Genomic DNA, 56,329 nt, shown 5'->3' on the forward strand with positions numbered 1-56,329 from the left:
GCGCTCATCCGTGCCGCTGCCTGTTTCCAACGCGCTCGCCATTTCGATCAGCAACTGCTTGCGTGCGATGTCCTCGGGGGTGAAGGTGCGCTCCAGCGTCTGGCCCAGCATGTCGGCCTCGGACCAGCCCAGGATGCGCCGCGCGCCCTCATTCCAGGACGTCACCCGGCCCTGCAGATCGGTGGCGATGATGGCGTAATCCATCACGCTGTCCAGGATCTGCCGGTTGCGCACCTCCGCTTCGCGCACAGCACGTTCCAGGCTGAGGCGGTCGGTGATATCCAGGCCCTGGATGAACACACCGGAGATCGCGCCATCGCTGCCGGTGATCGGCTGATACACCAGATCCAGCAGGCGCCGCTCCACCGCACCGCCCGGCTCGGCCTGCATGGTGTAGGCAAGCGCATTGGCCGTGTACGCACGGCCGGAGCGGTACACCTCGTCCAGCGGCTGCAGATAGCCCTGCTCGGCCGCGTCCGGCAATGCCTCGGCCAGCGGCTTGCCGATCACATCGCGGTGCCCGATCAGCTTCGAATAGCCATCGTTGACGAATTCCACCCGATGCTGCGGCCCGGTGAGGAACGCCATGAACATCGGCGCCTGCTCGAACAACCGGATCAGGCGTTCGTGTTCGTCGGCCAGGTGCTGCTGCGCCAGCTTGCGATCGGTGACCTCGTTGGTGACGCAGAACGCACCGCCCACGCGGCCGTCGTCCAGATAGATCGGCGAAAACGAAAACGTCCACCAGGTCTGCTCCGGGCTGCCGTGCCGATTCATGCCGATGGGCATTTCCTCGAAGCGCGACGCGTGGCCGGCAAACGCGGCCTCGATCGGCCCACGCACGGCGTCCCACGCATCGGCCCACAACGCGCGCAACGGCGCGCCCAACGCACGCCGTTGGCGCGGGCCCAGGATCGGGGTGTAGGCGTCGTTGTAGAAGAACGTCAGCGCCTCACCCCACACCAGATACATGCTTTCGGGCGAGCTGAGGATGAGGTTGACCGCGCTGCGCAGCGGTGCCGGCCATTGTGTTGGCGGCCCAAGCGGCGTCAGCGCCCAATCGTGCTCGCGCACCGCTTGCGCCATGGTGCTGGCACCGTGCGGAAATTCCGCCGTCACGCGCGCGCCCGCCGCACATGCAGGGCCATCATCGCGCACGGCAGCGACACCTCGCCGATAAAAACTTCTACGGCGTTGACGCTGGCGAGCAACACCGTGGCATCCGTGGTCACGCGTGCATACATGTGTCTGAACACCAGAAAGCAAAGGGAATGCGACATCGCAGCTGCAGGTGACCATGGCTAGCAGCCGCTGCCGCCAATGATGGGAGTGCGGCGCAGCCACGTCCAGCACGCACGCCTGGAGTGCTGGTTGCTGTTGTCGCAGGTCGCTGATGAAGGTGTCGCGTTCTTTGCTGATGGTGTGGCAGGCATCAGCCACGCAAGCGCGCTCAATCACGCCGCGCCGCTGGATGCTGCTGTGAGTGCAATACGCCGCATGCTGATGCTTGCGTGTTTGCCAATCGGCCGTGATCTGGCGATTCGGCCTTGCTGTGCATCCAGAACGCGTCTTGATGGGTTGATGCACCATTGGCGTGCAACCAAGCAATTGCCGCATTCAGTGCGCGCGCATGCACAACAATGCAGCACGTGCACGACAGTTTGTTTGCACGCAGGTGATCGCGCTCTTACACAGTTGAAGTTTTTGCGCTGAGTCACAGCTCGCGAAATCCAGCGTTGACGCTCGCGCTCGCTTGACGGATATCTAATTCACCGCGTGCCACTGCGTGGCGATAGGGGCGCGGCAACCACCATTCACTGACAGGCCTACACAGGCGGCCTTCGGCTGCCCGCGACATCAACGCAATCACGCATCTCGCTCGACAGGCGGCGGACCTTTCCGGTGCCTGGCGCCAGCGGCGTGCGCCCAACACACACACCACCCACGGAGATGTGCCGCTATGCGTTTGGGAATCTTTCTCGCCGTTTTCCTCCTCACCACCTTCAGTGCCGGTGCCCAGGCCCAGGTGGTCACGCTCAACAAGGGCGGCTTTCTGCTGCGCTACGACTGCACCAACCGCACGGCCTTGCGTTACGAATACACGCTCACCGCCGACACCGGCTCGGCCGCACGTCCGTCCAGCTTCTTTCTCGACACCGACCTGCCCAGCGGTTGCGCCGGCCAGACCACCACCAACTCGTATGCGAGCGTGCGCTCCGGTTACGACCGTGGCCATCTGGTCACCTCCAACCACATGGACTACAACGCCACCTACATTCGCCGTGCGAACTTCATGTCCAACATCGTTCCGCAGGTGGCCGGCTTCAACCAGGGCATCTGGGTGCGTGCAGAAAATGTCGCCGAGTGCTACCGCGATATCGCCAGCGTGCAGGTCTATGGCGGCGTGATCTATAGCGACACCAGCAACGATTATTTTCTGACCAGCCACGGCATCCGCACACCGGATTTCTTCTGGAAGACCATCATCACCGCCAACCCGGGCGGCGGCACGCGCGCGATCAGCTGGCTGATTCCCAACAGCGCCACGCTTGGCTCACTCGACAGCTACATCGTCAGCATCGATGAGCTAGAAGACCTCTACGGTGCCAGCGAGATCGGCATCTCCGCACCAGCCGCAGTGAAGGCAATGCTGCCTGCAACCACCTGGCCGCAGCCGAGCAATTGCGACCTGGGTTAACCGATCTGACGTAATGCGCAAGAAGCCCTGTACGCAGGGCTTTTTGCTTTTGTGCGCGGCGCATATTCGCGCTACATGCTAAAGCTGCTACCTGCTTGCGCTCCGCGCATTGCATGGCCGGCGAGATTGTCTCTTGGCGTTCGCCCGCACTGCTAAGAGCGGCTAACAAAACGTAGCGAGCAGTCGTCAGGTGGGTGCGGACGGCGCGGAGGAACCGGAATGTACGTGGGTACATGAGGATTCCGAGCACCGGCCGCGCCCGCCTGGCGGCTGCGCAGTAGTTTTGATAGCTGCTCTAAACATCGGTGGCGCGTTTGTGATCAGGTTCGTTCCCGACGCCCACGCCGGTGCATACGCGCGCCGCAACTGCAGTGCGTCCCGATGCCAAGCAACCGCGTGGCCGTGGCTGGCCTCGAGCGCGGTGGTCTGTCGGTTTACGTGTGGAACTGGATCGCCGCGCAGCGCCTACGCATCACGGCCGCGCTCTTCAAGCCCATGCCAGGCCAGAATCTCGTCGATGCGCCGACCCACGAAGCGCGCATCTTCGACCGACAACGCGCGTGCCTCGATGACCTCGGCCATCCCGGCAAAGGCTTGCCAGAAATGGCAGCGATCCGGGCACGACTTCAACAACGCCGGCACCGCGGCGTCGAGATGATCCAGATGGGTGCGCAGCGCGGTTCGATCCATCCGACCCAGTATCGGCCACACCGTCTCACGACATGAGACGCGCCATCGCCACACTTCGGCAATGGCACCCCCACCTCACCCGCCCACCAGTCTGTTCGAGCAGCTCTGCCGGCGCGTGGCGACCAGCGCGGACCCGTGGGAGGCGATCGAGGCGTTCGAGCGCGACCTGCTCCGCCGCTATCCCGACGATGGCGCGGAAGCAGTGGAACTAGTGATCGCCTTTGCCTCCAGACTTGGCCTGCTGTCGCGGCAGGCGCTCGACCGCCAGCGCGACGCGTAAGCGCAGGGCGGCAAGACGCAACGCGGAGCCTGCGGTCAGCCGATCCGTTCGAACCGCGGCCGCATGATGCCCTCTACCTCGACCTGCGCCACAAACATCTCGAATGGCCGCACCCACATCCCTACGTCCGTCTCGAGCGGGCGGTACAGCACCAGCGGCGCCAATGTCTCGCTGTGACGAACCACGTCCAACACCTCGTAGTGCCCCCCTTTGAAATGCCGATAACGGCCGGGCTCAATGGACGGGAGTGGAGGCAAGGAAGGCATGGGCATGCGTCATGAGTGGAAGTGCGCAAGGGTAGCGTAGCTTTGCCGACTGCGTTGCGCAGAGGCAGCGGACTGCAGCGCTCGCGCCTGCGATCAGCAGACGACATGACGCGTGCTGGCAGGCTTGCGCACACATACTGCAGCTTGCTTAGGCGATGCGCGCGATGCGCGCAGGCTACGCATCGTGCTCTGCAAATAAAGCGCCCTGCTGCGGTGGATAAATCAAATCCGTGCCTGCCGCTTGCGCGCCGGGCGTCAATTGGTGCCGCTGCGGGGGCTTCTCGCTCATCACGTGCAACACTGCTTGGCCGCGGTGCACCAGCAGATCGGAAATCAACCGGCGGTGGCATTGCCACCACAGCGCCTCTGCACACATCAGCGCGCTACGCGTGCTCGCCGCACGCGTGGTCACCTGCGTGAATGCCTGCTGGAATTCCGCACTGTTCATGTGGTCGGCATAGCCCTGGAACGCGGCATTACGCCAGGCCCCATTCGGCGATACCGGCTGCGCGCGACGGCGTCCACCGAGCTGTGGCAACCAGACGTAGGCCAAGCCGATCTCGGCCAACGCCGATGCCATCACCTCACTGGCAAACCACGGATACCGTCTGGAGCCAGGAAAACGCCGCACGTCCACCACCGCCTCGATGCGGTGCACGCGCAGCAGTGCGACAAACGCGTCCCAACTGTGTGTGGAATGGCCAATCGTCCAGACGGTGCTGGGAGCACCGGCATCCGCTTTGGCCAACGCATGTACCTCATGGATCTGCGGCGTTTCATTGTTCATCGCCATGGCATTCGTTGATCGCAAAAGTTCAGTGCGACCGTAAAAGATCTTCCACGCACGCAAGGTGAACTGGCTGTTGCGCAGTGCATGTGTTTGCTGGCTGCAATTTCGCAACGTCGCTGCGAATGCCGCCGCTCCGAGACTCCCGCCTTCTGTTGCTTGCACGCCAACGAATCCTCGTGACTGTCTGCTCACAGCACACGCAAGCCGACTCAACCGGCGTCATCACCGCGCCGCGATGACCGCCTCACACCTCTTGCACCGAGCGCTGCTTAGCTTTTCGTGATGAACGCACGCATCAGTCCGATGACACTCATTTCGTCATCACCTTCTCCAGCATCTGCGCAGAGCGGCCTCGACCTGGCCGCAGCGAATACGTGGCTGGCCATGCATCCCACGCTGCCCCTACCTGGGCGTGGCAACACCCTCGCACGCTGGCGCATCCTCGCCGACATCGCGGCGGCGGACTTGTGCGTTGCCAAATTGCTGGAGGCGCACTACGACGCGCAGGCCATCTGCGCGGACCTGGGCAGTGATCTCATGCAGCCAGAGCAGTGCTGGGCCGTGTGGGCGGCCGAGCCGCCCGGCACGGACATGCATTTCACCAACAACGCATTGCACGGCACCAAGGCCTGGTGCTCGGGCGCAGCGCATGTCACGCATGCACTGGTCACCGCGCCGCACCAGGGTGCTCCAGGTCTGTTTGCCGTTGCGCTCGATCAGCCCGGCGTTCGCATCGATGCCAGCGCGTGGCAGGCGCTCGGCATGCGCGCGATCGAAACCGCCAACGTCACCTTCTCTGCCACGCCGGCACAGCTGGTCGGCGCAGATGGCCGCTATCTGGCGCGCCCGGGGTTCTGGCACGGCGGTGCCGGCATTGCCGCGTGCTGGTTCGGCGCAACCACGGCGGTGGCAGACGTGTTGCGGCAATCACCGCGCGTGCGCCGCGACCCACACGCCGCTGCGCACCTCGGCGCCATCGATGCCGGCCTGGCCAGCACACGTGCGCTGATGCGCGAGCTGGCGGCACGCATCGATGCGCAGCCACACCTGGCGCATCAGCGCGAGGTGATGCAACTGCGCAGCAGTGTCGAAGCCATCGCCCGCGACACCGTGGATCGCGTCGCCCGCGCACTCGGCCCGGGCCCGCTTTGCATGCAGGGCGCGCATGCGCAGCGGTGTGCAGATCTGCTGGTCTTCATTCGCCAACACCATGCAGAGCGGGACCTGCAATCACTGGGCGAGCGCTGCCACCAGGAGGCGGCCGCATGGACGCTCTAGCAGGGCAGCCGATCGAAGGCACCGGAACTCCGGAATCGGTGTGGCGCGCTGCAGCCGTGCTCCAGCACATGCCGCAAGCGTCACTGGGCGCGCTGGTGCAGGATGCGCGGCGGCTGGTGGTGGTTGCACCACATCCGGACGATGAAGTGCTTGGCTGTGGTGGTTTGATGGCCGCCGCGCAGGCACACGGTATTCCGGTCTGTGTGATTGCGCTGACCGATGGCGAGATGGCCTACCCGCACGTGCCCGCCTGGGCACCGCACCTGTTGGCACCTGCGCGCAGGCAGGAACTCGACGCGGCACTGGCGGCCCTCGGGCTGACCAATCACGCGGTGACCCATTGCGATATTGGCGACGGCGCATTGCACGAGCACGAAGACGCCATGACGCACGCGATTGCCAGCTATGTCCAGCCAGAGGATCTTGTATTGGTCACCTGGCACCGCGACGGCCACCCCGACCACGAAGCCGCCGCGCGTGCCACCCGCGCCGCCTGCGCACGCCACGGTGCGCGCCTGCTCACCTATCCGGTGTGGGCATGGCATTGGTCGCAACCGGGCGACGGCATTTTCGAAGACGACCGCGCGCTGCGTTTCGAGCTCACGCCCGCCGCGCACGCCGCCAAACAGCGCGCGATCACGTGTTTTTCCACCCAGCTCGGCACCTGCACTCCGCCGGTCAGCGAGCCGATTCTTCCGCCGCATGTGCTGGCGCGTTTCGATCGCACGTTCGAAGTGTTCTTCGCATGAGCGTGTTGAACAGCGACGACTTCGAGCAGCTCTACGCGGACGCTGACCCGTTCGGTTACCGCTCGCGCTGGTACGAGCAACGCAAGCGCGCCGTGCTGCTGGCCGCCCTGCCCTTTCCCTTGGTCGACCGCGGTTGGGAGTTCGGCTGTTCCAATGGCGAGCTCACCGCAGAGCTCGGCACGCGCTGCACCCGCTTGCTGGCAACCGATCTTTCTCACCACGCCGTCAAGCTAGCCAGCGAGCGCGTGCAGCAGTACCCAGGCATCACGCTGCAACAAGCCAACCATCCGGCCGACTGGCCAACCGGTCAGTTCGACCTGATCGTCTTCAGCGAAGTCGGTTACTACCTCGACGCCACCGCATTCGAGCGCACCGTCGCCGTGTTCGCCACATCGCTGGCGCCGCAAGGTTGCCTGGTGGCTTGCCACTGGCGGCATCCGTTCGAAGGCGCGGTGCGCAGTGCGGAGCAGGTGCATCAAGCGCTCGATCAGGTGCTGGCGCGCGATACCCTGTGCCGCTACGAGGATGCAGATTTCCTGCTGCAGGCATGGATGGCCGGCCCCTCGATCGCACAACGCGAGCAGTTACGATGATCGCGGTCACCATCCCCGCGCATAACGAGCAGGCACTGATTGGGCCCTGCCTGCAGTCCATCCGCCTCGCCGCGCAGCACCCGGCATTGCAGGGCGAAGCGGTCGAGATTCACGTCGCACTGGACCGTTGCACCGATCAAACCGGCGTCATCGCTCGCGCGCATGGCGCGATCACCCAGGAGGTGTGCGGCGGCGTGGGTGTTGCACGCGCGGCCGCCGCAAGCGCGGCCATTGCGCGCGGTGCGCATTGGCTGGCGTGCACCGATGCCGACACACGCGTCCCGCCCGATTGGCTTGCGGCACAACTCGCCTGCGCGGCAGATGCGTTCTGCGGCGTCGTGGAAGTGACCGACTGGCGCGATCATCTGAGCCAGACCCGGGCCGCGTTTCTGGCCAGCGAAATCCGGCACGACGGCCATCCGCATGTGCATGGCGCAAACCTGGGCATGCGGACCTCCGCCTATCTGGCCGCCGGCGGCTTTTCCAACGCGAGTAGCAGCGAAGATGTCGCGCTGGTCGCCGCCCTGGAACAGGCCGGCATGCGCATCGCGCGCCTGGCCAGCCCGGTGGTGAACACCAGTGCGCGCCGCAGTGCACGTGCCAGTGGCGGCTTCGCCGATTATCTGCTGCGCCTGGAAGCAGCCCTGCTGGCAGCCAGCCCAAGCCTGGGCTGACCCTCTCAACTAAGAGCAGCGATCAAAACGACTGCGCAGCCGCCAGGCGGGCGCGGCCGGTGCTCGGAATCGGCATGTACCGCCGTACACCCCGGTTCCTCCGCGCCGTCCGCACCCACCTGACGACTGCTCGCTACGTTGTTAGCCGCTCTGAGGCTGGCGGCCAGCCTATCCGCCAGCGAGCTCAAACCGGACTGACCAAGCGACACGCGCAGCTACTGCGAATCGCTCCGGGGTGGCAATACGTCTCAAGCAGCCTCTGGCTTCGTTCGGCAGCTTGTCGGTGATCCGCACGCGCCCCCACCTGCATGGCGCCAACGCCGATAAAATCGCCGCACGGCCTCACGGCATCACCATGGTTTGCCCATGCAGGATCAGAACATCCACCCCGGCGCCGCAGTCGCACCGGGATACCTCGCCAACCACGCCGCGCGCGTGTTCAACCGGCAGGTCGACAGCGCGCTCAGGCAGCACGGCGTCTCGCTGGCGCTGATAGGCCCCATCCTGCTGCTGTCGCGGAAGGGCCCCATGCTGCAGCGCGACCTGGTCAACGACTCGGCGGTCAAGCAGCCGGCGATGGTCGCCTTGCTGGGCAAACTCGAAGCACAGAAGCTCATCAAGCGCACCGCCACCCCGCAGGACCGCCGCGCCGCGCTGGTGTCGCTCACCGCCAGTGGCCGCAAGATGGCGGCGATCGGCGGCCAGGTGCTGCTGGATCTGAATGCCGAGGCGCTGCAGGGCTTCACCCAGCAGGAAGCCGCGCAAACGGTCGCCTTGCTGCAGCGCCTGATCGTCAACCTGGAGCGGTCTGCGCAGACCATGTAATATCACTCCTGATATTTCCAGCCCAGGCACACCCATGACGCGTCGCATCCTCATCACCGGCGCGAGCATTGCCGGCAATACTGCAGCCCTCACCCTCGCCCGCCACGGAGTCGACGTCACCGTGGTGGAGCGCGCCGCCGGCTTCAGAGACGGCGGCCAGAACATCGACATCCGCGGCGTTGGGCGTGACGTCCTGCGCCGGCTGGGCCTGGAACAGGCCGCACTTGCACAGGGCACGGGCGAGGAAGGCACCGCCTGGGTGGACGCCGACGGCGCGCCCGCCGCCGAATTCAAGACCGACGCACTGGATGGCGACGGCCCCACGGCCGAAATGGAAATCCTGCGCGGCGACCTTGCGCGGCTGCTGTACGACGCTGCACGTGACCACGTCACCTACCGCTTCGGCGACTGCATCACCGCCATCGAAGACGATGGTGCAAGCGCCACTGTCACCTTCAACAGCGGGCGCAAAGAACGCTTCGATGCAGTCATCGTCGCCGAAGGCGTGGGTTCGGCCACACGTGAGCTGATCTTCCCCGGCGAGAACGCACCGCGCTGGATGGACCTGACCATCGCCTACTTCACCATCCCGCGCGCAGCCGACGATGACCGCATGTGGCGCTGGTATCACGCCCCCGGCGGCCGCAGCGTCTCGTTACGGCCAGACCGGCACGGCACCACCCGCGCAATGCTCTCGATCCAGCAGCCACCAGATGGCGTGCAAGACTGGGACGTGGCCGCGCAGCAGCGCTACCTGCAAGAACGCTTCGCCGATGCCGGCTGGCAAACCCCGCGCGTGCTCGAAGGCATGCGCACCACCGACGACTTTTACTTCGACGCACTGCGCCAGGTGCGCATGCCGCGCTGGCACACCGGCCGCGTGTTGCTCACCGGCGATGCAGCCTGGTGCGCAACACCCTTGGCCGGCATTGGTGCAACCCTCGCGGTCACCGGCGCCTATGTGCTGACCTGCGAGATCGTGCGCAACCAGGACCTGGAGCACGCGGCACAAGCCTACGACGCAGCCATGCGGCCCATGGTCGAACAAGGCCAGGGCGTCCCCAAGATCGGCCCACGCCTGATGAACCCGCACAGCCGGCTCGGCATCCGCCTGCTGCACGGCGTGCTCAAGCTCGCCAGCCAACCCAGCGTGCAAGGCCTCGCCAACACCTTCATGACCCCGGACATCAAGGCACCAGATTTATCGCGTTATGACTGAGGCTGCGGCAATGAGATGCGCCGCGTGAGTTGTTGCCCGATGCAACAGTGAGCGCATCTGCACGCAATTACGTAGCCGCATGCTATGGCGCAGCATGCTTGCCGCAGTGACGCTGTGGACCGCAGGGCAATCCGGCTCGATGACTGAACAAGCAATGCCAGTTTTCACTCTGGCGTGGACCCATCCCCGCTAGCCTCTAGGGTTCAAATTCCTCTCGCTCCGCCATACCGTCTGACACATCCAATATGGACCGCCGCCAAGCTTTAAACAGCTAGCGCCAAAGAGCTCTCCTGCTGCATCTCGACATCGCATTCGCGGAAGACACGGTTCACTACCGCATGTCTCGACATTTCTGCCACGCATGCGTAGCGCGACTCCCAGGCAAGCAGCTGACGGGCCTCTCCGCACCCCAGATGGCCGGTATCTCGTAGTCCGCGGGCGCTTGTGGCGCGCGACCAATCCTGGGCTACCGGCAGAAGCACGCGATGCGCTGGTGCATGCCTTGATGGACGCGCGACGTGCGGTCAAAGCGGCGCTACGTACGCGCGACGCCATGCAGCTCAAAGCAGCGCGCGGTGAGGTGGATGCTGCAAAAACAGGACTCGGTGAGCGTGGGGCGGTCTGGTGGAACGACGGTGCACCCGATTTCAATCGTCACCTGATCAAGAACACCCCTTACGCCGCTTGGTTCGCCAGGCAGGGAGCAAGTCAGGAAACGGATTAAACCTGCTAGCAACCGCGGTACACAGGCGCACTTCCCGCCAAGCCGCCGAGATCAAGAACAAGAAAGGGAATCGATGATTGCTTGGCGTAACCACGGTAAGCGCGAAAGAAAATTCGGTCCCGCGAACCGGCGCTGAGATGGCGGAGAGAGTGGGATTCGAACCCACGGAAGGTTTGACCCTTCGCCGGTTTTCAAGACCGGTGCCTTAAACCGCTCGGCCATCTCTCCGATGCTGCTGGTGCGTGCGCCAACGGCCTTGGTCGCTCGCACGAGCGCCACCATGCAGTGCAGGTGGCGCTGAGGTGGTGACCGCCAAACTGCTTGGGGCTGCCACCGCCGGGATCACTCCCGGGCGCGCATTCTCGCATGCCCGGGCCGGTTTGCCCACGCGTCGGCGTTGGCTCAGCCGGCTTCGGCCACCACCAGGCGCGGGGCCGCTGCGGCGGTGGCGCGCTTGAGCTTTTCCGCCAGCTCAGCGCAGTTGCCGCCGCAATCCAGGCGCGAGCGCTCGATTTCCTGCGGCAGGTGTTCGGCCAGGAAGTCGATGAACACGCGCACGGCTGGCAGCAGGCCGCGGCGCGAGGCGAACACGGCATGGCAGATGCCTTGCGGCAGCGACCAATGCGGCAGCACCACTTCCAGTTCGCCATTGCGCACCGCTTCCGCACACACCGTCTCCGGCAGCATGGTGATGCCGAAGCCGTCGCGCGCCATCGATTGCAGCAGCGGGAAGTCGAAGCCAGCCAGCCGCGGCTGCAGGTCCACGCGGCGCATCTCGCCATTGGGGCCGTGCAGTTCCCAGCGCTGGTGCGCTTCGTCCTCGCTGGTGCTCATGGTGGTGTGGTTGGCCAGCTCGCCCGGGTCTTTCGGACGTCCGGCGCGGTCCAGGTACTTGGGGCTGGCAACCAGCAACTCCTGCACCTGGCCAAAGCTGCGCATCACCAGGCTGCCGTCGTCGTCCAGCCGCGAACGCACGCGCAAGGCAACGTCGTAGCCCTCGTTGATGACATCGACGCGGCGATTGCTGATATTGAGCTGCAGCCGCACCTTCGGATATTTACCGAGGAATTGCGGCAGCAGTTTCGGTAACTGGATCTGTGCCAGCGACACCGGCACGCTCACGCGCACCAGGCCGCGTGGCTCGGCGCTGAGGCGGTCGACCACCTCGCGCGCGGCTTGCGCTTCGGCCAGCATGGTTTGCGCATGCCGGTGCACGCTGGTGCCGACGTCGGTCACCGCGAAACGGCGCGTGGAGCGCTGCAACAGGCGCACGCCCAGGTCGGTTTCGAGTTGGCTGATGCGGCGGCTCAGACGCGATTTGGGAATCCCCAACGCGCGCTCGGCAGCCGCAAAGCCGCCGTGGTCCACCACCATCGCGAAGTAGTACAGGTCATTCAGGTCGTGCATGGCGCAGGTATCCATGGATAGAACGATGCGCGATATTTAACCACCTTTATCCCAATCGAGCAACGAACGTGTCCGGCGTCACGCCTTGCGCCACGGGCATCAAACGCCAACGGGGCCGTCACCGGCCCCGTTGGGTTACGAACACTTTTGGGTCACTGCGTCGAACGCCAAATGCAGCGCTAGCGCCCGCTTGGGCCGGCCGAACGCTGCGGCAGCCGCGTGACTACCAGCTATCTAATGCCCTCACGACTCCGCAGCCACACGGCTGCGCAGCAGTCCAATGACGCTCAGCCAATCCGCTCCAGCCCGCCCATGTACGGGCGCAGTGCGTCCGGCACATCGATCGAGCCATCGGCGTTCTGGTAGTTCTCCATCACCGCGATCATTGCGCGGCCCACGGCGGTGCCGGAGCCGTTGAGCGTATGCAGCAGTTCCGGCTTGCCACTGGCCGGATTGCGCCAACGCGCCTGCATGCGCCGCGCCTGGAAATCACCGCAGTTGGAGCACGAGGAAATCTCGCGATAAGTCGCCTGCGAGGGCAGCCACACTTCCAGGTCGTAGGTCTTGATCGCCGAAAACCCCATGTCGCCGGTGCAGAGCAGCACCTTGCGATACGGCAGACCCAGTTTTTCCAGCACCACTTCGGCGCAGCGCGTCATACGTTGGTGTTCGGCATCGCTGTCTTCCGGGCTGCACGCGGTGACCAGTTCCACTTTCTCGAACTGGTGCTGGCGGATCATGCCGCGGGTGTCGCGGCCACCGCTGCCCGCTTCGGCGCGGAAGCACATCGAATGGGCGGTCATGCGCAGCGGCAGGCGCTCAGCGTCGACGATGGCATCGCGCACGATATTGGTCAGCGGCACTTCGGAGGTGGGAATCAGATAGCGCTTCGAATCGCCCACTTCGGTCTGGAACAGGTCGTCTTCGAACTTGGGCAGCTGACCGGTGCCACGCATCGAATCGGCGTTGACCAGCAGCGGCACGTTGGTTTCTTCGTAGCCATGCTCGCCCACATGCAGGTCGAGCATGAACTGCGCCAGCGCACGGTGCAGGCGGGCGACTGGGCCACGCAGCACGGTGAAGCGCGCACCTGACAACTTGGCTGCGGTTTCGCCGTCCAGCCAGCCGTGCGGCGCGCCGAGCTCAACATGATCCTTGACCTCAAAATCAAACTGCCGCGGCGTGCCCCAGCGCGCCTGCTCGACGTTTTCGCTCTCGTCCTTGCCCGCGGGCACATCGGCGGCCGGCAAGTTGGGAATGCCCAGTGCAATGCCTTCCAGCTGCGCGCGGATGACATCCAGTGCGTCTTCCGATGCTTTGAGCTCATCGCCAAAGCCGGCCACTTCGGCCATCAATGCCGCCACGTCTTCGCCCTTGGCCTTGGCCTGGCCGATTGCCTTCGACTTGGAATTGCGCAGGCTCTGCAGCTCCTGCGTGCGCACCTGGATCCGCTTGCGCTCGCTCTCCAGCGACTCCAGTTCCGCAGTGTTCAAGTCGAAGCCGCGCGTGCTGCGCAGGCGCTCGGCAAGGTCGGCGGGATGTTGGCGAAGCAGGGCCGGATCTAGCATCGGAGGATCGTTTTTGGTGGGAGCCGGGGATTATCGCCTGTTCCGACAGTCGCTGCGATCGATTCACCGATGCTATGCCAGAATCAGCCTGATCCTTCAGGTGAGCCCTATGCCCGCGCCCCGCCCTGCGTCCGATCGCCACATCGTTCTGCGTCTGCCCCGCCACACCCTGAAAATTGCCGGTATCGCGTTCGTCGCGGGCCTGCTGCTGTTCCTGCTGGTCTGGGCCACCGGGCGCAAGGACGACTTCTACAAGGCCTCGCCCGCACAACCAACCGCTGGCGCACCCGCCGACACCATCCAGCCGCTGCCGGCGCCGTTACCGGCGCAGGATGGCTCCATCGAGATGCCGCAGGCCAAGCCGCCCGAAGACGCGCCCACTTTGGTGGAAACCACCCCACCTGCGCCGCCCGCACCGGCCCCGCTGCCCGAAGACGCAGTACCCGGTGCACCTGGCGCCCCGACCAGCGCCGCGCCCGTTGCAGGCGGCGATCGGCCGGTGCCGATGCAGGGCCAGATGCCGCCGCCACGCTATCCCGCAGCGGCGCTGCGCCGTGGCGACGCGGGCGATGTGGTGGTGCGGGTTGACGTGGATGCCGCCGGCAACCCTGGCGGCGTGGCGCTGGTGCAGCGCAGTGGCTCACGTGATCTGGACCGCGCAGCGATGGAGGCGGTGCGTCGCTGGCGCTTCCACCCGGCCCAGCGCGGCGGCCAGCCGGTGGCTGGCAGTATCGATATCCCGTTCGAGTTCAAGCCCGCTCAGTAAGCTGAACCTCGCCCGGTCGCCGACCGGGATGTGAAGGCGCCGCCTTAGCTGCGCCTCAGGCAAGGCCGACCAGACTGTGGGTGTCATCCCAAAGATGCGCCCGGAGGTTGGCCATGTCCTTCACCTCACAGTCTTCATCCCACCACGCCACACCGCTGCCACGCGACGCAGGCCGCCGCGTGCGTGATCACGACGGCGACGGTGCCTCGCCCTGGCTGTGGGCGACCGTGCTTGCCGTGCTGGTGGTCATTCCCAGTTGGTGGTGGGCGCGGCATAGCGACGAATCGCTGGCAACTGATGCTCCAGCGCCGATGGCGCGCCAGGTCCTGCCCGCGTCCGATGCGCCACGTGAGGCAATGATGATCCCGCATCTGCCGGTGCGCCCGCCGATCAGCAGCCAGGAGCCGCAACCGCTGCCCGGCAACGCAATGCCGAGCTATCCCTCGCAGGCTCTGCAGGACGGCAGCGCCGGCAGCCGCATCGCGCGGCTGCAGTTGGATGTACAGGGCCGCGTCAGCGCGGTGACCATCGTGGAGCGCCAGGGCAGCCCGGATCCGCGCCTGGACGAAGCCGTGGTGGAAACGCTGCGTCAGTGGCGCTTCGAGCCTGCGCTGCGTGACGGCCATGCGGTCGTCAGCAGCGTGCAGGTGCCGGTGGAGTTTACGGACGCGCGCTGAGCCCGAACCCGGCGCCCTGCGCCAAGATGTCGAAACCCGGGAATGAGGTGGCCACGTTCGCCACGTCGTTGACCTGTACCGTCCCGGTGGACAGCTGGCCTGCGATGGCAAACGCCATTGCAATGCGGTGATCGCCGTGGCTCTCGATGACGCCGCTGCCCAGCGTGCCGCCCTGAATGGTGGCACCGTCCGGCGTTTCGTCCACCACAATGCCGAGCGCGCGCAGGCCGGTGGCCATCGCGGCGAGGCGATCGGATTCCTTGACGCGCAATTCCGCTGCGCCACTGACGACCGTGTCGCCGCGCGCCGCAGCTGCTGCGACAAACAGCGCCGGGAACTCATCGATCATGTCCGGCACCAGCGCTTCGGGAATCTGCGCACCCTGCAGCGGTGCGTAGCGCACGCGCAGGTCCGCCACCGGCTCACCGCCGTGTTCGGCGTGATTGTCTTCCACGATATCGGCGCCCATCAGCCGCAGTGCGGCTAATAGGCCAGTGCGCCGCGGATTCAGACCTACCGCACGCAAGGTCACGTCCGATCCGGGAATGATGCTGGCGGCCACGATGAAGAACGCCGCCGATGAAAAATCTGCCGGCACCGCGATATCGGTCGCGCGCAGCCGCTGGCCGCCACGCAGACGCGCCTGACCAGGAGAAAACGCGATGTCCACGCCAAATGCGGAGAGCATGCGTTCGGTGTAATCGCGCGTAGGATGCGGCTCACTCACCGAGGTCTCACCCGCTGCGTACAACCCGGCCAGCAGCACGGCCGATTTGACCTGCGCACTGGCCACCGGCGAGGCAAACGTAATGCCTTGCAGTGGCTGGCCACCGTGGACCCGCAGCGGCGGTGTGCCATCCGATTCGGTTTCGATACGTGCACCCATCTGCGCCAGCGGGCCGGTGACGCGGCGCATGGGCCGCTTGGACAACGACGCATCGCCCACCAGCACGCTATCGAACCGCTGCGCCGCGAGCACGCCGGCCAGCAAGCGCATGCCGGTGCCGGCGTTGCCACAATCCAGCGGCCCCTGCGGCGGCTGCAGGCCGTCCACACCGACCCCATGCACGATGCGCTGCGACGCCGACGGCGTTTCAATGCGCACGCCCAGCTGGGCAAAGATCGCCGCGGTGGAGCGCGTGTCTTCGCCCTCCAGAAAGCCGTCGATCTTCGAGATGCCATCTGCCAGTGCGGCGAACATCACCGCGCGGTGCGAAACCGACTTGTCGCCGGGAATGGTCAGGCTGCCCTGCAGCGCAGTGCCGCGCTGTGCGATCCAGTGTTGCGTGCTGTTGCTCATGCGAATGATCCGATTGCGACGGCATCGCTGCAGTCAGCAATGCGCGTGGGAAGGAAGGCGGTGTAGAGACAGGCGCCGCGTCAGGGCCGACGCGGCGCCGCAGCCGATGCGCTGCTCAGGGAATGGCGACCGGATACGAGCCCAGCACCTTGATCTGTGCCGAATGCGCTTCCAGTTCGGCCAATGCCTGTTTCATCGACTCGTCCTCCACATGGCCGGCCAGGTCGATAAAGAAGCCGTATTCCCACTTGGCTTGATGCGACGGCCGCGATTCGATGCGGTTCATGCTGATGCCATGCCGCGCGAACGGGCTGAGTACATCGAACAACGCGCCCGGCTTGTCGTGGATGAACACCAGCACCGAGGTCCGGTCATGCCCGGACGATGGAAAGATCTGCCGGCCGATCACCAGAAAGCGCGTGGTGTTGTCGTCGTCGTCCTCGATCGATTTCATGATGACTTTTTTCAAGCCATACACGTGTGCGGCGCTTTCGCCACCGATGGCCGCCGCATCCTCGGCATTACGCGCACGGCGCGCGCCTTCGGCATTGCTGGAGACCGCAATCTTTTCCACCTTGGGCAAGTGCGAACGCAGCCAGCCGGCGGTCTGCGCAAACGACTGCGAATGCGCGTAGATGCGCTCGATGTCTTCCAGGCGCCCGTTGCGCGAGAGCAGGTACTGATGCACACGCAACTCGACTTCGCCGCAGATCTTGAGGTTGGAAGTGAGAAACATGTCCAGCGTGACCTGGATCGTGCCCTGACCGGAATTTTCTACTGGCACTACGCCGAAATCCGCATTGCCGGCTTCCACTTCCTGGAACACTTCTTCGATGGTCGCCATCGGCAGACCCACCGCCGAGCGCCCGAAATGCTTGAGCACCGCTTGCTGGCTGAAGGTGCCTTCCGGGCCGAGATACCCGATCTTCAGCGGCTCCTGCTGCGCAAGGCACGCAGACATGATTTCGCGGAACACATGCACCAGCACCTCATCGCTGAGTGGTCCCTCGTTGCGGTCCACCACCATGCGCAGCACCTGCGCTTCGCGCTCGGGGCGGTAGTAATCCACCGCCGCTGCCAGCTTGCCCTTGGCCTTGCCGACCTGGTGCGCGAAGTTGGCGCGCTCGGCGATCAACGCCTGGATGCCACGGTCGATCTCGTCGATCTTGGCACGCACATCGGCCAGCACTGGGGCAGCGGTTGCCAGTGGCTTGGCGCTGTCCTTGCCAGCTAACTTGGTGGCTTTCTTACTGCTGGCCTTGGTAGCCGACTTGGCGGTGCCGCCAGCGGCGTTGTTGTTCTTGGGCTTGGGAGCCATCGGGGGGCTTTCCTTCAATAAAACGGCGCACTGCGCCAGCGCGGCAATGCCGCGGTTGTGGGGACTCAGCCGTGGCGCTGCTGGAAATCGTGCATGAAGGCCACCAGTGCCTGCGCACCGGCCACCGGCATGGCGTTGTACAGCGAAGCGCGGATCCCGCCCACGGCCTTGTGCCCCTTCAGCGCGAGCAAGCCGGCCGCCTTGGATTCGCTGACGAACAACGCATCGAGCTGCTCATTGCCCAGAAAAAACGGGATGTTCATGCGCGAACGCACTGTCGGCATCACCTGGTTGCGATAGAAGCCACCGGAGCCATCGATTGCGCCATAAACCAGTGCAGCCTTTTCGGCATTGCGCTGCGCGAATGCGGCCACCCCACCCTGCTCGAGCATCCATTTGACGGTGAGCCCGAGCAGATACCAGTTCCAGGTAGGCGGTGTATTGAGCATCGAATCGCGCGCCACGTGCGAGGCGTAATTGAAGATGTCTGCACGCGGTTGGCCGGCACGCTCGAGCAATTCGCGGCGCACGATCACCACCGAAATACCGACCGGGCCCAGATTCTTCTGCGCCCCGGCATAGAGCAGGCCATAGCGCCTAATGTCCAGCGGCTCGGAGGCGATCGACGAACTGAAGTCGGCAAACAGCGGCAAAGTGCCCACGTCCGGCGTGTCGCGGAACTCGACCCCGTGAATGGTTTCGTTGGCAGTGATGTGCACGTACGCGGCGTGCGGCGACAGCGTCCAGCTCGCGACCGGCGGAATGTCGACATAACCGCCGGGCTGGCCATCGGCGGCCACGCGCACGTCCACATACGGCGTGGCCTGCTTGATCGCGGTCTTGCCCCAGTGACCACTGACCACGTAATCGACTGCCTGGCCGGGCGCGGCGAAATTCAGCGGCAACAGCGCCTGGATGGTGGTCGCACCACCGGAGGTGAACAGCACCGCGTAGTCGTCGGGAATCGACAACAGCGTGCGCAAGTCCGCCTCGGCGGCGGCGGCCACCGCCATGAAGTCGGCGCTGCGGTGGCTGATTTCCACGATCGAGGCACCCACGCCGTTCCACTCGACCATCTCTTCCTGCGCTTGCCGCAGGACCGATTCCGGCAATGTCGCAGGGCCGGCACTGAAATTGAACGCGCGTGTCATGGCACACCTTGTCGAGCTAGCCTCTTAGTATGCCGCAGCGCATCCGCGTTGGCAGCGCCGACAAACGGTTGCACCTGCATCCTTTTGACCCTGCGCCGCGTAGTCTGGAGACCTGGAGCAGAACTTTCGTCCTGGTCCGTTAGTCTCACCTTGCAGCCACTGCCTGGAGCCTGCCATGTCACTTCGCGATGCCTTGAAGACGCCGTCCAGCGAGATCACCGATGAGGCCGTTTATCGCGACCGGCGGCGCTTGCTGCAGTTGTTTGCGCTGACGCCTGCGTTGAGCGTGGCCGGGTGCGCCGAGGCCGATCCGCCGCCTCCGCCGAAGACCGTGGTAACGCCCGCGCAAGCGCGCAGCGGCTTCCGCACCGCCGAGGAACTCACCCGGCTGGAAGATGTCACCAGCTACAACAATTTCTACGAGTTCGGCACCGACAAGACCGACCCGTCAAAGGCGGCCAAGACACTCAAGTTGTCGCCGTGGTCGGTGAAGGTGAGTGGCGAGTGCGAAAAACCCGGCAGCCTGTCGCTGGACGAGTTGCTCAAGGGCATCAGCGCCGAAGAACGCATCTACCGGCTGCGCTGCGTTGAAGGCTGGTCGATGGTGATCCCGTGGACGGGCGTGCCGCTGGGCGAAGTGCTCAAGCGCTTTGCTCCCACCTCCAAGGCCAAGTACGTGGCCTTTACCACGCTGGCCGACCCGCAACAGATGCCCGGCGTGCGCTACCGCTCGATCAACTGGCCCTACCGCGAAGGCCTGCGCATCGACGAGGCCATGCATCCGCTGACGCTGCTCGCCACCGGGCTCTACGGCAAGCCGCTGCCGCAGCAGAACGGCGCGCCACTGCGGCTGGTGGTGCCATGGAAGTACGGCTTCAAGAGCATCAAGTCGATCGTGGAGATCCGCTTCGTCGAGAAGATGCCCGAAACCGCCTGGCACGACCTGCAGCCGTCCGAGTACGGCTTCTTTTCCAACGTCAATCCGGCCGTGGATCATCCGCGCTGGAGCCAGAAGACCGAGCGCCGCATTGCCGGCACCGCCAGCAAGTTGTTTGCGGAGCGAATTGCGACCAAGCCCTTCAACGGCTATGCCGATCAGGTCGCCTCGCTGTACGCAGGGATGGATCTGAAAAAGTGGTTCTAGGGACGCAACGCCCAGCGTGACATCCACCCGTTGTCTGTAGGAGCGCACCCGGGCGCGATGGCTTTCCCGGAAACGCCTCTCGCGCCCGAGTGCGCTCCTACGACAACCAACGCATCGCGGCTGCGATGCATCGCTTCATCTTCGAGATCGCATGGCCAAGACATCCGTTTCCGTGATCGCTGCCAAGACCGCCGTGCATGCCGCCGTGCTCGCGCCGATTGCGCTGCTGGGCTGGCAGTTCTGGCAGGTATGGCAGCAAGGCAGCGATGCGCTGGGCGCCGACCCGGTGGCCGAGATCGAGCATCGCACCGGGCTGTGGGCGCTGCGCCTGCTGCTGATCACTCTGGCCATTACGCCGCTGCGGCAGCTGACCGGCCAGGCGGTGGTGATCCGCTTTCGCCGCATGCTCGGCCTGTATGCGTTTTTCTATGCCAGCGTGCACCTCACCGCTTACCTGTGGCTGGACCTGCGCGGGTTCTGGACACAGATTTTTGAAGAGATCGTCAAACGCCCGTACATCACGGTCGGCTTCACCGCCTGGCTGCTGCTGGTGCCCTTGGCGATCACCTCGACTCAAGGCTGGATGCGGCGGCTCAAGCGCAACTGGGGCCGGCTGCACATGCTGATCTACCCGATCGGGTTGCTGGCCGTGCTGCACTTCTGGTGGCTGGTCAAATCCGATATCCGCGAGCCAGCGCTGTATGCCGGCATCCTGGCGCTGCTGCTGGGGTGGCGCGTGTGGAAACGGCTCAGCGCGCGCCGAACCACAGCAAGGCGCTCAGCGCCGCCGCCAGCAACACCGCGCTGAGCAGCAGCCACGGCCAGCGGGCCACCTTTACCGGCGCCCGGGTCGGGGCTTCGCTCACGCGCGGCAACGGTTGCGGGTCGCTCTCGGGCACATGCCAGGTGGCGTCGTGCTGGATCTTGGGCACTTCCACCACGAAACGGTGGCGCGCGTCGAATACAACCTGATCACCGGCTTGCAGCCAGCCATCGCGCACCTGCACGCCGTTGATCCAGCTGCCCTCTTCCGAGCCGAGATCGCGGATCAACACCCGGTCGCCATGCCGTTCAAGGCGGGCATGCTGGGCGGCGAAGGCCGGGTCGTCGATGACGATGTCCGCGGCCGGGTCGCTGCCGACCAGCCGCGAACGGTCCAGCGTGAAACTGCGCCCATGATGACGACCGCCCAGGCCGCGTAGCAGCAGGCAGACTTCGCTCAGGCCGGCATCGTCGTCCTGGATGTCGTTGGCAGGTGCGCTGGACGGCGCACTGCGCAACAGCATCTCCACGCCATCGGCATACAAGGCATCGCCGGCACGCAGCAACGCCATGCGCCGCACCGGCCGGCCGTTGACATGGATGCCGCGAATGCCGTTGGCCACCTGCAGCCAGAGACCGCGCTGATCCAGGCAGAACTGCGCCAACAGCAACGCGCCCTGGGCATCGTCGACGATCCGCACGCTGCCGGAGGCATGGCGTACGATCCGGTGGACGCCGGGCTGGAGAGGATGATCCGGCTGCTGCCGGTGGGTGAAATGAACTTGCAGATCGCGCACCCGCCGCAGCCTAGCAGGTTTGCCCGCAGCCCCATAGCGCATGCCGCTGCACTTGGAGCGCGCCCCCGCACATGCGCACAATGCGCGCTCCATCGCATGACTTCAGGAACCCATGTCCAGTATCGATATCCGCCACGACCATTCCAGAACGCCGGCGCAGGCCCGTGCGGCGATCGAGGAGGCGGCACGCAAGCTGACCGATCGTTACGGCATCGCTTCGCACTGGGAAGGCGACACCTTGCGCATCGCGCGGGCGGGCGTGGATGGGGCGATCAATCTGCTGCCGCAGCAGGTGCATGTCACCGCTGAGCTGGGCTTTTTGTTGTCGGCCATGCAGCCGATGGTCGAGTCCGAGATCCGCCGCCTGCTGGCTGAAAAGCTGGCCTGATCCAGCCCCTGGCTTCAGCCGCAAGTCACCTGCGCCACAGCCTGCGGGCGGATGCTTGATGGACGCTTCACCTGGCCGATGCAGGACCGGCACTAGGGTGAGGCAACGTCAGTCCGCAACCGACAGGAGCATCGCATGACGACCGGATACGATCAGAACGGCAACCGCGGCAACGCGGCCCATGGGTTCCAGGCGCAGGCCGAACAGGTGTCGCGCCGGCTCGGCGAATCGGCGCAGACCGTCTGGCTGGCCGGGCTAGGCGCCCTGGGCCGTGTGCAGAGCGAAGGCAGCAAGCTGTTCGACTCGCTGGTACGCGAAGGCGCCGCGTACGAACGCAGCGGCCAGCGCAAGGCCGCCGCCAGCGCAGACGAATTACGCGAGGAAGTGGAAACCCAGTTCGAGCAGGCGCGCGATACCGCGGTGCGTGGCTGGGACCGGCTGGGCAAGGCCTTCGACGAACGCGTCAAGGGCGTATTGCGCACCCTCCACATCCCCGAGCAGGACGAGCTGGAAAACCTGCGTCGTGAGGTGGAGTCGCTCAAAGCACAGGTGCGCGCGAACACGGCGGCGACCAAGCGGGCCAACCGCACCGCCAACCAGGCCGCACAGGCGGCCAGTAGCGACACTGCGTCTGGCACCGCAACGCCGGGCAGTGGTCCCTCCACTACCCACAATGCGGCCTTTGACGGCGAATAAACCCTGCGTAACTGGATTGTTGCAAAGCAGCATGGTTTTTTAGACAATCGGGGCGGCCCGCCAGTCCTGCAACACGAAGTCCGTTTGCTCCCCTCCCCTCACGGCTTCGGACTGGCGGGTCTTTCGCTGCCTGGGTCACGGCTCGTGCATTCCCCGACCGCGATCCATTGACGAATCTGCCGCGAAGGATTCTTCTAAGCGCACTGCTTCGTTAGACGCGCCATTGCTTCGCTAGATACTCATGTCCCATTGGATGTTGGCGCTTGTAGCTGCACTCCTGCTCTGGTTGGCGGTGAGTGGCTATCTCTGGTTGGTGCGCCGACGCGCCAACGAACTGACGCAAGGCGTACGCGCGCTGGCCGCGATGCATTGGCGCGACTTTTCCGCCGTGGTGCTGCGGGTGCTGCAGGACCAGCGCGGCTGGCAGCCCACCCAGTTGCCGCAGGACGGCCTGCCCACCGCCGATTTCATGATGCAGACCGAGCACGGCACCCGTCTGGTGGCCTGCAAACATGGCCGCGGGTATCGCATCGGCGTGGCTGCGGTGAACGAACTCGGCGCGATGGCCCGCCTGGCCGGCGCCAATGGCGGGGTGATGGTCACCGAAGGCCGGATGGAGCGTGAAGGCATGGCCGCGGCCGACAAGCAGTCCATCGAGGTGCTGGATGGCGCGCGGCTGTGGCCGCTGCTCAAGCCCTACCTGCCCGGCGATATCGAAACCGGCGTGGTCGGTGCGGCCAGGCGCCGGGCGATCCGCCACACCGTGATTGCCGGCGCAGCGGCGGCAACGCTGGGGCTGGTGATGGCAGTGGCTTTGCAGCCGGCCGAGGTGCCGCCCGCCCAACCACTACCGCGCACGTCAGCACCGCTGGCTCCCGCGCCAGGTGCAGCATCGGCTGCTCCACCGGCCGTTGCGCCGGCTCCGGCATCGGCGGTACAGGCAGCGACGCGACCGGCAATGCCGGTCGCCGCCGGCGACGAGCCGGACCTCGCCACGTTGCAGGGCTACCAGCGCGAAGTCTCCAAGGCATTGGCGCAGACGCCGGGACTGGTGCGCGGAATCTGGCTGACGCAGTTGACGCTGGCGGTAGACCGCACCGTGGACGATGCGACCGCCTGGCCGCTAATTTGCCGCGAACTGGAGCGTTACCCCTACCTGCGCACGGTGCGGGTGCAACTCAATCCGCGCGCCGGCGTCGCCGAGCCGGTGCGCTGGCGGCAGTGCACGACGATCTGAGTCGCGCGGCCTGATGCGTGCGGGCGATGCGTTCTGCGCGAAACCAGCCAGCCGCGACCACCTTGCCCACCGCTCGCCTTGCCCGCCGCTCTCCTTGCCCGTCACTTCGTCCAACCCGTCGATTTACCCAGTACGCACCCTGCCGCCACCGGCCGCATGCGCGCGCAAGCTCGACGTGCGCAGTGCGGAATCGCCTCAGCGCATGCCCGGCGCGAAGCGTGCAATCAGATCGTAAGACCCGCCCAGGAACAGCTGCCGCACATAGGTGACCGGCTGCTCGCCGCGCCAGGTGTGCCGGTCGATGACCAGACAGGCCGCGCCATCGGCAACCTGCAGGCACCTGGCCTGGGCAGGATCGGCGCTGATCGCGCTGATGCGGTGCTCGGCACGGGTCCAGGGCACGTTGCGCAATAGCCAGCTGCCGGGCGCGATGGTGTCGAATGGCTGCGCCAGCGCCTCGGGCACAGTGGTGATGTCGATGACGCGTTGCTCCAGGGCGAACGGACTGCCATCGGCCAGATGCACACTTTCCAGTGCCAGCAATTTGCCGCGGCTGCCCAGCACACGCTCCTGCGGCAGGCGTTGCCGCACCGCGCGCACGCGCCGCGACAGCAGCTGAAACTGGTAGACATGGCCGCGCGTGGTCATCTCCACTTCGATGTCCGGGATCGACAGCGCCACCTGCTCAAGATGCGGATGCGGCCGCGCGACGAACGAACCAGTGCGGCGGCGGCGCTCGATCATGCCGGCGTCGGCCAACAGACCGAGCACCTTGTTGACGGTCATGCGCGAACAGCCGTACTGCGCCATCAATTCATGCTCGGGCGGCACGCGGTGCCCGGGCGGCCAGTCGCCACTGTGGATGCGTTGCTCCAGGTCCTGCCGGATCCGCTGATGCAAGGTTCCGGGTGCGGCGGGGGTGGCGGTGGTCACGACAGGGTCTCCGGTGAGACCTGCATTGTGCCCGCTTCGCAGATCGCGCCGATCACCCGTACAACAGCGTTTGCATGACGGCGGCAAAGCGTGCGGCGACACGTTCGCGCGCCACATGGCGGCCATCGCGCACCACCCACTGCCCTGCACGCCAGACATGCCGCACCGCGCCAGCGCGTGCGGCGAACAGCCAGCTGTCGAGCAACGCATCGTCCGTGCGTGCCAGCAGCGCCGGATGGGTGGGGTCCAGTTCCAGCAGGTCGGCCGATGCACCGACGCAGATCCCGGGCTGCCCACTCCCCAGCGCCTGCGCCGCGCCGGCCAGTGCGCTGCTGTACAACCAGCGGCCACTGGAGGTGTCGGCGGGCGCCAGCACATTGCGCGCGCGCAGCTGCAGGCGCTGGCCGTATTCGAGCAGGCGCAGTTCTTCGGCCGCATCGATCAAGACATTCGAATCCGAGCCCACACCGAAGCGCCCGCCGCGGCTGGCGAATGCCTGCATCGGGAACAGGCCGTCGCCGAGATTGGCCTCGGTGATCGGACACAGGCCGACCACTGCGCCACTGCTGATGATTGCGTCGAGCTCACCCGCCTCCACATGCGTGGCGTGCACCAGGCACCAGCGCGCATCCACCGGCGCGTTGGCGTACAGCCACTGCACCGGGCGCTGCCCCGACCAGGCCAGGCAGGCCTCCACCTCGCGCTGTTGTTCGGCGATATGGATGTGGATGGGGCCATCCACCAGCGGCACCAGCGCGGCCAGCTGCGCCGGCGTGACCGCGCGCAGGCTGTGCGGCGCCAGCCCGAGCACCGCGTCCGGCAGTGCGGCCAGGCTGCGCGCGCAGTCCGACAACAAGCGGGCAAAGCCGTCGATATCGTGGATCAGCCGCCGCTGCGCAGGGTTCGGTGGCGCCCCACCGAAATCCGAGTGCGCGTAGAACACCGGCAACAGGGTCAGGCCGATGCCGGTACCCGCGGCCGCCGCAACAATGCGCTCGGCCATTTCGGCGGGCTGCGCGTACGGCGCGCCGCTGACGCTGTGGTGCAGATAGTGGAATTCGCCGACGCGGGTGAAGCCGGCTTCCAGCATTTCCACATACGCCTGCTCGGCAATGGCCTGCAGGCTGTCCGGATCCAGCCGGTCGACGAAGCGATACATCAGCTCGCGCCAGCTCCAGAAACTGTCGCCGCTGCGCCCGCCCACTTCGGTCAGCCCGGCCATGCCGCGCTGGAAGGCATGGCTATGCAGGTTGCCCAGCCCGGGCAGCAGTACCTCGGCACGGGTATCGGTGGTGGCCGGCGCGGCCTCCGTCTGCACAGCGGCGATGCGCCCGTGCGCCACGGTGATCCGCACATCGCTGGCCCAGCCATCGGGCAACAACGCCCGGGCCGCCCACAACGCTTGCACTGTTTGGTCTGCCACTGGACACCCTCGGTTGCCGACTCTATTGTATATACATATCAGACCACACAGGCCTGCGCCATGCATTGCGACGTCCTTTGGCACAACGCGCGGTTGATGACGCTGGACGCTGGCGACGGCGGCCTGGGCAGCGTGGACGATGGCGTGGTCGCCTGCCAGGACGGCACCATCGTGTACGCCGGGCCGGCGGCCGATACGCCGCCGCTGCAGGCCACCCACACCTGCGATTGCGAGCGGCGCTGGATCAGCCCCGGCCTGATCGATTGCCACACCCACCTGGTGTACGCGGGCAACCGCGCCAATGAATTCGAACAACGCCTGCGCGGCGCCAGCTATGCGCAGATCGCCGCGGCCGGCGGCGGCATTGTGGCGACCGTGCGCGCGACGCGCGCCGCCGATGATGCCGCCTTGCTCGCCGCCAGCCTGCCGCGCCTGGACGCGCTACTGGCCGAAGGCGTGACCACGCTGGAGATCAAATCCGGCTACGGCCTCACGCTGGAAGACGAAATCAAGCAGCTGCGCGTCGCGCGCCAGCTCGCCACGCTGCGACAGGTGAAGGTGGTGCCTACCTTCCTGGGCGCGCATGCGGTGCCGCCCGGCGCGCAGGCGCAAACCTATATCGATGCGGTGTGCCAGGAGATGATCCCGGCGGTGGCGGCGCAGGGCCTGGCCGAAGCGGTGGATGTGTTCTGCGAGCATCTGGCGTTTTCGCCGGCTCAGGCCGAACAGGTGTTCGTCGCCGCGCAGGCGCACGGGCTGCAGATCAAGATCCACGCCGAGCAATTGAGCAACCAACACGGCGCCGCGTTGGCCGCAGGCTACGGCGCCTTGTCGGCCGACCACATCGAATACCTGGACCAGGCCGGCATTGATGCGATGGCGCACGCCGGCACCGTCGCAGTGCTGTTGCCGGGCGCGTTCTACTTCACCCGCGACACCCAGCTGCCGCCGATCGCCGCGTTGCGCGCCGCCGGCGTGCCGCTGGCCCTGGCCACCGACTGCAACCCCGGTACCTCGCCGCTGACCAGCCCGCTGCTGGCGATGAACATGGCCGCCACCTTGTTCCGCATGACGGTGGACGAATGCATCGCCGGCTTCACCCGTGAAGCGGCACGTGCGCTCGGACGGGGCGACCGGCTGGGCCGGCTGCGTGCCGGCATGCAGTGCGATCTGGCGATCTGGGACATCGACGCGCCGGCCGATCTGGTCTACCGCATGGGCTTCAACCCTCTCCACACCCGCGTTTGGCGCGGGCATCCTTGCTGACCCGGAGTCGTCATGAGTGCGTCTGTTGTGTTGCAGCCCGGCCAGGTCACCCTGGCGCAGTGGCGTGCGCTGTATCGCGGTGCCGAAGTCACCCTGGACCCTGCCTGCGCGCAGGCGGTGTTGCGTAGCGCGCAGACGGTGGAGGCCATCGTGGCGCGGGGCGAGCCGGTGTACGGGGTCAACACCGGCTTCGGCAAGCTGGCCAGCGTGCGGATCGAACGCGACGATCTGCAGACCCTGCAACGCAATATCGTGCTCTCGCACGCGGCCGGCGTCGGCGATCCCACGCCGGTTCCGGTGGTGCGGCTGATGATGGCGCTCAAGCTCACCAGCCTGGCGCAGGGCGCCTCGGGAATTCAGCCCGATACCCTGGCGCTGCTGGAGGCAATGCTGCGTCAGGGCATCACCCCGGTGGTGCCGTGCCAGGGCTCGGTGGGTGCGTCGGGCGACCTGGCGCCGCTGTCGCACCTGGCCGCGGTGATGATCGGCGTGGGCGAGGCCTTTGTCGGCGATCAGCGCCTGCCGGCGGCGAACGCGCTGGCCCAGGCGCAGCTGCAGCCACGCGTGCTTGGCGCCAAAGAGGGCCTGGCGCTGCTCAACGGCACCCAGTTCTCCACTGCCTGCGCGCTGGCCGGCTTGTTCGAGATCGAAACCGTGCTGCAGGCCGCGCTGGTCACCGGCGCGCTGTCGGTGGAAGCGGCCAAGGGCTCGGACACGCCCTTCGATGCGCGCATCCATGCCTTGCGCGGGCAACCCGGGCAGATCGCAACCGCGGCCGCCTTGCGTGCGCTGATGGCGGAATCGGCCATCCGCGAATCGCATCGGCTGGGCGATGTGCGCGTGCAGGATCCGTACTGCCTGCGCTGCCAGCCACAGGTGATGGGCGCAGCACTGGATGTGATGCGCCAGGCCGCGCGCACATTGGAAATCGAAGGCAATGGCGTGTCCGACAACCCGCTGGTCTTCAGCGATACCGGCGAGGCGTTGTCGGGCGGCAACTTCCACGCCGAGCCGGTGGCATTTGCGGCCGACATGCTGGCACTGGCGGTGTGCGAAATCGGCTCGATCAGCGAGCGCCGCACCGCGATGCTGGTCGACCCGGCGCTCTCGGGCCTGCCGGCGTTTCTCACCCCGCGCCCCGGCTTGAATTCGGGCTTCATGATTCCGCAGGTGACCGCCGCCGCGCTGGTCTCAGAAAACAAACAACGCGCCTATCCGGCAAGCGTCGATTCGATCCCGACCTCGGCCAACCAGGAAGACCACGTGTCGATGGCCGCGCATGGCGCACGCCGCCTGCTGGCGATGGCCGACAACGCCGCGCACGTCATCGGCATCGAACTGCTGGCCGCCGTGCAGGGCTGCGATTTCCACGCGCCGCTGCGCTCCAGCGCCGCACTGGAAGCCGCGCGCGCACTGCTGCGTGCACAGGTGCCCACGCTGCAGGACGACCGTTACTTCCATCCGGACATGCTGGCCGCCAGCGCGCTGGTGCGCTCGGGCGCCCTCGCCACTGCGGTGGGCATCGCACTGCCTGGCGTGGAGCTGAGCGCATGAGCCGGCCCATCGCCTCGCATCGCGGAGCCCGCGCATGAGCGCCCTGCCCGACTGGCTGCACGTGCAGCGCGGCAACGCACCGCTGCTGATCAGCTTCCCGCACACCGGCACCGACCTGCCGGAGAGCGTGGCCAACCACTTCGTCTCGCCATGGCTGGCCTGCCGCGATACCGATTGGTGGGTGGATCAGCTCTACGACTTTGCGCAGAGCCTGGGCGCCACCACCGTGCGCACGGCGATTTCGCGTTCGGTCATCGACGTCAATCGCGACCCGAGTGGTGCCTCGCTGTATCCCGGCCAGCACACCACGGGCCTGTGCCCGTTGACCACCTTCGACAATCAGCCGCTGTACCGCGATGGGCAGGCGCCGGATCCGGCACAGATCGCGTTGCGGCGCACGCAATGGTTCGATCCGTATCACGCTGCGCTGGCCGATGAAATTGCACGTCTGCGCGCGCTGCATCCGCGCATCGTGGTCTATGACGCGCATTCGATCCGCTCGCACATCCCGCACCTGTTCGCAGGCGAATTGCCGCAGTTCAACATCGGCAGCAACGACGATGCCAGCTGCGATCCAGCACTGGCCGATGCGGTGGAACAGCTGTGCCGCAGCAGCGGCTCCAGCACCGTGCGCAACGGCCGTTTCAAGGGTGGCTGGATCACCCGCCACTACGCGCAGCCGGATCAAGGCGTGCACGCGCTGCAGATGGAACTGGCCTGCCGCGGCTACATGCAGGAACCGGAACAGATCACACCGGACACCTGGCCAACGCCGTGGCAACCGCTACACGCAGCCGCACTGCGCGCCGTCTTGCGGCATGTGTTGCGCGCCTGCCTGGACTTCGCCGCGGGCGCCACGCCCGCCGCTCACCGTTGATTGAAGGACCTTGGCATGACCCGTCACGACTCCACCCGCGTCATCCGCGCCGCCACCGGCAGCACGCTCACCGCCAAGAGCTGGCTCACCGAAGCGCCGCTGCGCATGCTGATGAACAATCTGGACCCGGACGTGGCCGAGCGCCCGCAGGAACTGGTGGTCTACGGCGGCATCGGCCGTGCCGCGCGCGATTGGGAATCCTTCGATGCGATCGTCGCCGCGCTGACCCGCCTGGACGATGACCAGACCCTGTTGGTGCAGTCGGGCAAGCCGGTCGGCGTGTTTCGCACGCACGCCGATGCGCCGCGCGTGCTGATCGCCAACTCCAACCTGGTGCCGCGCTGGGCCACCTGGGACCACTTCAACGAACTGGATAAAAAGGGCCTGGCCATGTACGGCCAGATGACTGCGGGCAGCTGGATCTACATCGGCGCGCAAGGCATCGTGCAAGGCACCTACGAAACCTTCGTGGAGATGGGCCGCCAGCATTACGGCGGCAGCCTGGCCGGCAAGTGGCTGTTTACCGGCGGGCTCGGTGGCATGGGTGGCGCGCAGCCGCTGGGGGCGGTGATGGCGGGCGCCTCGTGCCTGGCTGTGGAATGCCGCCGTTCCAGCATCGACATGCGCCTGCGCACCGGCTACCTGGACACCTGGACCGACTCGCTGGACGAGGCGCTGCGTCTGATCGAGGAATCGTGCACCGCGAAGAAGCCGCTGTCGGTCGGCCTGCTCGGCAATGTCGCCGACGTGCTGGACGAGCTGCTGCTGCGCGGCATCAAGCCGGACCTGCTGACCGACCAGACCTCTGCGCACGACCCGGTCAACGGCTACCTGCCGCAGGGCTGGAGCGTCGAAGAATGGGACGCAAAGCGCGTGAGCGCGCCGAAGGACGTGGAAGCCGCCGCGCGCGACTCGATGGCCAACCACATCCGCGCCATGCTCACCTTCCACGCACTCGGCGTGCCCACCGTGGACTACGGCAACAACCTGCGGCAGATGGCGCTGGAAGAAGGCATCGACAACGCCTTCGATTTCCCCGGCTTCGTCCCTGCCTACATCCGGCCGTTGTTTTGTCGCGGCATCGGCCCGTTCCGCTGGGTGGCGTTGTCCGGCGACCCGGAAGACATCGCCAAGACCGATGCAAAGGTCAAGGAACTCATCCCCGACGATGCGCACCTGCACCGCTGGCTGGACATGGCCGCTGAAAAGATCGCCTTCCAGGGCCTGCCCGCGCGGATCTGCTGGGTCGGCCTGGGCGACCGCCATCGGCTGGGCCTGGCCTTCAATGCGATGGTGCGCAGCGGCGAGCTGAAGGCACCGGTGGTGATCGGCCGCGATCATCTGGACTCCGGCAGCGTGGCCTCGCCCAATCGCGAGACCGAAGCGATGGCCGATGGCTCCGATGCGGTCTCCGACTGGCCCCTGCTCAACGCCCTGCTTAACACCGCCAGCGGTGCCACCTGGGTCTCGCTGCATCACGGCGGCGGCGTCGGCATGGGCTTTTCGCAGCACGCCGGCATGGTCATCGTCTGCGACGGCAGCGAAGCAGCAGACAAGCGCATCGAACGCGTGCTCTGGAACGACCCGGCCACCGGCGTCATGCGGCATGCCGATGCCGGCTATGCCATCGCCACCGCTTGCGCAAAGGAAAAAGGGCTGGATTTGCCGGGAATTCTTGGCTGAGTTCGCTCGTCGACAGCGCGGTATACCGCACGCTGTCGGCAGGCTGCGTGCACTGCTCTCACATGCACACCGACCATCTTGATTGGTCCTTGCCCGCTCACCGTCGCGGGACCTTACGCGGCATGGATGCCGCGTAAGAGCCTTATCTGTTCGGATTCTGTCAGTGTGGGTGTCGAGAGCCGGCGTGGGCCACCGTCAGAGCCTGGATCTAAGCGATCGCCGTGTAGCTGGGTGCCCACGCCGGTTTCTCCCCTGTGTCGCCCGAACAGTTGCCAGAGTTGCCGCTCGTAGACGTAAGGCTGGGCAGGCGGGGGAGTTCTCGACCCTTCAAGCCTAGCGGAGTTCGCCCATGAACGGCATCGGGATTGATGTGTGCAAGGCCATGTTGGATGTCGCTGTCCATCACGGCCCTTTTGCGCGGTTTCACAACACCCCCGCAGGCCACCGCAAGCTCGTGTCCTGGCTGGCAGCGCAGCAGGCTGGCCAGATCGTGCTGGAGGCCTCTGGTGGTTATGAGCAGCGGTTGCTGGATACGCTATTCGAGGCCGGTCACCGCATCGTGCGTGCCAATGCGCACCGCTGCCATGCCTTCGCTGCCGCCATCGGATTATCGGCAAAAACAGATCGCCTGGACGCGACTAATCTCGCATGCATGGCAGCCAAGCTGGAGCTGCGTGCTTACCAGCCGATGGAGCCGTGGCGGCGGCGACTGCGCGAGTTCGTGCGCGCACGACAGCAGCTGATGGGGCTGGCGATCAGCGCCCAAAACCAGTTAGAGCAGGTGACCAACGCGGCCCTGCGCCGCACGCTGCAGGCCAACATTGCGCAGCTGAAGAAGACCTGTGCACGCTTGGACGCGCAGATTGCCGAGCAGGTCGGCCAACAACCGCAACTGGAGGCGATGCGCGCGTTCAAGGGCGTGGGAGCGACGCTGCAGGCGGTGATGGCCAGCTACTTGCCGGAGTTGGGAACCCTCAGTGGCAAGGCCATTGCCAAGCTGGTCGGTGTTGCCCCGATCGCCCGCGACAGCGGCACCTTGCGCGGCATCCGCCGAATCTGCGGCGGGCGGGTCGAGGTCCGCAACGTGCTGTACATGGCGTGCCTGTCTGCCATCCAGCACGAGCCACGGATCAGGGAGTTTTATCGCGCTCTGCGTGCACGCGGCAAACCTGGAAAAGTCGCGGTGGTCGCAGCCATGCGCAAGATGCTGGTCATCCTCAACGCCCGCGCCAGAGACGCCCAAGCCGCGACGACGTGAGTGGCGATGGGCTGGAAAAAACCGATGGCTGCCGAAAGGTGGCACGTCTGCGCTTGCCCGGTCCTCGGAGTGGCCAGAGCCACTCCAACACCACAGTTGCTACATGGATGTACTTGCGGCGTGTCCCGCGAGGGTGGGCGGGCAAGGGCCCACCAGCCAAGCTGCAGACATCAGCTCTACAACTGATCTATCCGCCGCACTGTTCAACCACTCCAGGGACAACCGAGATTTCGGTCGCGGCGGCGGTTAAACGCCGTCAAAAGCTGGGTCAGTCGAGGGCGCGATGTCCTCACCGCTCGCGGGACACGCCGTGAATCCATCCGTGGAGGCTCGGTGGCGGCATCCATGCCGCCAACGGTCCCGCAATCGGCGAGGACACCGCACCAGACAGTTTGCTGGTTGCTTTGAGAATAGCTATGCACACCGACCATCCCGACGGGTCCTTGCCCACCCACCGTCGCGGGACCTTACGCGGCATGGATGCCGCGTAAGAGCTTACAAGGACGTACTTGCAGCGTGTCCCGCGATGGTGGGCGGGCAAGGACCCCACAGCCAAGCCACAAATCAACCGCTCTACACGCGTTTTGTTGGCCGCTCTGATCGGCTTTGGTTTCCAGCTCTGTTTACTTGCAGGCCGATGCAGCAGCAGCCAGCAATGCGCTGTCATCGAGCAGCGGCACCGCCCCGCTTGCCGGGTAAGCAGCTGCGATCGCCTTCGCCGCGCGATCGGCATCCGCCTGGATATACCACTGCGACGCCATCGGCAACGTACGTCCACGTACCGCGTGTTCGAATCGATATTGTCCCCAGTAAATCGCCAATGGCTCTTCCAACGCGTTGAGCGGGTTACGCAAGGTGGACGCACTCGGACACAGCCGCAAGAAGTTCGCAGCAAGCATGCGTTTACGCGCGGATGGCTGCCCCGCAGACAAGTAATGGCTCAACTCGTGCAACAGGATCGGCGTCCAGTCCATCGATGCCGTGCCGGTGGGCGCATCGTGCTGCGAATAGAGCAGCATCGTGCGTCCACGCACTTTGGCCTGGGTGGTCTCCATGTCCGGCCACCACACGAATCGTGCCTCGAATACCGGAGGTTCCGGCACCGCAAAGAAATCACGCATCTGCGATGCCAGGCGGGAAACGGCGGGGTTGGACAGCTCCTCGCTCAGCACGCGTATCTGTTGCTCGAAATGGGGTGCAACTGCGATCAAACGGCTAGCACGTGGAACGAACCGCGCAAAATACGCGCGCAACAGTCTCTGGTCATCTGCCGACTGCTCTGCAATGGCGGCATTGGCTGACGCCTCAAAGCCTGCGCTCCCCAGGAAATGCCGGGAGAACGGATCCGCCTCACGGGTGAGGTCTGGCGCAAAGACTCGGTCGACCACCTCCAGATCGTCGTCTTTTGCCAGCCCCGAGGTGCGGCGGCGGAAATCCGCATAGGCGGCAAGCGCGGCGCGGTCCGCCTGATCCAACCCGCCATGGGCTTCCATGTAGCTGCGGTAGACGGGCACCGTAAAACCCGGCAACCAGTCCGACAGGTTATCCAGCAGGTTGAACAGATCCGTCGCTTCGCTGTAGCCCACCTGGACGTACGTCGATGACGTCGATGGCGGTGTGGGTGGCGCGGCATGCGTAGTGGCGCACAGCAACATCCAGATCAGTGCGACTGCGCGCATGTTCCGCAGTGCGGTCGGCCAGCAATCACTCCATCTGCGCATGCGGAACTCTGGGCTGGCGAGTGAGTTGATTCGAGCATGCAGGGATACCGCTCGCAACGTGTCCTTCGTCAGGGGTGCACGATACCTGCACGCTGGCGGCCTGCTTTGACGGCAAAACCACCGTACCCGTCACATTCTCGACAATTGCCCTCAAGACTGCCGGGATCAGGCCGACAAGGTATGCATCGTTCCGAGGAGCCTCCATGGGCATCCTGATCTACCTGGTGCCTGCCTTCGCACTCTGGGCGCTCATCGCCACGGGGTTGGCGTTCGTGCGTGGGCGCCAGCTCACTACCGAGTACGGGCAGCACGCCAGCACCCAGGACAGTCTTGCGCGCTATCAGGCGGCGCTGTCGCAGCTGAAAGCACGCGCGGCGGCGACCACACTGGAGCTGGAGTCACTGCAACGCAGCTACACGGTGCTCAAGCAATCGCTCGATCAGCAGGAACAGAATGCCTCGGCGCAGCAGTCTTCAGACACGCCCGACCAGGTGATTCCGATGGTGATGGTGCAGCGCCTGGATATCGCTGCGGAAATCGGCACGCTGTTTGCGCATGTCGCGCGCGTGGCACGCAGCCTGCGCCGTTACAGTGCCTACAGCCGCGGCCACAACGCGCCCGAACCCAGCACTGCACGCTACGACCTGCATTGGCTGGCCGATTGCCTGCACAGCTTCGACCAGATCGGCCATGCGCTGCTGCGTGGCAACGTGGCTGCGCTGATCACGGCGTGCCAGGATCTGCTGTCGATGTACGAGCACTACCTCAAGGATGGTTCCGGCTACAACAGCCGCGATACCTTCCAACGCCTGAGCAGCGACATACCGCTGTCAGAGGCCACCGACGCCATCCGCTCGATCATCGTCAAGGCCACGCTGGCGCAGGACGTCCAGGATGCCGTGAAGGAAGAGCAAGACAGTCTTGCAAGTGCTGTGAACTGAGTGCCTGGGTTGAGTGCCTGAGGCGCGTGCGCGCGGAATGCGGGACGTTTGCTTTCTTACAAAGCAGTCGCGCAGGTCATTCGTATCGCGCCTTGAATCGAGCGCTCGGGCTGATTGCCTGAGCTGCGCGTCTGGACGGGTTGCGAGGACTGCGTGCTAAAGAAACGCGCCGCAAGCGGCGCGTTTCTGATTCACAGATCCATCGAACCGCGTTGCCGCTTACCGCTGCGGCAACGCGTAGGCCACCAGAGCGTCGCCTGCCGGGGTTTCCATGAAGTGGTGGCCGGCCGCCATGATCACCAGATACTCGCGGCCACCGTAGGCGTAGACCATCGGATTGGCCTGGCCACCGGCCGGCAGCTTGGCGTGCCACAGCTCCTTGCCGGTGGCCAGGTCGATCGCACGGATCAGGTCATCGGTTGCGGCGGCAATGAAGATCAGACCACCCGCAGTGACCACCGAGCCACCGTTGTTCGGCGTGCCGATTTCGATCGGCAGGCCCGAGCGAATCCCGAACGGCCCGTTGCCGCGCGCACTGCCGAAGGGACGGTCCCACAGCGTCTTGCCGCTCTTCAGATCGATGGCACGAATGCCGCCATAGGGTGGCTGTTTGCACAGCAGCTTGGTGAACGGCAAACGCCAGCCGGCGTTGACGTTCACCGCGTAGGGCGTGCCGGCCTGCGGGTCGCCGGCACCTTCGGCACCACCGGCATCGCCACGCACCTGATCGCGCGGAGCCCAGCCCAGTTTGTCCGCCTTGGCGCGCGGCACGAGGATGTTGTAGTTGGGCATGTCGTTGTAGTTGGCCACGATCACGCCACGGTGCGGATCCACCGCCACGCTGCCCCAGTCCGAGCCGCCGTTATAGCCGGGGTATTCGATGGAATGCCGGTCCGCTTCGGGCGGCGTGTAGATGCCCTTGTAGCTCGCCTTGCGGAACTGGATACGGCACACCAGCTGATCGATCGGGGTCATGCCCCACATGTCGCGCTCGGTCAGATCCGGCTTGCGCAGCGTGTGGTACAGCGAGAACGGCTGGGTCTTGGAGCGCATCTGCGGCTCCACACCACCGCCGGGCACGGCGCGCTCTTCCACGCCAACCAGCGGCTCGCCGGTGCGGCGGTCCAGCACGTACAACTCGCCCTGCTTGCTCGGCAGCAACACGGCCGGCACGTTGACGCCATCCTTGGGGAAATCGATCAGGCTCGGCTGCGAGCCGAGGTCGTAATCCCATGCGTCGATATGCGTGGTCTGGAAATTCCACACCGGCTTGCCGGTGGTCACGTCCAGCGCTACCAGCGAGGTGGCATAGCGGTTTTCCGGCGGCGTGCGCGAGCTGCTCCAGTAGTCAGCGGTGGAATTGCCCATCGGCAGATACACGTAACCCAGCTGCTCGTCGGCCGCTGCGGTGGTCCACATGTTGGGCGTGCCGCGCGTCCAGGTCTGGCCCGGCGGCGGTGCACCATTCCATTCGGGATGGGTCATGTCCCAGGCCCAGCGCAACTGGCCGGTGACCGCGTCAAAGCCCTGGATCACGCCCGAGGGCTCGTAACGCTTTTGCCCGTCAAGGACCTGATGCCCGGTGACCACCACGCCGCGCACGATGGCCGGCGGCGAGTTGATCGAGATGTAGCCCGGTGGCGTCTCGCCCATGCCGACGGTGATGTCGACCTGGCCGTTCGTGCCGAAGTCCGCGCATGGCGTCCCGGTGCGCGCATCCAATGCAATCAGACGCCCATCCAGCGTGCCTTCGATCACGCGCGTACGGCACAACGCAGGCGCCGTCGCCGCCTGCGACGCAACTGCGTCATTCGCGGCCGGCGCTGCTGTCGGCACTTCGTAATACGACACCCCGCGGCAGGCCGCGGTGTATGGAATGGCCTCGTCCTTGACCTTGGGGTCGTAGCGCCAGCGCTGCTTGCCGGTGGAGGCGTCCAGCGCGATCACCTGATTGCGCGCGCTACACAGATACAGGCTGTCGCCGACCTTCAACGGTGTGGTTTCGGCGCCCCAGCGCTTGGTCGGCACATCGCCGGTATGGAACACCCACGCCTGCTGCAGCTGGCTGACATTGTCGCGATTGATCTGCGTCAACGGCGAATAGCGCTGCCCAGCCTGGCTGCGTCCATATGCGGCCCAGTCGTCATCGGCAGGCGCATTAGCGGGCTGTGCGCCATCGGCGGGGCGATTGACCACACCTGCGGCGATGCCTGCCACCTGCGTCAATGCACCCTCGGCCTCGGTGATTCCGAACGGCACGAAGGCCAACGCAAAGGCCACCACAAACACCACTGCCAGTCCGCCAGCCACGCTGCGCGAGACGGCGCGCGACACCGGGCGCTCGAGCTTGGGCAACAGCAGCGCCAGCACAAACGCCAGGCCCACGATCAATCCAAGCCGCGGCACCCAGCGCCAGTAATCACTGCCCGATTCCCACCACGTCCACAGCAGCGTGGCGACCACGACGGCGGCAAACCACCACGCGCCGGCATTGCGGCCGCGGAACAGCAACACGCCAGCGATCAGCATCGCCAGGCCTGCCGGTGCGTAATACCAGGATCCGCCCAGCGCGGCGAGCCATGCACCACCTGCCAGCAGCACCAGCCCCAGCAGCACAATCACGCCTCCCAAAATCGCCAGGGCCCAATGGCCGCGACGGGAGGGACGAAGCAATGTCGACATCAGTAGTTCCTCTTTGCATCTGCGGCCAACGCAACGTTGCCGCACCGCGAACTACCTTCGACCCGTTTTTGTGAAAGACCTGCGTTCTTTGCTGACATGTTCTGTCAACAATGCGTTACAGCCAAATACCGCAAAAAAAACGCCGGCAATGCGCCGGCGTTTTTCATGACTGTGCACATCGCACCGCGCGATCAGCCCTCGGCAGGCGGCGCATCGCTGGTGATTGCAACCGCCTCGTCCACCACATCCTCGGGCTCTTCCAGCGAGGCATCCAGGCGTTCGACGGCCTGCAGTTTTTCGCCCTTGGACAGCCGGATCAACGTCACGCCCTGGGTGTTGCGGCCCACGCGCGAAATCTCCGAACCACGGGTGCGCACCAAGGTGCCACCATCGGAAATCAGCAACACTTCATCGGTGGAACCCAGCAGCACCGCACGCACCAACTTGCCGTTGCGCTCGGTGGTCTGAATACCGATCACGCCTTGCGTGCCGCGTCCCTTGCGCGGGTATTCGGCCAACGGCGTGCGCTTGCCATACCCGTTCTCGGTGGCAGTCAGGATGTAGGCCACATCACCGTTGTCGGCGACATCGATCACTGCCGGCTCGGCGCCGTCGGTGGCCTCCACGACCTCCTCGGCACTCTCGTCCTCGACCTCGTCTTCCACTCCGCCGGCACGCTCGGAAACGATCAGGCTGACCACCTCCTCGCCCTTGGTCAGACGGATACCGCGCACGCCGGTGGCGGTACGGCCCATCGAACGCACGGTCGACTCGCCAAAGCGCACGGTCTTGCCGTTGGAGGCAAACAGCAGCACGTCGCGGTCGCCATCGGTCAGCGCCACACCCACCAGCGCATCGCCTTCATCGAGATTGATGGCGATCTTGCCGCGCGCCAGACGGAACGCAAATTCGCTCAGCGGGGTCTTTTTGACCGTGCCGTTGCGGGTGGCGAAGAACACGTAGCGGTTGTCGGCGTATTCGCGCACCGGCAGCACCGCCTGCACGCGCTCGCCCGATTCCAGCGGAATCCAGTTGATGATCGGGCGACCGCGTGCATTGGAGCCGGCCTCCGGCAACTGATGCACCGGCAGCCAGAACACCTTGCCGCTGCTGGTGAAGGTCAACAGCGTGTCGTGCGTGTTGACCAGCCACAGCTGATCGATGAAATCTTCTTCCTTGGTCGACGCCGCCGAACGGCCACGGCCACCGCGGCGCTGCGCGCGATACGCGCTCACCGGCTGGCGCTTGGCATAGCCCGCGTGCGACAGCGTCACCACCACGTCTTCCGGCGCGATCAGATCCAGGATGTCCAGGTCTTCTTCGCTGTGACGGATTTCGGTGCGGCGCGCATCGCCATACTCTTCGCGGATGTTGATCAGCTCGTCACGGATCACCTGCAACAGCACGTCGGGGTTCTCCAGGATGCGGATCAGACCCTGGATGACTTCGAGCAACTGCTTGTATTCGTCGGTGAGCTTTTCCTGCTCCAACCCGGTCAGGCGATGCAGACGCATTTCCAGAATCTGCGAGGCCTGCACTTCGCTGAGTTGATAGAAGCCGTTGGACAGGCCCACGCCCGGCGCCAGATCTTCCGGCTTGGACGCCTCGGCACCGGCAGCGCCGAGCAGCGCGCCCACCAGGCCCGGTTCCCAGGTCTTGGCCAGCATGCGCTCGCGCGCTTCTTGCGGATTGGCCGAGGTCTTGATCAGCTCAATCATCTCGTCGATGTTGGCCAACGCAACGGTCAGACCTTCCAGCACATGCGCACGTGCGCGTGCCTTGCGCAGTTCAAAAATGGTGCGGCGGGTGACCACCTCGCGCCGGTGGCGGATGAACGCCTCCAGCATCTGCTTGAGGTTCATCAACTGCGGGCGGCCATCGACCAGCGCCACCATGTTGATGCCGAACACCGACTCCATCTGGGTCTGTTGGTACAGGTTGTTGAGCACAACCTCGGCCGACTCGCCGCGCTTGATTTCGATGTAGATGCGCATGCCGTCCTTGTCGGACTCATCGCGCAGCTCGCTGATGCCTTCGAGCTTCTTTTCCTTCACCAGCTCGGCGATCTTTTCGATCAGCCGTGCCTTGTTGACCTGGTACGGAATCTCGGTGACCACGATCGCTTCGCGGCCGTTGTCGGCCACTTCCACGTCGGCCTTGGCACGGATGCGCACCCGGCCACGGCCGGTGCGGTAGCCGGCGGCAATGCCGGCGGTGCCGTTGATGATGCCGGCAGTGGGGAAATCCGGGCCCGGGATGTACTCCATCAGCCCTTCGATATCCAGCTCCGGCGTGTCGATCAGCGCGATGCACGCGTTGATCGCTTCGGTCAGATTGTGCGGCGGGATATTGGTGGCCATACCCACCGCGATACCAGCCGACCCGTTGACGAGCAGGCTCGGGAACCGTGTCGGCATGACCGTCGGCTCGAGTTCCTTTTCATCGTAGTTGGGCTGGAAATCGACGGTTTCCTTTTCGATGTCGGCCATCAGCTCATGCGCCAGCCGCGACATGCGCGACTCGGTGTAACGCATCGCCGCGGCGGAGTCGCCGTCGACCGAACCGAAGTTACCCTGGCCGTCCACCATCAGGTAGCGCAGCGAGAACGGCTGCGCCATGCGCACCAGCGTGTCGTACACCGACTGGTCGCCGTGCGGGTGGTACTTACCGATGACGTCGCCGACGATACGCGCCGACTTGAAGTAGGCCTTGTTGCTGTGCGCGCCCAACTCGTTCATCGCGAACAGCACACGGCGATGCACGGGTTTGAGGCCGTCGCGCGCATCGGGGAGTGCGCGCCCCACGATCACGCTCATCGCGTAATCGAGGTAGCTCTTGCGCATCTCGTCTTCCAGGTTGACCTGGATGATTTCCTTGGCGGTTTCTGCCATTCGGGTTCCGTAAGTGAGGTGGCGGGCGAGCCGGAAAGCCGCGTCGGGGGCGCCTCAGAGACAGGCTGCCGACCCCACGCTCCCGCCGATCGATTCAAGCGCCGGATTGTAGCATGAAGGGGCAACCCAATGCCGCCGGTTTACCAGCCAGAAACAAGCACTTGCAGGACTTTGCGGTGCACTTGCCGGCCCCGCGCCCGTGTACAGGCTCAGTTGCCGAAGGCAGCCTGCATGCGCGCCAGGTCCGGCTGCGCGATGACGCCACGTTCGGTGACGATGGCATCGATCAGATGGCCCGGGGTGACGTCGAACACCGGATTCCAGGCATGGATGCCGTCGGCCACGGTGCGTACGCCGCCCACGCCGAACAATTCGCCCGGATCGCGCTGTTCGATCTCGATCTGGTCGCCATCGGCGGTGGCCATGTCCACCGTGGACGACGGCGCCACCACCATGAACTTGACGCCGTGGTGGCGGGCGGCGATCGCTAGCTGGTAGGTGCCGATCTTGTTGGCAGTGTCGCCATTTGCGCAGATGCGGTCGGCGCCGACGATCACCCACTGCACCAGGCCCGATTTCATCAGGTGCGAGGCGGCCGAATCGGCGATCAGGGTGGCATCGATGCCATCCTGCTGCAGCTCCCACACCGTCAGCCGCGCGCCCTGCAGCCAGGGCCGGGTCTCGCCGGCAAAGACCTTGCTGATGCGCTGCTGCGCCATGCCGGCACGGATCACGCCCAGCGCGGTGCCGAAGCCGGCGGTGGCCAGCGAGCCGGTGTTGCAGTGGGTCAGCACACCGCTGCCAGGAGCGATCAGGCCGGCGCCGAGCGCGCCCATATGGCGGTTGGCGGCCAGGTCCTCGTCGGCGATGGCCTGCGCCTCGCGGGCCAGCACATCGCGCCAGTCCGGCCCTGCGGCGGCGAGCACGCGCCGCATGCGCATCAGCGCCCAGGCCAGGTTGACCGCGGTCGGGCGCGCGGCATTGAGCCGCAACAGCGCCGGTTCCAGCTTCTGCAGTGCCTCGCTGCCGCTGTCGGCGGCGATCTCGCGCGCCGCCAGCACCACGCCCCAGCCGGCCGCAATGCCGATCGCAGGCGCGCCGCGCACGGCCAGCGAATGGATGGCCTCGGCCACCGCATCGCTGCTGTCGCAACGCACGTGCTCCACCACGAAGGGCAGCTTGCGCTGGTCGAGCAATTCCAGGGCATCACCGGTCCACAGCAGCGGACGGATGTGGTCGTAGCGGGCGTAATCGATATGGGCGCTGTCGTTCATGCCGCCATTGTAAGGCGCGTGCGCCGGGCAGTCAGTGGACGGGCCCGTCAGTCGACGATGAACTCGGCCCGGCAGCCGTCGTTGACCCACACGCCATCGCGGCTCCAGCCCCAGGTCTGGCCTTCCACGCACGGCGAGCCGGAGATCTGCTTGCGCAGGCGCACACTGCGCTCCACCGACACCCCGCACATGCGGCGCGAGCGGCTCTTGGATTCGCAGGTGAGGGTACGCGGCATGTCGACGAAGCCGGAGCCATCCTCGGCGCCCACTTCGAATTCGCCATCACACCCACGCGAGACCCAGATTTCATTGCGGCGGGTGCCCCAGCTGCGGCCTTCCTTGCACGGCCACACCGAGCGTTGCCGCAACAGGCGCACCGGCGCGCCGCGCAGGATCACCGGACACGCCACCTTGCTGCCATTGGAATCGCAGCGCACCACACGGCGCATCTGTGGAGCGGTCAGCACGCGGGCCGAGGCGAATTCCGCACGGCAGCCCTGCTCCACCCACACGCCATCGCGTTCGATATCCCACTCGCTGCCGCGGATGCAGCTGGTTTCGGACAGTTGGCGCACCAGTTGCACGCCGTGTTCGGTGTCCATGTCGCAATGCACGCGCGCCATGTCCTTGGATTCGCAACGCACCACGCCGGAGCCACGCTCCGCCGCCTGCACATCGGCCAGCATCAGCAGCGGCAAGCCCCACAAACCGCATAAGCCGATCAGCCACTTCATGCTGAAAATCCTCACCCGAAACGACCAACGCCGCGCCCCCGTGGACGTGACGATGAGAGCACCATCGATGTGAAGAAAGCAATACGACGCCGATGACAGTGCGGTGGCGGCTCAGGCGTGTGCGAACGCAAATGCCAGCACATCGGCAATCTGCGTGGTGCCGCGCATAGCCATCAACAGGCGGTCCACGCCGACCGCCACGCCCGCACAATTGGGCAGCTGCGGCAATGCCTGCAGCAGGCGCTCATCCAACGGCAACGGTGGCAGGCCACGCGCCGCACGCCGCTGGTTGTCGCGTTCGAAGCGCATGCGTTGTTCGTGCGCGTCGTTCAATTCGTGATAACCGTTGGCCACTTCATACGCGCCCAGGTACAGCTCGAAGCGTTCGGCCACCGGCGGGGTGTCGTTGCGAATGCGTGCCAGCGCGCATTGGCTGGCCGGCCAGTCGTGCACCACGGTCAGCGTGTCGTGCGCAAAGCCTGGCTGGATGTGGTGGGTCATCAGCAGATCCAGCCAATCGTCGCGGGTCAGCCCGTCGGCAGCGATCGCCACATCGGCCAGCGGCGCGCGCAATGCGTCCAGTGGCGCCAGCAAGGGGTCGATTCCCAGGTGTTGCAGGAACAGTTCGCGATAGGTGAGCACGTTGACCGACGCGCTGCGCCCGACCAGCGCCAAAGCCTGTTCGATCAACACGATGGTTTCATTCGCCAGCGCGCGATGATCCCAGCCCACCCGGTACCACTCGAGCATGCTGAACTCGGGATTGTGGCGGCCACCGGCTTCGCCGTTGCGAAACACGCGCCCCAGCTCATAGCAATCGCCGACGCCGGCGGCGAGCAACCGCTTGAGTGGATACTCAGGCGAGGTCCGAAGCCAGCGCGTGGGCGCACCCGCATCGACATGGCCACTGAAGCGGGTGCTGAAACTCTCGATGTTCGGCTCGGTATTGCCTGCCGCCGAGAGCACCGGGGTTTCCACTTCCTGCACGGCGCGCTCGGCGAAAAACCCGCGAATCAGGGCATTCAGGCGCGCGCGCAGGCGCAACGCCTCCAGGTCCACCGGTCGTTCGCCGGGCAGCGTGCTCATACCGCTTGACCGTGCTCACTCAGGAACGCCAGCAGCCGCGCTTCGTCCCATATCTCCACGCCCAGGCTCTGCGCCTTGTCCAGCTTGGAGCCGGCTTCTTCGCCCGCCACCAGGAATGCGGTTTTCTTGGAGACGCTACCGGCCACCTTGGCGCCCAGCGATTCCAGGCGCTGCTTGGCGGCATCGCGCGTCAATGCGGCCAGCGTGCCGGTGATGACCACGGTCTGGCCGTCCAGCGGCCCGGCCTGCACCGCATCGGCCTGCGGCAATTGCGCCAGCAACGCGTCCATGGCGCGTTGCGCGGTCGTTGCCAGTGCCGCGTTTTCCGGACGCGCCAACCACTGCTGCAGCGAGGCGATCACCGGCGCCGGCACACCGGCTTGCAGCAACGGGTCGGCCTCGGAGGCGATCAACGCATCGAACGAGGACGTCGCGGCGGCCAGTTGCTGCGCACGCACCGGGGTGACCTTGGGAATATCCAGGTCTTCGACCAGCACCGCAAAACTCAGCGCGCCGCGCAGCTTGGGCGACGGCGGATGCGCATCGCCGATGCGCACGCCACGCTGCAGCAGGTCATCGATCGCCTGCTGGTTGCCGGCCTGAACGAAGAAATGCCCGAGCGAGCGCGCCACTTCACCGCCGATGTCCGGCACGCGCTTGAACAGCGGCCAGGGCAGATGGCGGATCACCTCCAGCTCGCCAAACCACGCCGACAACGCCTTGGCGGTGCTCTCGCCCACATGCTCGATGCCCAGCGCAAACAGGAAGCGCTCCAGCGTGGTGTCGCGCGAGGTCTCGATCGCCTCGATCAGGTTTTCGGCCCACTTGGTGGCGATTTTCTTGCGGTTCCAGTCGAACGCCGGCAAGCCCGCGCGCAACAGATCGGCCTGCCAGGTCTGCGGCGCCGGCTGCACGCCGGCAAGATCCACACCGATGCCGACCATGGTTTGCTCGACCTGCGCATACGCACCGGCAGCCAGGTGCTCGCGTGCTTCACGCAAGAACGCATGCGGGCTGTCGGCGGTGCTGATCAAACGCAGCTGCAGCAGCTGGTCGACATTGAGCAGATACAGGTCGGCCACACCCTGCACCACGCCGCTATCGACCAATACTTCAATGAATTTTTCGCCCAGCCCGTCCACGTCCATCGCGCGGCGCGACACGAAATGGCGGAAGGCTTCCTTGCGCTGCGCCGGGCACGTGAGCTCGCCCGAACAGCGCCACACCGCCTGGCCTTCTTCGCGCACGATCTCCGAGCCGCATACCGGGCATTGAGTCGGCATCTGCCAGGCCTGGGTGCCGGCAGGGCGCTGCTCGGCGACCACACCGGCCACCTCCGGAATCACATCACCAGCGCGTCGCACGATCACCGTGTCACCCACGCGCACATCCAGGCGCGCGATCTGGTCGGCGTTGTGCAAGGTCGCGTTGGTCACCACCACGCCGGCCACGTGCACCGGCTTCAAGCGCGCCACCGGTGTTGCCGCACCGGTGCGGCCGATCTGGATTTCGATCGCCTCCACCGTGGTGGATTGCTCCTGGGCCGGGAACTTGTGCGCCAGCGCCCAGCGCGGTGCGCGCGAGACAAAGCCCATCTCGCGCTGGCCAGCCAGATCGTCCAGCTTGTACACCACGCCATCGATATCGAATGGCAGGCCGTCGCGTGCTTCACCGATGCGCCGGTAGTAGGTCAGCAAACCCTCGCTGCCCTGCACCACCTCCACCAACTGGCTGACCGGGAAGCCCCACTCGCGCAGCTGCGCCAGCATCGCCGAGTGAGTCGGCGGCAACGCACCTTCCGCGACCTCGCCCACGCCGTAGGCAAAAAAACTCAACGGCCGTTGCGCGGTGATGCGTGCATCGAGCTGGCGCAACGAACCGGCCGCACCATTGCGCGGATTGGCCAGCACCTTGCCGCCCTGCAGGCGCATCTGCGCGTTGTAGGCCTCGAACGCGGCACGCGGCATGTAGACCTCGCCACGCACCTCCAGCACTTCGGGCCAGCCCGTGCCACGCAGGCGCAGCGGAATGGCCTTGACGGTGCGCAGATTGGCGCTCACATCCTCGCCAGTGGCGCCATCGCCGCGGGTGGCGCCCTGCACGAATTCGCCCTGTTCGTAGCGCAGGCTGATCGCCAGGCCGTCGAGCTTGGGTTCGGCGCAAAAGACGGGCTGCTTGCGCTCCAACCGTTCGCTGATGCGGCGCACGAACTCGGCCACCTCCTCGTCGCTGAAGGCATTGCCCAGCGACAACATCGGCAGCGCATGCCGGACTTCGGCAAACCGCGACGCGGCCAGGTAGCCCACGCGCTGGGTCGGCGAATCGGCAGTGGCCAGCTCCGGATGCGCCGCTTCCAGTGTCTCCAGCTCGCGCAGCAGCCGGTCGTACTCGACATCGGCGATCTGCGGCTCGTCGAGCACATGGTAGCGGTAGTTGGCGTCTTCGATGCGCTGACGCAGGGCATCGATGCGCTGTGCGGGATCCGGGCTGGCAGTCATGCGATCGCAGAAAGGATGCTGGGCCGCCCATTCTAACGGCCGCCGCCGGTGCCGGACGTGGTGCAGGCAGAGCGCTGCGGAGCACCGTTTGTCGGAAGCGGCCGCGGCAGCGTGATTCCCGATAGGCAGACGGTCGCAAAACCGCTAGCGTTGCGCCCTCTTCGCCCAACCCCTCCGGAGCTCACCCGTGTCGTTGCCCGTCTCGCGCCGTTCCTTCCTCAGCCTTGCCACGTCCGGCCTGGCGGTGTCCGCCCTGGGGCTGACGCCTGCGGCAGAGGCGGCCCGCAAGCGCGCTGCCGCACCCGCGGCGCCGAGCGTGGCGCTTGCGGCCGGCACGGTGTACCTCAACTTCAACGAGCATCCCACCGGGCTGTCGCCGGCTGCACTGGATGCGGCGAGCCGCTCGCTGGCGCGCTCGGGCCGCTATCTGTTCGAAATGGAACAAGACCTACGCAACCTGATGGCCGGCGAACTGCAGCTGCCGCACGACCACCTTGCGTTCTTTCCCGGCTCCAGCGACCCGCTCAACCGCGCCGGCACCTTGTTCACGTCACCGCGCGCCGGCCTGGTCATGGCCGACCCGACCTTCGAAGCACTGGCCGACCTGGCCGCCGCGCAAGGCGTGCCGGTCCGCAAGGTGCCGCTGCGTGCCGACGGCGCGCATGACGTCAAGGCCATGGCCAAGGCCGACCCGAGCGCCGGGCTGATCTATCTATGCAACCCCAACAACCCGACCGGCTCGATCACCCCGCGCGCGGAGATCGAATGGCTGCTCGCCAACAAACCCGCCAGCGCCGTGCTGGTGGTGGACGAAGCCTACATCCACTACAGCACCGAGCCGTCGGTGGCCGATCTGGTGCGCCAGCGGCAGGACCTGATCGTGTTGCGCACGTTCTCCAAGCTCTACGGCATGGCCGGCATGCGGCTGGGTGCCGCACTCGCCCCCCCGGGTCTGCTGACCAAGCTGGCCAGCCTGGGTGGCAACCCGCTGCCCGTCCCGGCGATGGCCGCAGGCATCGCCAGCCTGCGCGATCCGATGCTGGTGCCCAGCCGCCGCGCCGACAACGCCCGTGTCCGCGACGACACCATCGCCTGGCTGAAATCCAAGGGCTACACCTGCCTGCCATCGCAGGCCAATTGCTTCATGGTCGACGTCAAGCGCGACGGCAAGGTGTTCGCCGACTCGATGCAGAAGCAGGGCGTCATCGTCGGCCGCAGCTGGCCGATCTGGCCCAAGCGGGTGCGTGTCACCGTAGGCAGCGAGGCCGAAATGCTGCGCTTCCGCGAGGCGTTTGCTAAAGCGAAGCGTTGAGCACTAAGCACTGAGTGGCAATCCCTTCTCCCCTCGGGAGAAGGTGCCCCGAAGGGGCGGATGAGTGTGCGAGCGAAGCCTCGTGCCGCCCAGCCGCGCCAGGGCTTCGCCCCGTACCCTCACCCCAACCCTCTCCCGCAGGAGAGGGGCTTTGATTCCCTGTCCTGCGGGAGAGGGGAATCACCAGCGCGGCGACTTGGTCAGCGGCGGGGCCTGATGCTGGCGGTCGTAAGCACGCAGTTCGTCGCGGATATGCGCAACGCGCTGGCGACCCAAGGCGTTGCGGCTGTCGTCCAGCACCACGCCGTCGAGCAGTTCGGCCATGCGTTGCACGGTGGGCAACATCTTTTCCCAGGCATCGAGCGCGGTCATCGGTGCCGGCAAGGTCAGGAAGAAGGCAATCGCCGGCGTCTGCATCTCGCGGATGTTGGCCATGTCGAAGCTGCCCGGCTTGAGGATGCTGGCCATGCTGAAGATCGGGCCGCGCTCGGGATGCCCTTCCACCAAGCGGTGAAAGACATTCATGTGGCCAAACACCAGGCCGGTCTTTTCGGCGGCAACCACCACGTCTTCGCCACGCAGCACCTGGCCGGCCTTGGCCGCCACGAACAGCGACACGATCTTGTCGAAATCCTGATTCGGACGCTTGCCGACATCGTTGCCGCCAGCGCCGTCCTGGTCATCGAGTTCCAGTTCGCTCTGCTCGGCGCCGGTGTCGCTGCGCTCAAAGGGCATGCCGTCCGCGTCCACGCCACTGGAAATGACCGGCTCACGGCGTTCGCGCGGCTGGGTGTCGTCCTTGTCCACCCGTCGCCCCTGCGGCGATTTCTTCGGGCGGCCAAACAGGAAGATGGCCGCGACCAGCAGCAGTCCAGCGATCAGGATCCCGATCCGGATCATGGCCATGTCGGACATTCAGCGTGCCTCCGCGCAAGAGTGACAGGTGTAATCATTCCAGCAAGCATGGCACGTCATGCCGCGCCCGCCAAACGTGCGGCCTCTTCCAGGTCCACGCTCACCAGGCGACTGACGCCGGGTTCGCGCATGGTCACACCGGAGAGCTGGCGCGCCGCTTCCATGGTCGCCTTGTTGTGGCTGACGAACAGGAACTGCACCTTCTCGCTCATCTCCTTGACCATGTTGGCCAGGCGACCGACGTTGGCCTCGTCCAGCGGTGCGTCCACCTCGTCGAGCAGGCAGAACGGCGCCGGGTTGAGCTGGAAGATCGCAAACACCAGCGCCACCGCGGTCATCGCCTTTTCGCCACCGGACAGCAGCGAAATGCTCGACACGCGCTTGCCCGGCGGGCGCGCCATGATGGTCACGCCGGTGTCGAGCAGATCCTCGCCGGTGAGCTCCAGATACGCGTGGCCGCCGCCGAACAGGCGCGGATATAAGGCCTGCACACCGGAGTTGACGCGGTCGAAGGTGTCCTTGAAGCGGCCACGGGTTTCGCGGTCGATCTTGCGGATCGCTTCTTCGAGCGTTTCCAGCGCGGTCGTCAGGTCCACGTTCTGCGCGTCCAGATATTCGGAACGCTGCGCGGCTTCGCCGTATTCCTGGATCGCGGCCAGGTTGACCGGCTCCAGCCGGCGCATGCGCGCATCGATCTGCCCCACCGCCGCTTCCCACTCGGCCGGGTTGGCGGCCTCGTCCAGGCCGTTGACCACGTCTTCGAGCACGAAGCCGGCCTTGACCACCGCCGCGGCGAGTTGTTCGGCGTTGAGCACCAGCGCCTGCTGGTCGAGCTTGCGCTGGGAGATGCGCTCGCGCTGCGCCAGGGCCTGCTCGTCGCGCTGCTGGCGGGTCTGTTCGAAGCTGCGCAGTTCGCCGTCGATGCTGTCCAGCATGGTGCGCGCCTCGCCGAGCACGCGCTCGGTGCGCACGCGCTCGCTCAAGGCGGCCTGATGTTCGTGTTCAAGCGTTTCGACCGGCGAATCGCCTTCGCTCAACTGCGCCACCAGATCTTCCAGGCGCGTGTCGAGCTGGCCACGCTGGCTGTCCATGCGCTCCAGGGTCTGGCTCAGCGAGGTGATCTGGGTGCGCTGGGATTCCAGCGTGAGTGCCAAGGCATGCATCGCATCGCGTACGCCGCGCGCGGCATCACGCGCTTGGTCACGTGCATCAGTGAGCTGGCGGCGTTCGCTTTCCAGCGCTTCGCGGGTGCCTTGCAGGTCGCCCATGCGCACCACCGCGTCCTCGAGCTTGGCGCGCGCTTCGCGGGCCTGCTCGCGGCTGGTGTCCAGGGTTTCCAGCAACTGCCCTAATTCGGCCTCGATCCGCTCGATGCGCCCACGTGCCGCGTCCACCTTGCCCTGCTGGCTCTGCAGCTGGCCGGCCAGTTCGGACACGCTGCGGTGCGCCATGTACAGCTGGCGCTGCGCGTCTTCGCGCTGTTGTTCGGCGGCCAGCAGTTGCTCGCGGAAGCTGGCCAGTTGTTCTTCCAGGTCGCCCTCACGCTCCTGCAGCGTGTCGATCTGCGAGCGCAGCTCCTGGATCTCGCGCTCGCGCAGCAACGCGCCCTGCTTGGCCGCGCCGGAGCGCGACACGCGCACCCAGCCCTCGCCCAGCCGCTCGCCGCTGCGGGTGATCACCGAATCGCCGTCCGGCAGGTTGCGCTGCAGGCTGCGCGCGGCATCCAGGTCTTCGGCGGCATGCAGGCGCGCCAGCAAGCGGCGGATCGCAATCGGCCCCTGCACCTTGGCGGCAAGCGAGGTCGGCGCGAACTGCACGTTGTCGGTAGCCGACGACACCAGCGCGATGCGCCCGTCGCCCAACTCACCCAGCGCGTCGACCAGTTGTTCCGGCGCCTCCACCAGCACGCCTTCGATCAACTGGCCCAACGCGCCTTCCACCGCGTTTTCCCAGCCGCTTTCCACGCTGATGCGCTCGCCCACGCGCGCGGCCGAATCCAGCCCGCGCGCTTTAAGCCAAGCCACCGCCGCGCCCTGCTCCTGACCCAGCGCAGCCTGCTGCAAGGTTTCCAGTGACGAGAGCCGGCCACGTGCGGCCTGCGCCTGCTTGCGGACTTCGGCCAGTTCGCCCTGGCTGGCGCGTTGCTGTTCCTGCAAGCCACCCAGCGCGTGCTTGCGTGCTTCGACCTGCTCGGTCAGCCCGTCCAGCGAGGCCTTTTGCGTTTCATGCCGCAGTTCGATCTGTTCGAACGCTTCGGCCAACGCATCCAGATCCAGCCCGGCGCGTTCGTTGACCAGCGCCTCGCGGCGACGGTCGGCTTCCAGCGATTGCCGGTCCAGATAATCGACGCGGGTGCGCTCCACTTCGCCGGCGCGCGAGGCTTCGCCGGTGTCGCGGTTATGGGTTTCCCAGCGCTGCTGCCAGTCGGCCAGGCGGGCTTCGGCCTCGCGCAGTGCGTCCTGGCGGAATTCGTGGTCTTCGCGCAATTGCTCCAGCTGCGGTTCGGCATCGGCCACCGCCTCGCGCAACACCGCCAGCTTGGCGGAGTCGCCGCTGATGTGCTGGGTGAGCTCCTGCAGCTGGCTCTGCGCTTCGTCGCGCGCCTTGTGCAGGCGGTGCGAGAGTTCGCGCTGGTGCTGGATCTGCTGCTCGATACGCGCCAGTGCGCCACCGACCTGGTAGACATCGGCCTGCGCCTTGGCCACCGCTTCGGCAGCCTCTTCGCGGCGCACACGGCCGGTTTCGATGCGCGCTTCGGCATCGCGCTGCTCGGCGATCAGCTGCTGCAGGCGGGTTTCTTCCTGATTCAACTTTTCGCGCAGGCCTTGCAGCTGGCCATCCAGGCCGCGGTATTCCAGCGCCTTCCACTCCGCATCCTTGATGCGGCGCTCTTCCTGCAAGGCTTGGTACTGCTCGGCCTGCCGCGCCTGGCGCTGCAGATGCGCCAGCTGCTTGGTGATTTCCTCGCGCAGGTCACCCAGGCGATCGAGGTTTTCGCGCGTATGGCGGATGCGCGTTTCAGTTTCCTTGCGGCGTTCCTTGTACTTGGAAATGCCGGCGGCTTCTTCCAGGTAGACGCGCAGATCTTCCGGGCGCGCCTCGATGATCTGGCTGATCATGCCCTGCTCGATGATCGAGTAGCTGCGTGGCCCCAGACCGGTGCCCAGGAACAGGTCGGTGATGTCGCGGCGCCGGCACTTGGTGCCGTTGAGGTAGTACGCGCTGGTGCCGTCGCGGCTGACCAGGCGTTTGACCGAGATCTCGTTGAACGAGGCGAATTCTCCGGAGATGGTGTGATCGGAGTTATCGAAGATCAGCTCCACCGTCGCCTGCGACACCGGCTTGCGCGCCGAGGAGCCGGAGAAGATCACGTCGGTCAGCGAGTCGCCGCGCAGGCGGCTGGCCGAGCTTTCGCCCATCACCCAGCGCACCGCATCGATGATGTTGGACTTGCCGCAGCCATTGGGGCCGACGATGCCGGTCATGTTGGTGGGCAGGTGCAACGTGGTCGGGTCGACGAACGACTTGAAACCGGACAGCTTGATCGTGGAAAGACGCATGGACGCTAGGGATCTCGGTCAACGGCGCAACAGGCGCCGTCGGGACGGGTTTGCGAGGGCTTCGCCCCTGGCTGGCAAGGCGCCGGCGGCAGTACACGAAGCGAACGATTGATGGCGAGTATAGCCGGGCAGGCACGGCGGGCATGGCCGCCGCGCAGGCCATGGCGGCCGGCGCGGTTCAGGACCGGCGCGGCCGGCGGCCACGCACCGGCAGGCCCGCGCGTTCTTGCAGCGTGGCTCGCAGTGCGGCGCGGAACACTGCCGCATGGTGCAATGCGGGAAATTCCTGGTAGCGCACCGCCAACCGCGGCACCGTTGCCAGGCGCTCGGCCAGGCGTGCAGCGGCATCTGCGGGCGCGTCGGCAATGGCCTCCAACAACGCGGCACGGTGTGGATCCTGCCGGGCATGCGGATCGATGTGCCCTGCCCGTTCGGCACCGCCGAGAAACAGCCACAGGCGCATGGCGCGCGCCGGCCCCTCACGGCTGAAACGTTGCTCCGGATCGCCCAGCAACGCTCCCTGCGACCACCACAGCGACGGGCTCGCGGCCGCGTATTCGGTGAACGGTCCACGCCCGGAGTAGAGCGCGTGCAGCACGAACAGCCCGGCCAACGAATGCCCCCAGAGTGCCTGCCGCTCACGGTCCAGCGGCACGCGCCGCGCCAGCGCGGGCATGGCCTGCCCCGTCAACACCTCCAGCAGCGCGTCGGCGCCGCCGCCCACCGGCCCGGGTGGCGACGTGGGCGCGGCCAGGAACGGATGGTCCGCTGGCTGGAACGTGTAGTCATGCGCACGCCTGGGCAGATCCACCAGCAGGTCGTTGTCGGGCCCAACGAACACCAGTACCCACGGGGTCCGCGCAGCGGCCAGGCCCGGCAGCCATGCGTGATCGAACTGCGCCAGCGCCCGGTTACCGTCCAGCATCCACAACGCAGGGAATCCGCGCCGCGGTGGCCGGGTCCGCGGAATGCCGACGCGCATGCGCCAGCGGCCGCCGTGTCCGTCACCCACCTCGAACGTTTCGAACCGGTAGAACGGCGAGCGCGCATCGAGAACCGAACGGCCAAGCCGTGCCGATGGCCGACCGCCGCGCGGCCGCGTTCCGGAGACAGCGTATCGATGCGACCGCATGCACTGCGCCTCGAATCATGCAAGGAACGCCGAGCCTGCAACGCAGCACGCCACGCGGCAAGCACAGGCGTCGCACCGGTTTGGTCGCGAATCAGAAAGGTGCGCCTGCGCCTGGTCTGTTCAACGCGTCAGCAGATACGCCGGGTCGCTCCATTGATGCAGCATGCAACGCGGCAGGTTCAAGCGTCACGCCGGTTTGGCCGCGAATCAGACAGGTCCGCCTGCGCCTGGCCTGTTCAACGCGTCAGCAGACAAGCCTGATCGCACCGTTGATGCAACTAGCGCCCGTCACCGCCTTGCGCTGTCCATTTTTCCGCCCATAAAAAAAGGGCGCCGTGAGGCGCCCTTCTTGATGCAGACACGTATCGCAATCAGGCGTCGGATTCGACGATGACCTTGACGGTGGTTTCCACATCGGCGTGCAGGTGCAGCACAACGTCGTACTCGCCGACATTGCGGAATGCGCCTTCGCCCAGGATCACTTCGCTCTTTTCCAGCGGCAGGCCGGCGGCGGTGAACGCCTCGGCGATGTCGCGCGGGCCGACCGAACCGTACAGCTTGCCTTCCGTCGACGCATGCGCGCCGATGGTGACGCTGGCGCCTTCGAACTTGGTGGCGCGGCTCTGCGCATCGGCCAGGATGGTGTTGGCCTTGGCTTCGTACTCGGCGCGCTTGGTTTCGAACGCTTCAACGTTCGCAGCGGTGGCCGGCACGGCCTTGCCCTGCGGCACGAGGAAGTTACGGCCGTAGCCCGGCTTGACGCTGACCTTGTCGCCCAGGTTGCCCAGGTTGGTCACTTTCTGCAGAAGAATCAGATCCATGGTGGTGCTCCGTTATTCGTTAGCGCCGGCCTGTGGCCGCCGCAACGGGTGCTGTCCGAATAGGAGAAGCCGGGAATCGGGATTGGGGAATCGGGAATCGTAGAGCCCCGACTGCCACGCACCTTCAATTACCAGACTTCTATGAATTTAATAACCCGCACATGGATGTGCGGGCTTTTCGTGAGGGACTCACATCAGACCGTGCGGGCCTTTGTGAAGGACTCACATCAGACCGTGCGGGCTCTTGTGAGCGACTCACACAGAAAAACCGTGTGGGTCTTGCGAAAGGAGCCGCGCCACTGGCGGGCTCCCACGCAGTACTACTTAGACGTCGTGATTGTCCGTGTACGGGATCAGCGCCAGGAAACGCGAGCGCTTGACGGCCGTTGCCAGCTGGCGCTGGTACTTGGACTTGGTACCGGTCACGCGGCTCGGCACGATCTTGCCGTTCTCGGTGAGGTACTGACGCAGGGTGTTGAGATCCTTGTAATCGATCTCTTTGACGCCCTCGGCGGTGAACTTGCAGAACTTGCGACGACGGAAGAACTTGGACATGACAGCGCTCCTTAAGCGGCTTCGGCGTTGTCGCCGTCGGTATCGGTGGCGGCAGGTGCAGCATCGCCTTCCTCGTCGTCACGACGACGACGCTCGCTACGCTCGGGCTTGTCGCCCTTCTCGTCCTTGCTCTTCATGATCAGCGACTGCTCGGTATCCGGGCCATCGCGCTTGATCACCAGGTGACGCAGCACCGCATCGTTGAAGCGGAAGCTTTCCACCAGCTCGCTCAGCACGGCCTGGTCGACTTCGATGTTGAGCAGCACGTAGTGCGCCTTCACCAGGTTCTGGATCGGGTAGGCCAGCTGACGACGGCCCCAGTCTTCCAGGCGGTGGATGGTGCCGTTACCGCCCTCGATCAGCGACTTGTAGCGCTCGATCATGGCCGGGACCTGCTCGCTCTGGTCCGGATGGACCAGGAACACGACTTCGTAATGACGACTCATGTTGTTTTACCTTTCGGATGTGGCCACGTGGGCCGGACAGCTCCCCGGGAACCCGCACAAGGCGGCCGGTGGAGCAAGGGTTTCCCGCCCAAACGGACAGGAAGCCGGAAAGTATGGCAGTTCAAGCGCTTAGCCGCAACCGGGCCATCCCAACAGCCACGCTCACGAGTGCGGCGACTGCTTAAGCCCCTCTCCCGCCGGAGAGGGGTTGGGGTGAGGGTACGGGGCAAAGCCACTCGTATCGTTCAGCCACGCGAGCTTCGCCCGTCCCCTCATCCGCCCCTTTGGGGCACCTTCTCCCGATGGGAGAACGAAAAACACTCCGACGCTGCGCGGCTCACTCTCTTAGCTCAGCGATGCTCGGCTTCGGTGGTGAAGCTTTCCCCGCAGCCGCACTCGGCCGTGGCATTGGGGTTGCTGAAGGTGAAGGTCTCGCTCAGGCCGTGCTTGCCGAAGTCGATGCAGGTGCCATCCACCAGCGGCAGGCTGGTCGGGTCGACAAAGATGCTGACCCCGCCCTGCTCGAATACCGCGTCGTCGTCACGCTTTTCGCGCGCCAGGTCGGTGATGTGGCCCCAGCCGGAGCAGCCGGTCTTGGTCACGCCAAAGCGCAGCCCCAGCGCACCCGGGGTCTGCTGCACGAAACGCTGCACGCGCTCCAGCGCGGCGGGGGTGAGGCTGATGGTCATACGGGCACTCCAACACAATAACGGCAAGTATAGAGGCCGACCGGCGCGATCGGCATGCAGGCCAGATGGGGCCAGCGTTGC

The 56,329-nt window shown here is 65.8% G+C and carries 51 protein-coding genes, 1 tRNA gene, 2 other RNA genes and 1 pseudogene (1 of these 55 running past the window's edge); 25 read left to right on the forward strand and 30 right to left on the reverse strand.

What is annotated here, in order from left to right; genetic code table 11:
* On the reverse strand, positions 1-1,119 hold the 5' portion of the coding sequence (locus QRM60_RS01165) for a PAS domain-containing protein (protein ID WP_285445416.1). Its footprint begins 1,749 nt before the window's first position; 1,119 of the gene's 2,868 nt are visible here — the first part of the coding sequence; the start codon lies at positions 1,117-1,119; its stop codon lies off the left edge, out of view.
* Positions 1,116-1,280 carry a hypothetical protein gene (locus QRM60_RS01170; RefSeq protein WP_162604223.1) on the reverse strand — a complete coding sequence of 55 codons (165 nt, stop codon included), beginning with the start codon at positions 1,278-1,280 and terminating at the stop codon, positions 1,116-1,118. The genes QRM60_RS01165 and QRM60_RS01170 overlap by 4 nt, the downstream gene beginning before the upstream one ends.
* 91 nt (positions 1,281-1,371) lie before the next feature.
* Here QRM60_RS01170 and QRM60_RS01175 point away from each other — a divergent pair, with 91 nt between their 5' ends.
* Together QRM60_RS01175 and QRM60_RS01180 are read left to right on the forward strand one after the other, a co-directional pair.
* Positions 1,372-1,713, forward strand: coding sequence for a hypothetical protein (locus QRM60_RS01175; protein ID WP_285445417.1), 342 nt, complete (start codon positions 1,372-1,374; stop codon positions 1,711-1,713).
* A gap of 247 nt (positions 1,714-1,960) precedes the next feature.
* Positions 1,961-2,698, forward strand: coding sequence for a DNA/RNA non-specific endonuclease (locus tag QRM60_RS01180; protein WP_042598859.1), 738 nt, complete (start codon positions 1,961-1,963; stop codon positions 2,696-2,698).
* Positions 2,699-2,858: 160 nt separating this feature from the next.
* On the opposite strand, the gene QRM60_RS01185 is transcribed toward QRM60_RS01180, so the two are convergent.
* Both QRM60_RS01185 and QRM60_RS01190 read right to left on the reverse strand, forming a co-directional pair.
* Positions 2,859-2,933: non-coding RNA, sX9 sRNA (locus tag QRM60_RS01185), on the reverse strand.
* A gap of 230 nt (positions 2,934-3,163) precedes the next feature.
* Entirely contained in the window at positions 3,164-3,388 is a 225-nt protein-coding gene (locus QRM60_RS01190) for a hypothetical protein (protein WP_161960811.1), read from the reverse strand.
* 61 nt (positions 3,389-3,449) lie between these two features.
* On the opposite strand from QRM60_RS01190, the gene QRM60_RS01195 reads away from it, so the two are divergent.
* Positions 3,450-3,668 (forward strand): hypothetical protein, encoded by a 219-nt coding sequence (locus QRM60_RS01195; protein ID WP_042598857.1) that lies wholly within the window; start codon positions 3,450-3,452, stop codon positions 3,666-3,668.
* Between the two features lie 35 nt (positions 3,669-3,703).
* On the opposite strand, the gene QRM60_RS01200 is transcribed toward QRM60_RS01195, so the two are convergent.
* Both QRM60_RS01200 and QRM60_RS01205 read right to left on the reverse strand, forming a co-directional pair.
* Complete coding sequence (locus QRM60_RS01200) at positions 3,704-3,934, reverse strand: DUF1653 domain-containing protein (protein WP_164497972.1); 231 nt, start codon at positions 3,932-3,934, stop codon at positions 3,704-3,706.
* 175 nt (positions 3,935-4,109) lie between these two features.
* Positions 4,110-4,727, reverse strand: a complete 618-nt coding sequence (locus QRM60_RS01205) for a DUF488 domain-containing protein (RefSeq protein ID WP_285445710.1) — start codon at positions 4,725-4,727, stop codon at positions 4,110-4,112.
* A gap of 279 nt (positions 4,728-5,006) precedes the next feature.
* Between QRM60_RS01205 and QRM60_RS01210 the strand changes: the two genes are divergently transcribed.
* The 8 genes from QRM60_RS01210 (at position 5,007) to QRM60_RS01245 (ending at position 10,786) form a co-directional block, all read left to right on the forward strand.
* Positions 5,007-6,002: an acyl-CoA dehydrogenase gene (locus QRM60_RS01210; RefSeq protein ID WP_161960810.1), complete on the forward strand. Its 996-nt coding sequence runs from the start codon at positions 5,007-5,009 to the stop codon at positions 6,000-6,002.
* Complete coding sequence (locus tag QRM60_RS01215) at positions 5,990-6,751, forward strand: PIG-L family deacetylase (RefSeq protein WP_161960809.1); 762 nt, start codon at positions 5,990-5,992, stop codon at positions 6,749-6,751. The genes QRM60_RS01210 and QRM60_RS01215 overlap by 13 nt, the downstream gene beginning before the upstream one ends.
* On the forward strand, positions 6,748-7,344 hold the full coding sequence (locus QRM60_RS01220; RefSeq protein ID WP_115530174.1) for a class I SAM-dependent methyltransferase: 597 nt from the start codon (positions 6,748-6,750) through the stop codon (positions 7,342-7,344). The genes QRM60_RS01215 and QRM60_RS01220 overlap by 4 nt, the downstream gene beginning before the upstream one ends.
* Positions 7,341-8,018 (forward strand): glycosyltransferase family 2 protein, encoded by a 678-nt coding sequence (locus QRM60_RS01225; RefSeq protein ID WP_161962642.1) that lies wholly within the window; start codon positions 7,341-7,343, stop codon positions 8,016-8,018. The genes QRM60_RS01220 and QRM60_RS01225 overlap by 4 nt, the downstream gene beginning before the upstream one ends.
* Positions 8,019-8,092: 74 nt before the next feature.
* A non-coding RNA gene (locus QRM60_RS01230) (sX9 sRNA) lies at positions 8,093-8,165 on the forward strand.
* A gap of 219 nt (positions 8,166-8,384) precedes the next feature.
* Positions 8,385-8,843, forward strand: a complete 459-nt coding sequence (locus QRM60_RS01235) for a MarR family winged helix-turn-helix transcriptional regulator (RefSeq protein WP_115555802.1) — start codon at positions 8,385-8,387, stop codon at positions 8,841-8,843.
* A 34-nt stretch (positions 8,844-8,877) separates the two neighbouring features.
* Positions 8,878-10,062 carry an FAD-dependent monooxygenase gene (locus QRM60_RS01240; RefSeq protein WP_285445418.1) on the forward strand — a complete coding sequence of 395 codons (1,185 nt, stop codon included), beginning with the start codon at positions 8,878-8,880 and terminating at the stop codon, positions 10,060-10,062.
* A 361-nt stretch (positions 10,063-10,423) separates the two neighbouring features.
* Positions 10,424-10,786 (forward strand): hypothetical protein, encoded by a 363-nt coding sequence (locus QRM60_RS01245; RefSeq protein WP_115555801.1) that lies wholly within the window; start codon positions 10,424-10,426, stop codon positions 10,784-10,786.
* A gap of 138 nt (positions 10,787-10,924) precedes the next feature.
* Here the strand turns inward: QRM60_RS01245 and QRM60_RS01250 are convergent.
* From QRM60_RS01250 to serS, 3 genes are all read right to left on the reverse strand, one after another.
* Positions 10,925-11,014: transfer RNA gene (locus QRM60_RS01250), tRNA-Ser, on the reverse strand.
* Positions 11,015-11,188: 174 nt separating this feature from the next.
* Positions 11,189-12,208, reverse strand: coding sequence for a LysR family transcriptional regulator (locus QRM60_RS01255; protein ID WP_011036777.1), 1,020 nt, complete (start codon positions 12,206-12,208; stop codon positions 11,189-11,191).
* A 272-nt stretch (positions 12,209-12,480) separates the two neighbouring features.
* Positions 12,481-13,761: a serine--tRNA ligase gene (serS, locus tag QRM60_RS01260; RefSeq protein ID WP_115555794.1), complete on the reverse strand. Its 1,281-nt coding sequence runs from the start codon at positions 13,759-13,761 to the stop codon at positions 12,481-12,483.
* Between the two features lie 109 nt (positions 13,762-13,870).
* Here serS and QRM60_RS01265 point away from each other — a divergent pair, with 109 nt between their 5' ends.
* Together QRM60_RS01265 and QRM60_RS01270 are read left to right on the forward strand one after the other, a co-directional pair.
* Positions 13,871-14,527 carry an energy transducer TonB gene (locus QRM60_RS01265; protein ID WP_042598846.1) on the forward strand — a complete coding sequence of 219 codons (657 nt, stop codon included), beginning with the start codon at positions 13,871-13,873 and terminating at the stop codon, positions 14,525-14,527.
* 113 nt (positions 14,528-14,640) lie between these two features.
* Positions 14,641-15,204, forward strand: coding sequence for an energy transducer TonB (locus QRM60_RS01270; protein WP_161961905.1), 564 nt, complete (start codon positions 14,641-14,643; stop codon positions 15,202-15,204).
* Here QRM60_RS01270 and aroA read toward each other — a convergent pair.
* The 3 genes from aroA to serC all read right to left on the reverse strand — a co-directional run bounded on the left by aroA (position 15,188) and on the right by serC (position 18,973).
* Positions 15,188-16,504: a 3-phosphoshikimate 1-carboxyvinyltransferase gene (aroA, locus tag QRM60_RS01275; RefSeq protein ID WP_115555792.1), complete on the reverse strand. Its 1,317-nt coding sequence runs from the start codon at positions 16,502-16,504 to the stop codon at positions 15,188-15,190. The two genes, QRM60_RS01270 and aroA, sit on opposite strands and share 17 nt — an antisense overlap.
* A gap of 115 nt (positions 16,505-16,619) precedes the next feature.
* Positions 16,620-17,822, reverse strand: a complete 1,203-nt coding sequence (gene pheA, locus QRM60_RS01280; protein WP_161962640.1) for a prephenate dehydratase — start codon at positions 17,820-17,822, stop codon at positions 16,620-16,622.
* 65 nt (positions 17,823-17,887) lie between these two features.
* The gene (serC, locus tag QRM60_RS01285; protein ID WP_285445419.1) at positions 17,888-18,973 is read right to left on the reverse strand and encodes a phosphoserine transaminase; all 1,086 of its coding nucleotides are present in this window, start codon (positions 18,971-18,973) and stop codon (positions 17,888-17,890) included.
* Positions 18,974-19,148: 175 nt separating this feature from the next.
* On the opposite strand from serC, the gene msrP reads away from it, so the two are divergent.
* A complete protein-coding gene (msrP, locus tag QRM60_RS01290; RefSeq protein WP_012438648.1) occupies positions 19,149-20,117 on the forward strand; it encodes a protein-methionine-sulfoxide reductase catalytic subunit MsrP in 969 nt (322 codons plus the stop codon).
* Between the two features lie 151 nt (positions 20,118-20,268).
* Complete coding sequence (msrQ, locus tag QRM60_RS01295; RefSeq protein WP_285445420.1) at positions 20,269-20,925, forward strand: protein-methionine-sulfoxide reductase heme-binding subunit MsrQ; 657 nt, start codon at positions 20,269-20,271, stop codon at positions 20,923-20,925.
* Here msrQ and QRM60_RS01300 read toward each other — a convergent pair.
* Positions 20,867-21,676, reverse strand: a complete 810-nt coding sequence (locus QRM60_RS01300; protein WP_011036768.1) for an FHA domain-containing protein — start codon at positions 21,674-21,676, stop codon at positions 20,867-20,869. The two genes, msrQ and QRM60_RS01300, sit on opposite strands and share 59 nt — an antisense overlap.
* 112 nt (positions 21,677-21,788) lie before the next feature.
* Between QRM60_RS01300 and QRM60_RS01305 the strand changes: the two genes are divergently transcribed.
* The 3 genes from QRM60_RS01305 to QRM60_RS01315 all read left to right on the forward strand — a co-directional run bounded on the left by QRM60_RS01305 (position 21,789) and on the right by QRM60_RS01315 (position 23,997).
* Entirely contained in the window at positions 21,789-22,064 is a 276-nt protein-coding gene (locus QRM60_RS01305; protein WP_014507417.1) for a polyhydroxyalkanoic acid system family protein, read from the forward strand.
* A 135-nt stretch (positions 22,065-22,199) separates the two neighbouring features.
* On the forward strand, positions 22,200-22,760 hold the full coding sequence (locus tag QRM60_RS01310) for a phasin family protein (protein WP_115555788.1): 561 nt from the start codon (positions 22,200-22,202) through the stop codon (positions 22,758-22,760).
* A 241-nt stretch (positions 22,761-23,001) separates the two neighbouring features.
* A complete protein-coding gene (locus QRM60_RS01315; protein WP_115555787.1) occupies positions 23,002-23,997 on the forward strand; it encodes a restriction endonuclease in 996 nt (331 codons plus the stop codon).
* Between the two features lie 195 nt (positions 23,998-24,192).
* Here QRM60_RS01315 and hutC read toward each other — a convergent pair whose 3' ends face one another.
* Positions 24,193-24,930, reverse strand: coding sequence for a histidine utilization repressor (hutC, locus tag QRM60_RS01320; RefSeq protein ID WP_228436097.1), 738 nt, complete (start codon positions 24,928-24,930; stop codon positions 24,193-24,195).
* Between the two features lie 52 nt (positions 24,931-24,982).
* Positions 24,983-26,353 carry a formimidoylglutamate deiminase gene (locus QRM60_RS01325; RefSeq protein WP_161962638.1) on the reverse strand — a complete coding sequence of 457 codons (1,371 nt, stop codon included), beginning with the start codon at positions 26,351-26,353 and terminating at the stop codon, positions 24,983-24,985.
* Positions 26,354-26,413: 60 nt separating this feature from the next.
* On the opposite strand from QRM60_RS01325, the gene hutI reads away from it, so the two are divergent.
* The 5 genes from hutI to QRM60_RS01350 all read left to right on the forward strand — a co-directional run bounded on the left by hutI (position 26,414) and on the right by QRM60_RS01350 (position 32,991).
* The gene (hutI, locus tag QRM60_RS01330) at positions 26,414-27,619 is read left to right on the forward strand and encodes an imidazolonepropionase (protein ID WP_285445421.1); all 1,206 of its coding nucleotides are present in this window, start codon (positions 26,414-26,416) and stop codon (positions 27,617-27,619) included.
* 12 nt (positions 27,620-27,631) lie between these two features.
* Positions 27,632-29,173: a histidine ammonia-lyase gene (hutH, locus tag QRM60_RS01335; protein WP_115555785.1), complete on the forward strand. Its 1,542-nt coding sequence runs from the start codon at positions 27,632-27,634 to the stop codon at positions 29,171-29,173.
* A gap of 34 nt (positions 29,174-29,207) precedes the next feature.
* On the forward strand, positions 29,208-30,050 hold the full coding sequence (hutG, locus tag QRM60_RS01340) for an N-formylglutamate deformylase (RefSeq protein ID WP_285445422.1): 843 nt from the start codon (positions 29,208-29,210) through the stop codon (positions 30,048-30,050).
* Between the two features lie 15 nt (positions 30,051-30,065).
* The gene (gene hutU, locus QRM60_RS01345) at positions 30,066-31,733 is read left to right on the forward strand and encodes a urocanate hydratase (protein WP_285445423.1); all 1,668 of its coding nucleotides are present in this window, start codon (positions 30,066-30,068) and stop codon (positions 31,731-31,733) included.
* Between the two features lie 349 nt (positions 31,734-32,082).
* Positions 32,083-32,991 carry an IS110 family transposase gene (locus tag QRM60_RS01350; RefSeq protein WP_285445424.1) on the forward strand — a complete coding sequence of 303 codons (909 nt, stop codon included), beginning with the start codon at positions 32,083-32,085 and terminating at the stop codon, positions 32,989-32,991.
* Positions 32,992-33,280: 289 nt separating this feature from the next.
* Here the strand turns inward: QRM60_RS01350 and QRM60_RS21465 are convergent.
* Both QRM60_RS21465 and QRM60_RS01355 read right to left on the reverse strand, forming a co-directional pair.
* A pseudogene (locus QRM60_RS21465) lies at positions 33,281-33,506 on the reverse strand (hypothetical protein).
* Positions 33,507-33,614: 108 nt separating this feature from the next.
* Positions 33,615-34,646 (reverse strand): hypothetical protein, encoded by a 1,032-nt coding sequence (locus tag QRM60_RS01355; RefSeq protein ID WP_285445425.1) that lies wholly within the window; start codon positions 34,644-34,646, stop codon positions 33,615-33,617.
* A gap of 269 nt (positions 34,647-34,915) precedes the next feature.
* Here QRM60_RS01355 and QRM60_RS01360 point away from each other — a divergent pair, with 269 nt between their 5' ends.
* A complete protein-coding gene (locus tag QRM60_RS01360; RefSeq protein ID WP_285445426.1) occupies positions 34,916-35,653 on the forward strand; it encodes a hypothetical protein in 738 nt (245 codons plus the stop codon).
* A 219-nt stretch (positions 35,654-35,872) separates the two neighbouring features.
* On the opposite strand, the gene QRM60_RS01365 is transcribed toward QRM60_RS01360, so the two are convergent.
* The 6 genes from QRM60_RS01365 to ligA all read right to left on the reverse strand — a co-directional run bounded on the left by QRM60_RS01365 (position 35,873) and on the right by ligA (position 46,818).
* Positions 35,873-38,335 carry a glucose/quinate/shikimate family membrane-bound PQQ-dependent dehydrogenase gene (locus tag QRM60_RS01365; RefSeq protein ID WP_115572822.1) on the reverse strand — a complete coding sequence of 821 codons (2,463 nt, stop codon included), beginning with the start codon at positions 38,333-38,335 and terminating at the stop codon, positions 35,873-35,875.
* A gap of 191 nt (positions 38,336-38,526) precedes the next feature.
* Entirely contained in the window at positions 38,527-41,226 is a 2,700-nt protein-coding gene (gene gyrA / locus QRM60_RS01370) for a DNA gyrase subunit A (RefSeq protein ID WP_115555782.1), read from the reverse strand.
* Between the two features lie 209 nt (positions 41,227-41,435).
* Positions 41,436-42,500 (reverse strand): S-methyl-5-thioribose-1-phosphate isomerase, encoded by a 1,065-nt coding sequence (mtnA, locus tag QRM60_RS01375; protein ID WP_285445427.1) that lies wholly within the window; start codon positions 42,498-42,500, stop codon positions 41,436-41,438.
* Positions 42,501-42,547: 47 nt separating this feature from the next.
* Positions 42,548-43,234, reverse strand: a complete 687-nt coding sequence (locus QRM60_RS01380) for a DUF3011 domain-containing protein (protein ID WP_012438660.1) — start codon at positions 43,232-43,234, stop codon at positions 42,548-42,550.
* A 111-nt stretch (positions 43,235-43,345) separates the two neighbouring features.
* A complete protein-coding gene (gene epmA, locus QRM60_RS01385; RefSeq protein WP_285445428.1) occupies positions 43,346-44,320 on the reverse strand; it encodes an EF-P lysine aminoacylase EpmA in 975 nt (324 codons plus the stop codon).
* Entirely contained in the window at positions 44,317-46,818 is a 2,502-nt protein-coding gene (gene ligA, locus QRM60_RS01390) for an NAD-dependent DNA ligase LigA (RefSeq protein WP_285445429.1), read from the reverse strand. The genes epmA and ligA overlap by 4 nt, the downstream gene beginning before the upstream one ends.
* A 187-nt stretch (positions 46,819-47,005) precedes the next feature.
* On the opposite strand from ligA, the gene QRM60_RS01395 reads away from it, so the two are divergent.
* Positions 47,006-48,130, forward strand: coding sequence for a pyridoxal phosphate-dependent aminotransferase (locus tag QRM60_RS01395; protein WP_014507402.1), 1,125 nt, complete (start codon positions 47,006-47,008; stop codon positions 48,128-48,130).
* Positions 48,131-48,310: 180 nt separating this feature from the next.
* Here the strand turns inward: QRM60_RS01395 and zipA are convergent, their stop codons facing one another.
* The 7 genes from zipA to QRM60_RS01430 all read right to left on the reverse strand — a co-directional run bounded on the left by zipA (position 48,311) and on the right by QRM60_RS01430 (position 56,248).
* Positions 48,311-49,045, reverse strand: a complete 735-nt coding sequence (gene zipA / locus QRM60_RS01400) for a cell division protein ZipA (protein ID WP_011036750.1) — start codon at positions 49,043-49,045, stop codon at positions 48,311-48,313.
* Positions 49,046-49,101: 56 nt separating this feature from the next.
* Entirely contained in the window at positions 49,102-52,605 is a 3,504-nt protein-coding gene (gene smc / locus QRM60_RS01405; protein ID WP_274348670.1) for a chromosome segregation protein SMC, read from the reverse strand.
* 178 nt (positions 52,606-52,783) lie between these two features.
* Positions 52,784-53,737, reverse strand: a complete 954-nt coding sequence (locus tag QRM60_RS01410) for an alpha/beta hydrolase-fold protein (protein WP_285445430.1) — start codon at positions 53,735-53,737, stop codon at positions 52,784-52,786.
* Between the two features lie 371 nt (positions 53,738-54,108).
* On the reverse strand, positions 54,109-54,558 hold the full coding sequence (gene rplI, locus QRM60_RS01415) for a 50S ribosomal protein L9 (protein WP_005991240.1): 450 nt from the start codon (positions 54,556-54,558) through the stop codon (positions 54,109-54,111).
* 324 nt (positions 54,559-54,882) lie between these two features.
* A complete protein-coding gene (gene rpsR, locus QRM60_RS01420; RefSeq protein ID WP_005991243.1) occupies positions 54,883-55,113 on the reverse strand; it encodes a 30S ribosomal protein S18 in 231 nt (76 codons plus the stop codon).
* 11 nt (positions 55,114-55,124) lie between these two features.
* Positions 55,125-55,559, reverse strand: coding sequence for a 30S ribosomal protein S6 (gene rpsF, locus QRM60_RS01425; RefSeq protein WP_011036747.1), 435 nt, complete (start codon positions 55,557-55,559; stop codon positions 55,125-55,127).
* Positions 55,560-55,909: 350 nt separating this feature from the next.
* On the reverse strand, positions 55,910-56,248 hold the full coding sequence (locus tag QRM60_RS01430; protein WP_014507399.1) for an iron-sulfur cluster assembly accessory protein: 339 nt from the start codon (positions 56,246-56,248) through the stop codon (positions 55,910-55,912).
* Between the last annotated feature and the right edge of the window lie 81 nt (positions 56,249-56,329).

This window comes from Xanthomonas sp. fls2-241-TYG-148 (assembly GCF_030208815.1).
Taxonomy (GTDB): Bacteria; Pseudomonadota; Gammaproteobacteria; order Xanthomonadales; family Xanthomonadaceae; genus Xanthomonas; species Xanthomonas campestris.

Coding starts and splice junctions, on each gene's coding strand:
- serS (WP_115555794.1), bottom strand. CDS start 13,761: ATGCTAGATCCGGCCCTGCTTCGCCAACATCCCGCCGACCTTGCCGAG.
- hutI (WP_285445421.1), top strand. CDS start 26,414: ATGCATTGCGACGTCCTTTGGCACAACGCGCGGTTGATGACGCTGGAC.
- hutU (WP_285445423.1), top strand. CDS start 30,066: ATGACCCGTCACGACTCCACCCGCGTCATCCGCGCCGCCACCGGCAGC.
- QRM60_RS01200 (WP_164497972.1), bottom strand. CDS start 3,934: ATGCCTTCCTTGCCTCCACTCCCGTCCATTGAGCCCGGCCGTTATCGG.
- QRM60_RS01170 (WP_162604223.1), bottom strand. CDS start 1,280: ATGTCGCATTCCCTTTGCTTTCTGGTGTTCAGACACATGTATGCACGC.
- hutH (WP_115555785.1), top strand. CDS start 27,632: ATGAGTGCGTCTGTTGTGTTGCAGCCCGGCCAGGTCACCCTGGCGCAG.
- QRM60_RS01205 (WP_285445710.1), bottom strand. CDS start 4,727: ATGGCGATGAACAATGAAACGCCGCAGATCCATGAGGTACATGCGTTG.
- gyrA (WP_115555782.1), bottom strand. CDS start 41,226: ATGGCAGAAACCGCCAAGGAAATCATCCAGGTCAACCTGGAAGACGAG.
- mtnA (WP_285445427.1), bottom strand. CDS start 42,500: ATGAACGACAGCGCCCATATCGATTACGCCCGCTACGACCACATCCGT.
- msrP (WP_012438648.1), top strand. CDS start 19,149: ATGTCACTTCGCGATGCCTTGAAGACGCCGTCCAGCGAGATCACCGAT.
- smc (WP_274348670.1), bottom strand. CDS start 52,605: ATGCGTCTTTCCACGATCAAGCTGTCCGGTTTCAAGTCGTTCGTCGAC.
- QRM60_RS01215 (WP_161960809.1), top strand. CDS start 5,990: ATGGACGCTCTAGCAGGGCAGCCGATCGAAGGCACCGGAACTCCGGAA.
- QRM60_RS01360 (WP_285445426.1), top strand. CDS start 34,916: ATGGGCATCCTGATCTACCTGGTGCCTGCCTTCGCACTCTGGGCGCTC.
- QRM60_RS01380 (WP_012438660.1), bottom strand. CDS start 43,234: ATGAAGTGGCTGATCGGCTTATGCGGTTTGTGGGGCTTGCCGCTGCTG.
- rpsF (WP_011036747.1), bottom strand. CDS start 55,559: ATGAGTCGTCATTACGAAGTCGTGTTCCTGGTCCATCCGGACCAGAGC.
- QRM60_RS01305 (WP_014507417.1), top strand. CDS start 21,789: ATGTCCAGTATCGATATCCGCCACGACCATTCCAGAACGCCGGCGCAG.
- QRM60_RS01240 (WP_285445418.1), top strand. CDS start 8,878: ATGACGCGTCGCATCCTCATCACCGGCGCGAGCATTGCCGGCAATACT.
- QRM60_RS01310 (WP_115555788.1), top strand. CDS start 22,200: ATGACGACCGGATACGATCAGAACGGCAACCGCGGCAACGCGGCCCAT.
- QRM60_RS01190 (WP_161960811.1), bottom strand. CDS start 3,388: ATGGATCGAACCGCGCTGCGCACCCATCTGGATCATCTCGACGCCGCG.
- epmA (WP_285445428.1), bottom strand. CDS start 44,320: ATGAGCACGCTGCCCGGCGAACGACCGGTGGACCTGGAGGCGTTGCGC.
- pheA (WP_161962640.1), bottom strand. CDS start 17,822: ATGGCTCCCAAGCCCAAGAACAACAACGCCGCTGGCGGCACCGCCAAG.
- hutG (WP_285445422.1), top strand. CDS start 29,208: ATGAGCGCCCTGCCCGACTGGCTGCACGTGCAGCGCGGCAACGCACCG.
- QRM60_RS01365 (WP_115572822.1), bottom strand. CDS start 38,335: ATGTCGACATTGCTTCGTCCCTCCCGTCGCGGCCATTGGGCCCTGGCG.
- QRM60_RS01410 (WP_285445430.1), bottom strand. CDS start 53,737: ATGCGGTCGCATCGATACGCTGTCTCCGGAACGCGGCCGCGCGGCGGT.
- QRM60_RS01180 (WP_042598859.1), top strand. CDS start 1,961: ATGCGTTTGGGAATCTTTCTCGCCGTTTTCCTCCTCACCACCTTCAGT.
- QRM60_RS01350 (WP_285445424.1), top strand. CDS start 32,083: ATGAACGGCATCGGGATTGATGTGTGCAAGGCCATGTTGGATGTCGCT.
- aroA (WP_115555792.1), bottom strand. CDS start 16,504: ATGAGCAACAGCACGCAACACTGGATCGCACAGCGCGGCACTGCGCTG.
- rplI (WP_005991240.1), bottom strand. CDS start 54,558: ATGGATCTGATTCTTCTGCAGAAAGTGACCAACCTGGGCAACCTGGGC.
- QRM60_RS01315 (WP_115555787.1), top strand. CDS start 23,002: ATGTCCCATTGGATGTTGGCGCTTGTAGCTGCACTCCTGCTCTGGTTG.
- QRM60_RS01270 (WP_161961905.1), top strand. CDS start 14,641: ATGTCCTTCACCTCACAGTCTTCATCCCACCACGCCACACCGCTGCCA.
- QRM60_RS01195 (WP_042598857.1), top strand. CDS start 3,450: ATGGCACCCCCACCTCACCCGCCCACCAGTCTGTTCGAGCAGCTCTGC.
- rpsR (WP_005991243.1), bottom strand. CDS start 55,113: ATGTCCAAGTTCTTCCGTCGTCGCAAGTTCTGCAAGTTCACCGCCGAG.
- QRM60_RS01265 (WP_042598846.1), top strand. CDS start 13,871: ATGCCCGCGCCCCGCCCTGCGTCCGATCGCCACATCGTTCTGCGTCTG.
- QRM60_RS01430 (WP_014507399.1), bottom strand. CDS start 56,248: ATGACCATCAGCCTCACCCCCGCCGCGCTGGAGCGCGTGCAGCGTTTC.
- QRM60_RS01210 (WP_161960810.1), top strand. CDS start 5,007: ATGAACGCACGCATCAGTCCGATGACACTCATTTCGTCATCACCTTCT.
- QRM60_RS01235 (WP_115555802.1), top strand. CDS start 8,385: ATGCAGGATCAGAACATCCACCCCGGCGCCGCAGTCGCACCGGGATAC.
- QRM60_RS01255 (WP_011036777.1), bottom strand. CDS start 12,208: ATGGATACCTGCGCCATGCACGACCTGAATGACCTGTACTACTTCGCG.
- serC (WP_285445419.1), bottom strand. CDS start 18,973: ATGACACGCGCGTTCAATTTCAGTGCCGGCCCTGCGACATTGCCGGAA.
- zipA (WP_011036750.1), bottom strand. CDS start 49,045: ATGTCCGACATGGCCATGATCCGGATCGGGATCCTGATCGCTGGACTG.
- QRM60_RS01355 (WP_285445425.1), bottom strand. CDS start 34,646: ATGTTGCTGTGCGCCACTACGCATGCCGCGCCACCCACACCGCCATCG.
- QRM60_RS01220 (WP_115530174.1), top strand. CDS start 6,748: ATGAGCGTGTTGAACAGCGACGACTTCGAGCAGCTCTACGCGGACGCT.
- ligA (WP_285445429.1), bottom strand. CDS start 46,818: ATGACTGCCAGCCCGGATCCCGCACAGCGCATCGATGCCCTGCGTCAG.
- msrQ (WP_285445420.1), top strand. CDS start 20,269: ATGGCCAAGACATCCGTTTCCGTGATCGCTGCCAAGACCGCCGTGCAT.
- QRM60_RS01225 (WP_161962642.1), top strand. CDS start 7,341: ATGATCGCGGTCACCATCCCCGCGCATAACGAGCAGGCACTGATTGGG.
- QRM60_RS01245 (WP_115555801.1), top strand. CDS start 10,424: ATGCGTAGCGCGACTCCCAGGCAAGCAGCTGACGGGCCTCTCCGCACC.